Source organism: Luteolibacter sp., from assembly GCF_039920825.1.
GTDB lineage: Bacteria > Verrucomicrobiota > Verrucomicrobiia > Verrucomicrobiales > Akkermansiaceae > Luteolibacter.
Genome location: NZ_JBDSCX010000080.1, coordinates 1 through 47,756, shown reverse-complemented (window position 1 = coordinate 47,756; position 47,756 = coordinate 1). Strand labels below are relative to the sequence as shown.

General features: G+C 58.5%; 26 protein-coding genes. 15 read left to right on the top strand and 11 right to left on the bottom strand.

The genetic code is table 11. From position 1 onward, the window contains the following. Positions 1 to 1,207: 1,207 nt before the first annotated feature. The 11 genes from ABIQ96_RS23080 (at position 1,208) to ABIQ96_RS23030 (ending at position 23,506) form a co-directional block, all read left to right on the top strand. Positions 1,208 to 2,458 carry a glycoside hydrolase family 88 protein gene (locus ABIQ96_RS23080; protein WP_348217011.1) on the top strand — a complete coding sequence of 417 codons (1,251 nt, stop codon included), beginning with the start codon at positions 1,208 to 1,210 and terminating at the stop codon, positions 2,456 to 2,458. 53 nt (positions 2,459 to 2,511) lie between these two features. After that, positions 2,512 to 2,913 carry a hypothetical protein gene (locus ABIQ96_RS23075; protein ID WP_348217010.1) on the top strand — a complete coding sequence of 134 codons (402 nt, stop codon included), beginning with the start codon at positions 2,512 to 2,514 and terminating at the stop codon, positions 2,911 to 2,913. Continuing rightward, entirely contained in the window at positions 2,910 to 5,471 is a 2,562-nt protein-coding gene (locus ABIQ96_RS23070; RefSeq protein WP_348217009.1) for a glycosyl hydrolase 115 family protein, read from the top strand. Before ABIQ96_RS23075 ends, ABIQ96_RS23070 begins: the two co-directional genes overlap by 4 nt. A gap of 72 nt (positions 5,472 to 5,543) precedes the next feature. Further along, on the top strand, positions 5,544 to 6,272 hold the full coding sequence (locus tag ABIQ96_RS23065; RefSeq protein WP_348217008.1) for a rhamnogalacturonan acetylesterase: 729 nt from the start codon (positions 5,544 to 5,546) through the stop codon (positions 6,270 to 6,272). A 188-nt stretch (positions 6,273 to 6,460) separates the two neighbouring features. After that, positions 6,461 to 7,840 carry a glycosyl hydrolase family 28 protein gene (locus ABIQ96_RS23060; protein ID WP_348217007.1) on the top strand — a complete coding sequence of 460 codons (1,380 nt, stop codon included), beginning with the start codon at positions 6,461 to 6,463 and terminating at the stop codon, positions 7,838 to 7,840. A 172-nt stretch (positions 7,841 to 8,012) separates the two neighbouring features. Continuing rightward, the gene (locus tag ABIQ96_RS23055) at positions 8,013 to 10,976 is read left to right on the top strand and encodes a DUF4982 domain-containing protein (RefSeq protein ID WP_348217006.1); all 2,964 of its coding nucleotides are present in this window, start codon (positions 8,013 to 8,015) and stop codon (positions 10,974 to 10,976) included. Further along, the gene (locus ABIQ96_RS23050; RefSeq protein WP_348217005.1) at positions 10,973 to 11,665 is read left to right on the top strand and encodes a hypothetical protein; all 693 of its coding nucleotides are present in this window, start codon (positions 10,973 to 10,975) and stop codon (positions 11,663 to 11,665) included. The genes ABIQ96_RS23055 and ABIQ96_RS23050 overlap by 4 nt, the downstream gene beginning before the upstream one ends. Then, complete coding sequence (locus ABIQ96_RS23045) at positions 11,641 to 18,498, top strand: autotransporter-associated beta strand repeat-containing protein (RefSeq protein WP_348217004.1); 6,858 nt, start codon at positions 11,641 to 11,643, stop codon at positions 18,496 to 18,498. Before ABIQ96_RS23050 ends, ABIQ96_RS23045 begins: the two co-directional genes overlap by 25 nt. Before the next feature lie 351 nt (positions 18,499 to 18,849). Then, a complete protein-coding gene (locus tag ABIQ96_RS23040) occupies positions 18,850 to 19,356 on the top strand; it encodes a sigma-70 family RNA polymerase sigma factor (RefSeq protein ID WP_348217003.1) in 507 nt (168 codons plus the stop codon). After that, positions 19,353 to 20,906 carry a hypothetical protein gene (locus ABIQ96_RS23035; protein WP_348217002.1) on the top strand — a complete coding sequence of 518 codons (1,554 nt, stop codon included), beginning with the start codon at positions 19,353 to 19,355 and terminating at the stop codon, positions 20,904 to 20,906. The genes ABIQ96_RS23040 and ABIQ96_RS23035 overlap by 4 nt, the downstream gene beginning before the upstream one ends. 122 nt (positions 20,907 to 21,028) lie before the next feature. Continuing rightward, positions 21,029 to 23,506 (top strand): LamG-like jellyroll fold domain-containing protein, encoded by a 2,478-nt coding sequence (locus tag ABIQ96_RS23030; protein WP_348217001.1) that lies wholly within the window; start codon positions 21,029 to 21,031, stop codon positions 23,504 to 23,506. Between the two features lie 201 nt (positions 23,507 to 23,707). On the opposite strand, the gene ABIQ96_RS23025 is transcribed toward ABIQ96_RS23030, so the two are convergent. The 5 genes from ABIQ96_RS23025 to ABIQ96_RS23005 all read right to left on the bottom strand — a co-directional run bounded on the left by ABIQ96_RS23025 (position 23,708) and on the right by ABIQ96_RS23005 (position 37,201). Beyond that, entirely contained in the window at positions 23,708 to 29,455 is a 5,748-nt protein-coding gene (locus ABIQ96_RS23025; RefSeq protein WP_348217000.1) for an autotransporter-associated beta strand repeat-containing protein, read from the bottom strand. A 266-nt stretch (positions 29,456 to 29,721) separates the two neighbouring features. Beyond that, positions 29,722 to 30,372, bottom strand: a complete 651-nt coding sequence (locus tag ABIQ96_RS23020; protein WP_348217012.1) for a response regulator transcription factor — start codon at positions 30,370 to 30,372, stop codon at positions 29,722 to 29,724. Positions 30,373 to 30,377: 5 nt separating this feature from the next. Further along, the gene (locus tag ABIQ96_RS23015; protein WP_348216999.1) at positions 30,378 to 33,284 is read right to left on the bottom strand and encodes a histidine kinase; all 2,907 of its coding nucleotides are present in this window, start codon (positions 33,282 to 33,284) and stop codon (positions 30,378 to 30,380) included. A gap of 341 nt (positions 33,285 to 33,625) precedes the next feature. After that, complete coding sequence (locus ABIQ96_RS23010) at positions 33,626 to 36,613, bottom strand: glycoside hydrolase family 3 C-terminal domain-containing protein (RefSeq protein ID WP_348216998.1); 2,988 nt, start codon at positions 36,611 to 36,613, stop codon at positions 33,626 to 33,628. Positions 36,614 to 36,847: 234 nt separating this feature from the next. Further along, positions 36,848 to 37,201: a DUF2200 domain-containing protein gene (locus tag ABIQ96_RS23005; protein ID WP_348216997.1), complete on the bottom strand. Its 354-nt coding sequence runs from the start codon at positions 37,199 to 37,201 to the stop codon at positions 36,848 to 36,850. 330 nt (positions 37,202 to 37,531) lie between these two features. Here ABIQ96_RS23005 and ABIQ96_RS23000 point away from each other — a divergent pair, with 330 nt between their 5' ends. Further along, positions 37,532 to 38,107 carry a phosphatase PAP2 family protein gene (locus ABIQ96_RS23000; RefSeq protein ID WP_348216996.1) on the top strand — a complete coding sequence of 192 codons (576 nt, stop codon included), beginning with the start codon at positions 37,532 to 37,534 and terminating at the stop codon, positions 38,105 to 38,107. Positions 38,108 to 38,486: 379 nt separating this feature from the next. Then, entirely contained in the window at positions 38,487 to 40,178 is a 1,692-nt protein-coding gene (locus tag ABIQ96_RS22995; RefSeq protein WP_348216995.1) for a hypothetical protein, read from the top strand. Here ABIQ96_RS22995 and ABIQ96_RS22990 read toward each other — a convergent pair. The 5 genes from ABIQ96_RS22990 to ABIQ96_RS22970 form a co-directional block, all read right to left on the bottom strand. Then, positions 40,151 to 40,321 (bottom strand): hypothetical protein, encoded by a 171-nt coding sequence (locus ABIQ96_RS22990; RefSeq protein WP_348216994.1) that lies wholly within the window; start codon positions 40,319 to 40,321, stop codon positions 40,151 to 40,153. The two genes, ABIQ96_RS22995 and ABIQ96_RS22990, sit on opposite strands and share 28 nt — an antisense overlap. A 131-nt stretch (positions 40,322 to 40,452) precedes the next feature. Next, positions 40,453 to 40,746, bottom strand: coding sequence for a DCL family protein (locus tag ABIQ96_RS22985; RefSeq protein ID WP_348216993.1), 294 nt, complete (start codon positions 40,744 to 40,746; stop codon positions 40,453 to 40,455). Between the two features lie 21 nt (positions 40,747 to 40,767). After that, positions 40,768 to 43,365: a DEAD/DEAH box helicase gene (locus ABIQ96_RS22980; protein ID WP_348216992.1), complete on the bottom strand. Its 2,598-nt coding sequence runs from the start codon at positions 43,363 to 43,365 to the stop codon at positions 40,768 to 40,770. Continuing rightward, positions 43,362 to 44,324, bottom strand: coding sequence for a DUF1837 domain-containing protein (locus tag ABIQ96_RS22975; protein ID WP_348216991.1), 963 nt, complete (start codon positions 44,322 to 44,324; stop codon positions 43,362 to 43,364). The genes ABIQ96_RS22980 and ABIQ96_RS22975 overlap by 4 nt, the downstream gene beginning before the upstream one ends. 409 nt (positions 44,325 to 44,733) lie before the next feature. Next, on the bottom strand, positions 44,734 to 45,450 hold the full coding sequence (locus tag ABIQ96_RS22970; RefSeq protein WP_348216990.1) for an AAA family ATPase: 717 nt from the start codon (positions 45,448 to 45,450) through the stop codon (positions 44,734 to 44,736). A gap of 555 nt (positions 45,451 to 46,005) precedes the next feature. On the opposite strand from ABIQ96_RS22970, the gene ABIQ96_RS22965 reads away from it, so the two are divergent. Both ABIQ96_RS22965 and ABIQ96_RS22960 read left to right on the top strand, forming a co-directional pair. Beyond that, complete coding sequence (locus tag ABIQ96_RS22965) at positions 46,006 to 46,134, top strand: hypothetical protein (RefSeq protein ID WP_348216989.1); 129 nt, start codon at positions 46,006 to 46,008, stop codon at positions 46,132 to 46,134. Between the two features lie 387 nt (positions 46,135 to 46,521). Next, on the top strand, positions 46,522 to 47,070 hold the full coding sequence (locus ABIQ96_RS22960) for a DUF6799 domain-containing protein (RefSeq protein WP_348216988.1): 549 nt from the start codon (positions 46,522 to 46,524) through the stop codon (positions 47,068 to 47,070). Between the two features lie 185 nt (positions 47,071 to 47,255). Here the strand turns inward: ABIQ96_RS22960 and ABIQ96_RS22955 are convergent, their stop codons facing one another. Further along, the gene (locus ABIQ96_RS22955; RefSeq protein ID WP_348216987.1) at positions 47,256 to 47,453 is read right to left on the bottom strand and encodes a hypothetical protein; all 198 of its coding nucleotides are present in this window, start codon (positions 47,451 to 47,453) and stop codon (positions 47,256 to 47,258) included. Positions 47,454 to 47,756 lie beyond the last annotated feature (303 nt).

The window sequence follows — 47,756 nt, the reverse complement described above, 5'->3', positions numbered from 1 at the left end:
ATGGAAGCCATCTGGATCGTTCTTCACTACGGGGCACAGGCCCCAAGCTGATTGGAACCGCCCTGTACGGAGCCGTACGCAGGGTGGTGTGGGACCCGGGAATTAACTACTCCCGGGGACCCGATTCTGAGATTCTGATTCTTCGGTAGTGTAGGTAGTAGAGCGAAATACTTGATCCTATGCCGAAAAGTAAGACGAATCCAAGTATCGGCAGGAACACTTCTAAAGATGTCGCAGCCACTACACTGCTAGTGCTAGTAAGAACGAGTGGTAGAATGGGTAACAAAATGGCACAAACCACAGCTGTCTGACGGGAGGATGTCTTGCTGATAATCAAACTTCCCGGAATCCCCGCCAGAATCTGAATAAAGAGCGCGAGCGGTAGTAGAATATAGTAGTCGGGAACCTCTCCGCCAAAAAAGGTTCCCGTGGCTGGTTTCCTTTGTGTAGTGACGGCCCAAAGATGCTCAACTAAGAGTGCGATTGCAGCCGGCACGAAGTATGGAAATGTGAGAATGACGGCGATTCGCTTCATATTTCTGCAGAACAGTGAATTCCGTCTGAGGAGGATGGATACGTTTGCGAAGGAACTCAATTGAAATCTGTTGGAGACACTCCCGATGGATTGAAACTCAAGGAGGTGGAGAATAGCTTCAGGTTGGTTGAGGCTTTGGATACGACCATGGTCGTCTGTGGTTGCAGAAAGGGATACGCGGGGTGATCCCAGGCTGACTTCTCGGATGATCGCGGTCCGGCGGGTTGATCGACCAAGTCACCGGCAGGCATGTGGGCGGGTTGCTTCCGATCCGGCAGACAGGCGCCAGCTGACCTTTCGGGTTGCTCGACCGGTGGCGGGTAGATTTGCGGCAGGGGTAACATCTCAGCGGTGGAATTCATCGCATCGCCTGCCCGGGAACGCCGCGAGATCACTGCCGACATATAACCCGATTGAGTGTCCTCCTATTGAGGAATGGACGAGGAAAGGGATGTATCGGAAAGTGTGGCACCTGCACCGCTCTGGTGCTTGCCGACAGCCAAACGATTTTCCGGATTAATGGGTTTTTTCGGAATGGGCGGGCTGCCGATTGAAAAGTCGGCAGCCCAATTCCCTTCCCCGTCAATCCGATCGATCCGCACCCGCCCCAATACCCATCCTTTGATGCCTCTGAATTTTCCCGCATTTCACGCAGTCTTCCCGACGCCATTGATGAAACCCTTCCCCCTTTCCTCCTCGCCTCCCAATGACCTGCTATTCCGCCGTCTTCCTCCGGGTGGAATTCGTTCCGTTCGCCGGTTTGCGTTCGTCGCGCTAACAGCACTTGCGATCGGCGGCCGTGCTGCAGCCGATCCCCTCCCCGCCAAAAAGGACATCCTGAGCGAGATGGAGCGGGCGAACCACCACTTCATGGCGGAATGTTCTGTTCCGGGGAGCAATGACGGCTTGCCCGGAAAACGCCCGAGCAACATCTGGACGCGCGCTGTCTATTTCGAAGGAGCGCTCGCACTTCACCGGATCAACCAGGACGCCGCTATCAGAAAATACGCAGTGGGTTGGGGTGATTTCCACAAGTGGGGATTTCGCAAAGGAGACGCCACCCAGAATCCGGACGACCAATGCGCCGGGCAGGCATACATCGAGCTCTATCAAATCGATACTTCGAAAACCGAAAGACTCGCCCCGATCCGGGCCAATCTGGATAACTGGACGAAACAACCGAAGCTCGATTACTACACTTGGATCGACACCTTGCAGATGTCGATGCCCTGTTTCGCGAAGCTCGGAGTGATCGACAAGCAGCCGGCCTACTTCGACAAGATGTTCGCGCTGTATGACCATGCCAAGACGACACAGGGTCTTTACAACCCCAAGGATCGGCTATGGTGGCGGGACGCGAAGTTCAAACCTCCGTTCACCACACCTAACGGCAAGCCGTGCTACTGGTCGCGCGGCAATGGCTGGGTCGTCGCCGCTCTCGTCAGGACATTGGAAGTGCTTCCCACGGATGATCCCCATTACGCGGAATACCTTCAGATGTTGAAAGACATGTCCGCAGCTTTGCTGCCCTTGCAGCGAGCTGACGGATTCTGGAACGCGAACCTTGCCGATCCGAATGACTTCGGCGGGCCGGAGACCACCGGCACGGCGCTCTTCATTTATGGAATGGCCTGGGGGATCAATAACGGACACTTGCCGGCGGACACTTATCTTCCCTCCGTCGTCAAGGGCTGGAACGCCATCACCGGCAAAGCCCTGCATCCGGACGGATTTCTCGGTTTCGTCCAAGGCACGGGCGACAAACCGTCCGATGGACAACCCGTGACTTACGACTCCGTGCCGGACTTTGGAGACTATGGTCTCGGTTGTTTCCTACTGGCTGGCAGCGAGGTCTATCGTCTTGATCCAACGCATCGCGACCCGGAAGGGGCGCGAACTCCGACATCGCCCGCTGGAAAGTGATGCCGGGCGAATATCGTTAGATCCATGTGAGCCTCTGAGACAAAACCCTCAATATGACCCGGATCCCTCCCATCCTCTTTACCACCCTCGCATGCATGTTGGCTGAAGGACAACAAACCGCACCGGCCGTCGCTATGAAAGGCAGTGCGGCCGCCGCGCCAGTTTCCGTTTATCAGGAAAAGGCCGGGGGTTTCACCCAATCACCGAATGGAGATGGGTCGTTCAAATACATCCCCGCGCGCGACGCCGGGAGCGACGCGAATTTCCACGCACCGGGCTTCGACGTCTCGGATTGGAAAAAGATCTCCGTGCCTTCGAATTGGGAGTTGAACGGGTTTGCCGAGCCGAAATACGCGCTCCTCATGCCTCTCGACGACGCGTGGCCGGCGGCGCTCACCCACCCCACAGCCGCGAGCGAAGTATTCCGCCCCTTCTATCAAAGCTACGATCAATGATGTCTCTTCGTAACCTATCGGCATGCATTGCCATCGTTCTCCTGACGTTCGGTTTCTCGGGACGCCTTCCCGCCGCGGTAGAACTCATCGATTCTTCCAAGGCCGGATCACCGGGCTTTCCGCTGGCCGCCGGAGGGATGGCAGCTCCCATCATCCTTCCTCCTAACGCGCCGGAAGTGGTAAAAATCGCCGCGGGAAATCTCGCTGACGACATTGCCGCGGTTTCCGGCATGAAACCGGAAATTCTCGCCTCCGCTCCTGCGGATAAAAACCGCCCGCGCGTCGAATTGGTGCTCGCTCCCGACCTTGCGGGCAAATGGGAAGCTTTCCGTATTTCGGCGAAGCCGGGCGTGCTCACCATCGCCGGATCTGATAGACGAGGTCTAGCTTATGGCATCTACGAGGTTTCCAGCCGCATCGGCGTCTCGCCGTGGAATTGGTGGGCCGATGTGCCGGTGACACGTCGTCCGCAGCTGACTCTATCAGTCGGCAATGAGCCGGTTGACCAACCTGCGGTGAAATACCGTGGCATTTTTATCAACGACGAGGACTGGGGCTTGGAACCCTGGGCATCCAAAACCTTTGAGCCCGAGGTCAATAACATCGGTCCGAAGACTTACGCCCGTATTTTCGAGCTGCTTCTCCGCCTCCGCGCCAACTGCATCTGGCCCGCAATGCACCCGACGACCACGCCCTTCCATCTGGTTCCCGGCGATGCCGCCACCGCGGACAGATATGCCATCGTCGTCGGTTCAAGCCACGCCGAGCCGATGCTCCGCACCAATGGGGACGAATGGAAACTGCCGGAAAAGGATTTCAACTATCTCACCCACCGCAAGGAAGTGCTCGCTTATTGGGAGGAACGCGTGAAAGAGCGCGTCTCGGGCGAAAGCCTTTTCACCATCGGCATGCGCGGTATCCACGACAGCGCCATCATTGGCCCAAAGTCCGAACCGGAGCGCGTCGCCACATTGGAAAAAATCTTCGCCGATCAGCGTAGTTTGTTAGCTCGGTATCTCGGCAAAGGAGATCCAACCCGCGTCGGCCAGATTTTTTGTCCCTACAAGGAGGTTCTCAGCACCTACGACGCCGGGCTCAAGGTGCCGGACGACGTGCCCATCGTCTGGCCGGACGACAACTTCGGCTACATCCGGCGCTTCTCCACGCTCGCCGAGCGCAAGCGGTCCGGTGGTCTCGGCGTTTACTATCATGTCTCCTACAGCGGCCTGCCATTTTCCTGGCTGTGGGTGGACACCCTGCCGCCGGCGCTCACTTGGTCGGAAATGACCCGCGCCTACGAGCAAGGAGCTAACAGTGTCTGGATCGTCAACGTCGGCGACATCAAGAACACGGAACGCTCCGCCGAGTTTTTCCTCGATCTCGCATGGCACGCCGATCGCACCACCATCGATGCGCCCGCACGATTCATGCGCGAAACGGCCGCCCGCGACTTCGGCAAGGAAAACGCCGAGGCAGTGGCGGACATTCTCACCCGTCTCCAGGCGATCAACTTCGCCCGCAAAAACGAACATCTCCAGTGGCACGCCACTTTTGAACCCTACAAGCCCACCGAACTCAACGAAGCCGAGATCGCGCAACGCCTGAAAGCCTGCGCCGAACTGCTGCGCGACAGCGACACACTCGCCAACCGCCTGCCGTCTAACAAACGGGATGCCTACTTCGAATTGGTCGGCTATCCGGTAGCCATCACCGCGGCCGCCAACGAGCGCTACTTCCGTACAGAACTTGCCCGCGCCGACGAAGCCCGAGGCCGCAATCCGAATGAGAACCGCGCCGCTGCCGCCGAGGGACAGAAACACATCACCCAGGCCACCGCGCGCTACAACAATGACATCGCAGGTGGCAAATGGCGCAACATCGTGACTGAAAACGGCGTCTCGCCCAAGGAATGGCAACGCTTCCAGCGGGACACGAAAACCGTTCCACCCAACCCGGCCCTCGATAACGTCTGTCCTCCCGCTCCTCGCGAGCCAGGTCCGCTGCCCCGCCCTAACGGCGCACGCCCAGGCGATTTTGTGGAACGTGATAAAGTGGTTTCCATTGACGCCGGTCACTTCACCGAACGGAAAGATCTGCCCAATGGCGCAGGTTGGCGTGTCATTCCCGGTCTCGGTCGAACTGGTTCCGCCGTCACGGTATTGCCCTCAACCACTGCGATCTCGCCCGGCTTCGCGCCCAGCCTGAGTTACCGCTTTCATATCGCTAACAGCGGACCCGGCAAACTCCACGTTCGCCTGCTGCCGACGCATCCGCTCGTCACCGGTCAGGGACTGCGCCTCGCTGTCGCCATCGATAGCGGCCCGCCGATTCCACTCGCCGTGACTGAAGGTTTCGATCCCAAGAGCGACGGATGGAGTAAACGCGTCCTCGCCAATGCCACCGAAATCTCCGCGACACTTCCCAAACCACTCACGTCCGGCGCCCACACGCTTCACCTGATCGCCGTCGATGCCGGAGTAGCGGTGGACAAGATCGTCATCGATCTCGGCGGACTTCTCCCCTCTTACGACGGCCCAGCCGAAACCCGCGTTCCGTAGTGCATCAACCATTTCCCTGTGATGACTCCCATAATACAACATCTCAAACATTCATTGTCCCAAACACCCTTCATGAATCATCGCAATCTCGTCCGCTTCTTTGCCTTGGCGGCGCTCTTTGTTTCAAAAGCACTCGCCCAGTCGCCTCCAGCAACAGTTATTCCTTCGCGCATCGTCATCATCGGCGACTCGACTGTTTGCGAATATCCCGCCGAGCGCCCGGACCGCGGGTGGGGGCATTTTATCGAAGAAAGTTTCAAAGACGGCACGGTCAAAGTCATCAACCTCGCCGCGGCCGGACGCAGCACCAAGACATTCATCAAGGAAGGCCGCTGGCAGAAGGCTCTCGATGAAAAGCCGAACTACGTGTTGATCCAGTTTGGCCATAACGATTCCCATGCTCCGGAAAAACCCGAAGCCACCGACGCGGCGACCGATTACAAGGACTACCTCCGTCGCTACATCGATGAGTCGCGCGCGATCGGAGCAATTCCCATTCTGGTGACGCCGATGGTCCGCAGAACATTCAACCCGGACGGCACGCTCAAGGACGAACTCCAACCCTACGCCGATGCAATGAACGAAGTGGGAGCGGAGAAAAAGGTCCCCGTGATCGACCTGCACGCATCGAGCAGGAAACTGGTCGAACCACTCGGCCCTGATACCAGCGCGGAAATGGCTAACAAAAAAGGCGACTCCACCCACTTCAACGAGAAGGGCGCGCGCGCGATGGCCGATCTCGTCATGAAAGAGCTGCCGGCCGCCGCACCGAAACTCAAGGAGCATTTGAAAGCCCCGTAGAGAGGGTGGAATAGGATACGGACCTGCCCGCTGATAGACGTCTCCGCCGGATGGGGTTAACCCAAGGCGGGAATAGACGGGAGACAGGATTTAACGGACAGTGTAAGTTCTTCCAACGCCGTCAACCCGTCCTCCCTCCCTCAAGCGACCTTTTGATCCGTGGCCTATCAACATTGGATATTTTCTTTATGTCTCATTTCAAAATCAAATTTCAAAGATCACTCGCCACGATCACCGTCCTTTTTCTTACAGCTTTGCCGGCAATGGCGGCGGCCTCCGGCAAAGTGATCGATGCCACCAAAATAGGCGTGGTCGGCGATGGCACGACGCTCAATACCGTCTCCATTCAAAAAGCGATCGACGACTGCTCTTCCGCCGGAGGAGGAACGATCTCCTTCCCCGCAGGTCACTACCTAACGGGAACCATCGAGATCAAAAGCAACGTCACCCTGCGCTTTGAGAAAGACGCCACCTTGCTCGGCAGCACCCATGTTGCAGACTATCGCAATCTTGATCCGTTTATCGACGGCAGCGGAAACCCGCTGGGCCACGCGCTGATCGTCGCCATCGATGCGGAGCATGTGGGCATCGAGGGCGCGGGCACCGTGGATGGACAAAGCCCCAAATTGAAGGCCGGTCAGAAGGAATACACCATGCGCCCGTTCCTGCTGCGCTGGGTGCGTTGTTCCGATGTTACTGTCCGCGATGTCCACCTCACCAATCCGGGCGCGTGGACGCTGAATTTCTATCAGACCAAAGGCGCGCTCGTCGAAGGCGTGACCATCCGCTCGCGCGACTTGGGAATACACAACAACGACGGCGTCAACATCGACTCCAGTGAAAACATCCGGATCCGCGGCTGTGATGTGGTCAGCGGCGACGACGCTCTGGTCATCAAAGCGACCAGCAGTTCGACGCCGAGCCGCGATATCGAAGCCAGCGACTGCAAGCTCTCGAGCCGCACCAACGCGATCAAGCTCGGCACGGAAAGCATCGGCGGTTTTCAAAACATCAAGGTTTCCAACTGCCGGATCACCAATACGAAGATGGCGGGCATCGCCCTTTACGCGGTCGATGGTGCGGACCTGCAGAGTGTCTCGATCAGCGACATTACGATGGATGGGGTGATCGTGCCGATCAGCATCCGCCTTGGCGCCCGCCTGACATCCTTTCGCGAGGGAGATCGTCCGAAAACCACCGCTGGAAAACTGCGCGACGTGACGATTAAAAACGTAAGTGCCGAAAACATCGGAATGATCGGCATGCTCATCAACGGAGTCCCCGGCCACCCGGTGGAAGCGCTCACGTTGGAGAATATTCAATTGGAGCTGCCGGGAGGAGGAAACGCGAAGGCGGCGAAAGTGCGTCTATCGGAAAAAGAGGACAGCTATCCCGAATTCGACATGTTTGGAAAAACCATGCCCGCCTATGGCATCTACGCGCGGCACGTGCGGGGCATCAAACTCGACAACGTGCGGACCACTTCGCTCAACCCCGATGCTCGGCCGGCCACGGTCTTCATCGATGTCGAAGACGTGACGCCCGCCGACTTCGCCACTGCCAAATAAACCTCCCGGGCACAGGATCCGGCGTTTGAATCGTTCCGGACTCGTCAGGGCCATATCGGCCTCCGTTTCCCATTCCGCGCCGCCCACGTCCTCCTTTTCATACTCTGTTTGGGGGACGAGCCAAAATCCCCAAATGGATTAACCTATAAGCCGTTCTTTGATCTCTTCCTCGATGATCCGACCTATTTTCTCAACGCTGGCGCTGCTTGCTATCGCCACGTCTGTTCACGCCCAGCAAACCGCTTCCCCGCGGACGAAATACAATTTCAACTCCGGTTGGCTGGTCAAGGTGGCCGATGAAAAGGGAGCGGAAGCACCAGCATTTGCGGATACGGACTGGAAAAAAGTCACGCTGCCCTATGCTTGGAACGAGGACAGCGCTTTCAAAGTAAGCATCGACGATCTTCCAACCGGCGTCGCGTGGTATCGCAAGCACTTCAAGCTGCTCCCCGATTCGGTGGGCAAGAAAGTATTTCTGGAATTCGAGGGCATCCGCCAGGGCGGCGAGTTTTACCTGAATGGAGAACTGATCGGAAAGAGCGTCAACGGCATCATGGCCTTCGGCTTCGACATCTCCGACAAAGTGAAGCCCGCTCCTCAGGAAAACGTGCTCGCCGCGCACATCTCGAACTCGTGGGAATTCCGTGACACGGAGAAAAATTCACGGTTCCAGTGGAACGACAAAAACTTCTACGCCAACTACGGCGGGATTAACAAGAACGTCTATCTGCATGTCACCGACAAGCTGTACCAGACGCTGCCGCTTTATTCCAATCTCGGGACCACAGGCGTTTACGTTTACGCGCAGGATTTCGACATCAAGGGCAAGTCCGCGAAAATCACCGCGGAAGCGCAGGTGAAAAACGAGTATGCCGAGCCGAAGAAATTCAGCTACGAGGTGACCATCACCGATGCCGACGGGAAACCAGTGCAGACGATTCAAGGCGGCGAGCAGACACTCGCTCCGGGCGAGACCAAATCCGTTAGCGCGAGTGCGCGGGTTTCCAATCTGAACTTCTGGAGCTGGGGTTACGGCTATCTCTACAACGTCGCGACGACGCTCAAGGTCGGTGGCCAGCCCGTCGATACCGTGGTGACGCGCACCGGCTTCCGCAAGCTGGAGTTTGCCAATGGCATGGTGAAGCTCAACGACCGCGCGCTGCAATTGAAAGGCTACGCCCAGCGCACCACCAACGAGTGGCCGGCCGTCGGTCTATCCGTTCCGGCTTGGATGAGTGATTTCAGCAACGGGCTGATGGTCGCGAGCAATGCCAACCTCGTGCGCTGGATGCACGTTACGCCGTGGAAGCAGGATGTGGAATCGTGTGACCGCGTCGGATTGATGCAGGCCATGCCCGCCGGGGATTCGGAGAGAGACGTGGATGGCCCGCGTTGGCAGCAGCGGGTGGAAGTCATGCGCGACGCCATAATTTATAACAAAAACAACCCGAGTGTCGTCATGTATGAGGGCGGCAATGCCCAGATCAGCGAAGACCACATCGCCGAACTCAAGGCCTTGCGCGACCAGTTCGATCCGCACGGCGGGCGCGCGTCGGGTGCCCGGGAAATGCTAGGCAGCAAGATCGCCGAATATGGTGGCGAGATGCTTTACGTCAACAAGAGCGCGCACATCCCGTTCTGGGCCACCGAATATTCTCGCGACGAAGGCCTGCGCAAATACTGGGACGATTGGACACCGCCCTATCACAAGGACGGCGACGGTCCTGACCACAAGGGCGAGTCCGCGGCGAGTTACAACCGCAACCAGGACTCGCACGCCATCGAGAACGTGGCGCGCTGGTATGACTTCTGGCGCGAGCGCCCCGGCACAGGCACCCGCGTCAACGGCGGCGGCGTGAACATCGTTTTCTCAGACTCCAACACCCATCATCGCGGTGCGGAAAACTACCGCCGCAGCGGCGAGGTGGATGCGATGCGCCTTCCGAAGGACGGTTTCTTCGTCCATCAGGTGATGTGGGACGGCTGGGTGAATGTCGAGAAGCCGCGCATCCACATCATCGGCCACTGGAACTACGAGGCGAACGTGAAGAAGCCGATCAATGTCGTTTCATCCGCAGACAAGGTGGAGTTGTTCGTCAACAACCAATCCAAGGGCTTCGGTGATCGGAGTTTGCAGTTCCTGTTCACTTGGAAGGAACTGCCATTCCAGCCAGGCGAGATCAAAGCCGTGGGTTATGATACGACTGGCAAGAAGCTTTGTGAAACGTTCATCAAAACCGCAGGCAGTCCGGCTGCGATCAAGCTGACTGCACACACCGGACCTAACGGCCTGAAAGCCGATGGCGCCGACATGGCGCTGGTGGACGTGGAAGTCGTCGATGCGCGGGGTAACCGTTGCCCGACCGCATTGAACCGGATCAAGTTCGACCTCCAAGGTCCCGCCGAGTGGCGCGGTGGCATCGCCCAAGGACCTGACAACTTCATCCTTTCCAAGGAGCTGCCGGTGGAATGCGGTGTCAACCGCGTGATTGTTCGCTCGCAGCCGCAGGCAGGAAAAATCGCGCTAACAGCAATCTCGGCTGGTTTGAAGCCAGCGAGCATCGAGCTGGTTTCCATTCCTGTGATCACGGTCGATGGTCTTGCCAAAGCCATGCCGGATGCCGGACTCGCATCCCATTTGGATCGCGGCCCAACGCCCGCCGGAAACTCCATCATCCCGACACGAAAATCCGTCCGAATTGTTAGCGCCACGGCGGGATCAAGTTCCGGACAGGCCGCTCAGGCGTTCGACGACAATGAGGAAACCAATTGGAAGAACGACGGCAAGCGTGCGACCGGATGGATCCAATTCGAGCTTGAGCGTGCCGCCAATGTCAATGAGGTGGAACTCAAACTCGGCGGCTGGCGCAGCAAATCCTACCCACTCCGCATCACGGTGGACGGCAAGGAAGCCTATCAAGGCACCACACCGAAAAGCCTCGGCTACGTCACGCTCCCGCTTAAACCCACGCAGGGCAAAACCGTTCGCATCGAGCTCATCGGTGCCATCGACGAGAAGGACGGCTTCGGCATGACCGAAATCACCGGGAAAAAACTCAACGACGCCGAAGCCGGCAGCGCGAAAGGCGCGTTGGAAATTGTCGAAGCTGAAATCTACGAACCGATCACCCGATGAAATTGGAGGTCAAACGCATTGGCATTCGTATCGCCGCAGCCCTGCTGGCTTGCGTGGCGGTGGCCAGCGCGCACCGGCCGTTTGAAAGCAGTGCGATCGCGCGGTTGGATCACGAAGGGCTTGAGTTGGTTCTAACGATGTCGGCCGAGCTTGCCGGGAAGTTGATTGACCAACCCATGAGAAGTTCGGCGGGGTTCGAGACATTCCGCCCGCAATTCCTGAAAGCCGGAGCGGAACTTTACGAGGTGACGACCCACGGCAAACCGGTGCCCCCGGACCGGGTGTTCTTTAAAGAGAAGGAAGGGGAAGCCGTTTTTTCCGTAATCTATCCGGTGGTGGATAGCGCCGGCCTGCGTTTCCGGGCGGCGTATCTGGAAAAGCTTCCGCTGGGTTATGCCGGTTCCATCGAGCTGCTGGGAGAAGGAGAAACTCTGTTGGGCCGCCAACCGATGCTGAAGAAAGGCGACACGCAGAACACGTTCTCCGCGGCCCCCCCCTCCCCTCCGGCAGGCAAGTCGGTTGAGCCATCACTAGTCCGTATTGCGCCAGCGCAAGCCGGCATCGCTCCGGAGCGCCATTTGTTTTCCATCATCAGCGTCGCTTTGCTCGTGCTGATGTTCGTCTGGCAATTCCAGAGATCCCGCTATTCAAAGAACCAGTCTCCATGCATTCATCCATTCGATCGCTAGCATTCCTGTTGCTTGCCCTCGTTTTCTCATTCACCACAGCCTACGGGCAGCGGCAGATGGAGAAACTCGGGCGCGGCGTCGTCGCCATCCGCACCAGTACCAGCAGCAGTTCCACCGTCTATATCGGCTGGAGGCTGCTGGGTAATGATCCCGAGGATGTCGCTTTCAACGTCTATCGTTCCGCCAACGGAGCAGCTGCGGTCAAGATCACCGCGACACCCATCACCGCGACGACGAACTATACCGACACGCCGCCCAGCATCAACACCACGGAATACGTCTACTCCGTTAGGACGGTGCTCAATAACGTGGAGGTGGCGGATACTTGGTCAAACCTTGCAAGCGGGTCATTCAAGTTGCAACCCTTGCGGGCGAATACAACGGCCGCCCAGCAATACGTCCCGGTGGCCATGCAGCCGACGCCGGATGATGCCGCGGCCGGTGTTTCCTACGATGTGAAATTCTGTTGGGTCGGCGATGTCGATGGCGATGGAAACTATGACTTTATCGTGGATCGCTCCAATCCCAACATCGAGGCGAAGCAGTGGCTTCAGGCTTACAAAATGAAATACGATGGCACCGGCAGCACCCTGCTCTGGCAGATGGACATGGGACCCAACAGCATTGACCATTACAATATCACGCCAGGCTCGTCATCGATCGGCATCGGCCACGGCGACAACGTCACGGTCTATGACCTCGACGGCGACGGCAAAGCCGAGGTGATCGTGCGCACGGCCAATGGCGTCGTCTTTGCCAACGGCACAACCCTCACCGCTCCCGACAACGAGGTACAATACATCTCGATCATCGATGGATTGAGCGGAGCGGAAAAAGCCCGCGCCACGGTGCCGATCCCCGCCGCTTGGCCGACGAAAACCCACGTGAACGGCCAGATGGGCATCGTCTATGCGGATGGGATCAGGCCCTCGATTTTTTTCCACCCTTCCAACAGAAACCCCGATCAAAGTTTCAACAAGGACGCGGTCACATGGGATTACCGCAATGGCGTCCTGACGCAACGCTGGCTCTGGCAGGAAAGCGGCCACACCGCCGAGGCCCATGGAATCCGGCTCGCGGATGTGGATAACGATGGGAAGGACGAGTATGTCGATATTGGAAACGTCGTAAAATCCGATGGCAGCGGACAGATCAATGAAAACGTCCTAACCGAGGTCGTCCATGGCGACCGCTTTCATGTCACTGATATTGACCCCGATCGCCCTGGTCTGGAGACTTATCTTATTCAACAAAACAACGGCAATGGACTGGCCACCGCCTATCACGCCGCTGATAAAAGCTCAGTCATCAAAAAATGGTATGCGGGCGATGTCGTGGATGTCGGTCGCGGCACGGTCGGCGCGTTTGTCCCCAATCTCCAGGGCTTGCAGTTTTTCTCAACGCAACCGGGCGTGTTCGACTGCAAGGGAAACCAGATCTACGCCGACGGACCCTTCCCTCCCGAAACGATCTGGTGGGACGGTGATTTGGGGCGCGAATTTCTTTCCACGATCGGCAGTTCGGCGACCAGTCCGGGGATCGACAAATTCAATACGACGACCGGAGACACCGGGCGGGTCTTGAGCCTCTACAGTGATACGGCGGCTCCGAATTCCCCCTATAACAACTACATCGCCTATGGCGGACGGCCGCAGTTCTGGGGCGATATCCTCGGCGATTGGCGTGAGGAAATGATCTGTGCGGCCACCGACAACTCGGAGCTGCGCATTTACACGACCAAGACTACCGACGTTGCCAAGACGAGCGGTGGAGCGCCTTTCCGGATCTATACCCTGATGCACAATCCGCAGTATCGCATCCAGACGACCACCAAGGGCTATGTTCAATCGAGTTATGTCGATTACTATCTCGGCTACAACATGACTCCGCCACCACCGCCGCCGATGGTGGATGCGAAGCTGGTTTGGAAAGGCGGAGCGGGAACTTCGACTTGGGATGGCGGCACCACCGCGAGCTGGCTGAACAATGGCGCAAGCAGCTCCTATGCGGATGGCGATACGGTACGCTTCGACATAAGCGGAAACAATACCACCGCAGTGACGCTTGTCGGCACGCTGCAACCGGGCGCGCTAACGGTTTACAATCCCTCGGATTACACCTTCACCGGCGCCGGCACCTTCGCGGGCACGATGAAAATGACCAAGGCCGGCGCGGGTGCGCTGGTGCTTCCTAACACACATACCTTCACCGGAAAAACCACCGTCTGGGACGGCGCGCTGGTGGTGAACGGAAATCTGCAAAACAGCCCGGTAACCGTCTGGGGCGGCACGTGGGGTGGAGCGTTGGCCGCGGGAAAGACCGGCGGTCGCATCGCGGGCACCGGGCAATTCAGCCAGCTCGTCACGATCAAATACCGCGGTGCGATCACGCCCGGCACCGGCATGAACAATGCGGGCACGCTGACTTGCGCCGGCGGCCTCGCCGCCGAGGACGGCGCGACATTCGCACTCGATCTTTCCGACGATCCCACGGGCGTGACCAAGGCCAACGACCGCATCGCCATCACGGGAAGTCTCACGCTAACAGGCACCGTGAAGATTGTCATCAACCCGCTGAACACGAAGCTTGCGGCGGGTACCTACACCCTTGCCACTTACACCGGCCCCCTCACCGGCGGGCTCGCGAATCTCGCCGTCGTAGTGCCCGTCGGCACGCCCTACACCTTGTCGGCCAGCGGTGGTCTGATCAACCTAACTGTTCCAGTGACACGTGCCGTAGCGGCGGTGACCTGGCGGGGCGTCGGCGGAAACTGGGATCTATCAGCCAGCCAAACGTGGTTAAAATCCGGTTCACCCGACGTTTTCGTATCCGGTGACACGGTCACATTCGACACCACCGGCGCGGCAAGCCCGACCGCCACCCTCACAACCGTGCTTCCGGTCGCGGGCGTGACCGTGAATTCCAGCACGGACTACACTTTCGGCGGCGCGGGTTGCATCGACGGCACCGGCGGTTTGACGAAGTCGGGAACCTGCACGCTCACCATCAACACCGCCAACACCTACACCGGTCCGACCGTCGTCAATGGCGGCGTGCTCGCGGTCTCCGCATTGGGCGATGCGGGCAGCCCCAGTGCCATCGGCGCATCGGCTGCCGCAGCGAGCAATTTCATTCTCAACGGCGGCACCTTGCGCCTCACCGGTTTGCAGACTAACATGAACCGAAATTCCACGCTCGGCGCGTCCGGCGGCACCTTCGACATCACCAGTTCCATCCAGATCAGCGGTGCCATCGGTGGCAGCGGCTCGCTGGCCAAAGTGGGAACCGGAACCTTGTTGCTCGCCTCCGCCAACACCTACACCGGCGGCACCGTGATCAATGGCGGAAAAATCTATCTTGCGGGAACCGCGGCCAACACCAGTGGTCTCGGCACCGGCACGGTGACGATCAACAACGGCACACTCTCCATGGCCGACGTCCAAGCCAGCGAGACTGCCGCTTGGAATATCCTCGTCCCCGCGGGTGCCACGGCGCGTCTCGAAGCGGACGGACGCTGCAGCCTAACGGGCAGCCTGACCGGCAGTGGCGACTTCACCTATTTCACCCCGTATGTCCGCTCCGATTTGAAAGGCAACTGGTCCGCCTTCACCGGCCAGATCAACGTGACGGGTGTTGGCGGCGGCTCCGGCTGCGACTTCCGCATCGCCAACTCGTTCGGCTTCGCCAACGCGGCAATCGACCTGGGCAGCGATATTTACGCCTATTACAACCTCACGATGGGGAGCAATCTCACCTTGGCCATCGGCGAGCTTTCCGGCTCGGCAGTCGCATCCTCACTCAGTGGCGGTCCGTCCTCGGGAAAAACGCTCACGTGGCAGATCGGCGGGAAGAACACCGACTCCTCCTACGCCGGAATGATCAAGAACAGCACCGGTCCCACCGCCCTAACGAAAGTCGGCACCGGCACGCTCACTCTTGCACCCGCCACCACTATTTCCAGCACGACGGTCTCCGCCAGCACCGCGGCCACGCTCGCCAGCACTTCCGCCTTGCGTGTCGGCATGTTCGTGACCGGCTCCGGCATCCCTGCGGGCACCACCATCGCCGCCATCCCGAATGCGACCACCATCACCCTTTCCGCCGCTGCCACCGTCTCCGGCACCGCCAACCTGATTTACCGTTTCGGCCACTCCTACACCGGTGCCACCACCGTCTCCGCCGGTAAACTCGTCCTCACCGACGCCATCCTCGCCGGCACCAACGTCACTGTCGCTTCAGCCGCAGGCTTTGGCGGCACCGGCTCGATCACCGGAAACGTCAGCTTCAGCACCGGCTCGGTTCTCCTTGTCAACCCGGCTGCCGGTCCGCTCGCCATCACCGGAAACCTGACACTCAGCGGAGCCGTCACCGTTTCTCCCCTCTCCGGGGCGATCCTAACTGCTGGCACTTATCCGCTCTGCACCTACACAGGCACCCTCACCGGCACACCGTCCCTCTCATGGTTAGGCCAGGGTTACAACGCCACCTTCAATACTTCCGTCGCCGGTGTGGTGAGCATGACGCTCGTCGACATCGCCCGGCCCCCCGGCGACATCGTCTGGAGCGGTGCCACCAGCACCGACTGGGATACCTCCACCTTGAACTGGACCTGGACCGGAGGCGCCACCCGCTTCCTAACCGACGACAGGGTCCGCTTCGACGACACGTCCGCCGTCACCACCATCACTTATGCCGACAGCCTATCTCCCGCGTCGGTCACCGTTGCAAGCGTCCAAAATTATACTCTCTCGGGCGCGGGTGCCATCTCCGGAGCCGCCACGCTCACCAAGTCCGGTAGTGGCACGCTGACTCTCGCCAGCAGCGCTAACAACTACACCGGCATCACCACCATCAGTGGCGGAACATTGATTTTGGGTTCGAACGTCAGCTTCGGCACCGGCGGCATTGGCACCGGCGGCATCACTTTCGAGGGAGGGACGCTCTCCCACGCCTATGCGACGGGAAACACACTGACCTATTCCAATACCCTGTTCGTGGACGCGGGGCAGAGCGGTGCTATTTCCACGCCTAACCGGTTCCGTTTGAATGGTGCCGTGTCGGGCGCAGGCACCCTGAACATGACCATCGCCACCACCGTCTCGCGGGCGGATTTCCAGAACAGTTTCACCGGATTTTCCGGCAATTTCAATTTGACCGGAACCGGCAGCATCCGTGTGGGCATCAACTCGCTCGGCAGCAGTCAGCCTTTGTTCGATGCCACCGGGTGGGCGAACACCACCCTCGGCGTTGATGGGGTCACGGTGTCGCCAACCGTGACCTCCGCGAAGACGATCCTGATCGGCGCGTTGACCAGCACTGGCAACGCCGGCACCTTGGGAGCGGGTAGCGGAGCCAAGGCGACCTACTCCGTCGGCGCAAAAAATCTCGCGACGACTTATGCGGGTAAAATCAGCGGGGCCAATGCAGCCCTAACGAAAACCGGCTCCGCAGCACTTACCCTCGCCGGAGCGAACGACTACACCGGAGCCACCACGGTCTCCGCCGGATCTCTTCTTGTTACGGGGTCCCTCGGTGCCACTGCGGTGACCGTCGCGACGGCGGCCAAGCTCGGCGGAAGCGGAACTATTGGCGGCGCGGTCACCTGCAACGGCACGCTCGCGCCCGGAGCTTCGATCGGCACGCTCACCTTGACCAGCGGTCTCACATTCGCATCCACCAGCACGCTCGATTTCGAACTCGGCACCAGTTCGGACAAGGCGGCCGTCACCGGCAATCTGACCCTTGACGGCACGGTCAACGTCACCGCCGCCACCGGATTCACCGCCGGGACCTACACCCTTGTTAGTTATACCGGCACGCTCACCAACAACACGCTCATCGTCGGCACCCTGCCGGTGGGATACACCGCCACGGTCAACACCGCCACGGCGGGTCAGGTGAAACTCGTGGTCGTCTCGACCAATACCGCTCCGCAAATTTCCGCCGGTCCCGCCGCCTCCCCTGCCAGCGTCATCACCACGACCACCAGCCTCTCCGTCACCGCCACCGACAACGCGGGCGAAGGAAACCTCGTTTACTCGTGGACCTCCACCGGTCCGGCTTCCCTCGCGTTCTCACCTAACGGAACCAACGCCGCGAAAATCTCCACCGCCACCTTCACCGCCCCCGGCTCCTACACGCTGACGCTCACCGTCACCGACGCGGGTGGACTAACAGCCACCACGGGAACTCCCGTCACCGTGATCGCCACTCCCACAACGGTGAGCATCAGCCCACCCAACACAACCCTGGCGGTCGATCAAACCCAGACATTCGCCGCCACCGTGCGCGATCAATTCGCAACTCCGGTGGCGAACCCGCCCGTCACCTGGTCCGCCTCGGGCGGCGGCACGATCCATCCATCCGGCCTTTACACCGCCACCGTCACGGGAGGCCCATGGCAGGTGACCGCTACATCAGGGGCCCTATCGGCGAATGCAAATGTCACCGTCACCCCGCGTCTGTTTGCCAATTGGGAAACCTCGCATTTCACCCCGGCACAGATCCTCGCCGGAGAATCCGCACCGACTGCCGATCCCGACCACGACGGTCTCACCAATCTGGCCGAATACGCCTTGGGTAGCCTGCCCTACGCTTTCACGCCACAACCCACCGTAAGCCGGACAGCGACGAACATCACCATCACCTTCCAGCGTCCCGCCTACATTGGCGACGTCGCCTATCAGGCCGAGGCCGGAGATCTTGGCACATGGGAACAGCTCACCCCGGAAGTGCTCAATCCCGGCTCCGATCCGGAAACCGTCCGCGCCACAAAAACTCTCGGCGCACCCGCTCCCACCCGCCAGTTCATGCGACTCCGCTTCGTGAAGTGAATCCACGAAAGGTTGTCACAGCATCGGCGATAAATCTGCTAGAAATTGCGGTGAATCGATTTTCATTCGACCGGTTGCCAGCCGCCCTCCCTGGAAGCGCCCCGTCCGGTCGAGTGGCCGGTAGCGGGGCGTTTCTCTTCAGTTTCATGGGCGTGGAGAAGGGCTGTTTCTTTCTATCACAAGGCGGCCTCGCCCCCGGTTTCACGAAGTTTGGAGAAAAGCGACGGGCAGGCCGCCGGGCTGGTATCGTGTCCGAGAATTTTCACCCTCATTCTTCGTATTTTCTGCTAACCATGGTGCAAATGGCGTATTCCGTAGGATAACGTGGACTCAAAGGACCAAATCGAATTCGTGAAGCTGTTAACGGACCATCAGGCGATGATCCGGGCATTCGTGATCTCGCTGTTGCCCGGTGCTGCCGGCACAGACGACGTGATTCAGGAAACGAACGTCGTGCTGTGGACCAAGCGGGAGGAATTCACGCTGGGGACCAATTTCAGAGCCTGGGTGCTGACGATCGCCCGGTTCCAAGTGATGAAGCATCAACGGACCTTGAAACAGCGGCGGTGGGTGGCTCTGGAGGATGATGTGGCGGACATGCTGGCCGAAGATTTCGAACTGCTGCCGGATCCTGATTTCGCCCAAAAGCGGATCAGCGCGCTGAATACGTGCATCAGACAGATGCGATCCGTCGACCGTGAACTGCTGTTGGAACGCTACTGGCACAAGACCCGACTGGATGACTTCGCCACGCTGCACGAGCGCTCTTCGAGCGGACTGAAGGTGCAACTGTTCCGCCTGCGGGCAGCGTTGAAGCGCTGTATCAACGGGCATTTGGAAAGGGAATTCAGCCAATGATCCCCTTCCTTCCAACAAACCGGGAACTGGAGCAACTTTTCCAAGATCAGGAGGACGGTGTCATCGATCCTTCCGACCGGCTGCGGCTGATGAACCTGCTGCGGCACAGTCCGGCTTTGCGGCACGCTTACTTGGAACATATGGCAGTGGCCGCAGGTCTGCATGGGCTCGCCAAAGAGTGGGGGGAAAATCATGAACTGGTGCCCGTCCGGCAAACGAGGAAGATCTCGCGGTGGTTCTTGGCAACTGCTGCCGCCGCAGTGGTGGCGATTCTGGCGGTGTGGGGACTTTCCGGCAGGCAGCCGCAGAATTCCGGAACACTTGCCAAGGTGATTGCAGGAGCGGACACATCGTGGCGCTTCGAGGCTGGCGGCATCGGCGAAAACGGGGACTTTTTACCGGATACGAAGCTGGTGGTTGACCAGGGGACGCTTGAAATCATCACCCGGACACAATCGCGGTATTTGCTGCAGGGGGCTTCCGTTTTGGAAATCCACGACTCCTTGCACGCCAGCCTGACGGCAGGGAAAGGATGGTTCGACATGGCACCATCCGACAAGGGGTTCTCGGTCATCACCGGGCGATCGAGGGTAACGGATTTCGGCACGCGTTTCGGAATCGCGACCAACACCGGGACTTCGCCGGAAGAGCATGTCCAGGTGGGCTCGGGGAAGGTTCGGCTTGAGAGCCGGGCGCCCGGAGCTGCCGCACTGGACCTAACAACCGGACAGGCGGCATCCTCGGGTGCCGATGGACATTACCGGGTGGCGCCCTATCAGCCCGGTTTGTTCGTGGAACGGCTGCCGGGGCCGAAGATGATCCACTGGAGCTTCGACCATGAGGAAGGCGGCGAGTTCCCTTCGGACTCGGATGGCATCCAGTCGTTCACGATGAAAGTAAAAGGCTTCGGAGCGGCGGAAGCGAAAGCCGGGTTGCTAACAGGACGCTTCGGTTCCGCGCTGGATTTGCAGTCCGGCGATGTATTCGCGGAAAGCGATTTCCCCGGCATTTCAGGTCCGGGACCACGCACCGTGGCATTCTGGATCAAGGGCGAGGCGGTGAAGGGCAAGCTTACCAAAACCGGTGAACGTTATATCCCCTCCATCCTGACCTGGGGAGACCCGACCATCGACGGGGCGGCATGGAGCGTGCGGGTAAACTGTTATTCCGGCCCGGTCGGCACGCAATGGGGTAGACGTGGATTGGTAACCGCCGGGAAAAGCACTTTGCAAAAACCGCTGGACGGGGGATGGCACCACATTGCTTCGGTTTGCACTGGCAATATCGACGCGTCCCGCAGGCCGGAGATCAAGCATTACATCGACGGCAAACTCGTCCAGACGGCGAACAGGGACAATATGACCCGCATCAAGGATGGCCCCTCGGAAATTCCCGGTTCGAAGGTGAGGTTGAACTACGATCCGGCTGTCCCGGGTGGCCCATCGAGCGCAACCATCGCGATTGACGAGGTGTGGATACTGGCATCCGCCCTAACAGACCATCAGATCGAGGCCTTGTATCTGGCAAACGAAATTCCGGAGGAGAGGTAGGAGGTTTTCCCGCCACCCGGAAGTTCTTGGGAAATACTTTTGCGGAATCGTGCTAACCTTCCGGAAGGGCGGGTATTCCGTAGCAATCACGGCCTGAGATTACGAAGGCCAACGAAAACCCCATGAAAAAAAACCTGACTCTGATTCTGGGCGCATTTCTTACATTACCCGCGAGCGCGGGTGTCTACGCGCACTACAGTTTCGACACCGATTACACGGATTCGTCCGGAAATACTAACAACGGCACCCTGACGGATGTGGGAACCGTCGGCAATTCGGGCATCACGACGACGCCCGGCGCTTTCAAGTTCGGTGGTGGAGCGATGAATTTCAGCCCTGAAAAGGACTACATCGCCATTCCCTCCAAAACATTCTCCTCCGGGGCGGCGGCCGCCTATAGCTTCGCGTTCTGGGCGAAAAAAGCGCCTGGCGATACCGGCGAGGCCGCCCAGTTCGACATGGTGGTGGGGCAACGGGCCACGAACACATTTTTCATTTCACTAACTAACAATACCGGGGGGAGCACGAACCGGTATGGCCTCCTTTGGCGGAGTAACAGCACCACGGCTGCGGACCGCCAGGGGATCTTCACCACAACCGATGACACCGCGTGGCACCACTACGCGGTGGTCGCCTCCGGCACGACCGTCACCCTCTATGTTGACGGAGTCTCAGCGGGCACCGTCACGGGCAAGCAGGTAGGTTTCACTTTCGACACCATCGGCGAGGCCTATCTCGCAGCGAATGACTTCGACTTCAACGGACAGATCGATGAGATGTGGATCTTCGACGAGGCACTCACCGAGGCCAAGGTGACGTCCCTTTACAACAACAACGACCCGAACTCAACGTTCTCAGGGTTGCACCAGTCTTATAACGGAAACTTTTCCGACAGCAGCGGCGCGGGACATAATGGAACCGCTGCGGGAGGCGCGGCGATTACCACGGACCCGGCCGCCATCGCGTCCGGCAGCGGGGCGCTCGCCTTGGACGGGGAAGACGGAAGCTACGTGAGCCTGACCACAGGAAATCCTTACGGATACGGAGCCACCAATCCATGGAGCGTGGGCTGGTGGGCACGCCGCCAGGACATCGGCACCGACAAGGGAATGGTGTTGGGAGTCGCCGGCACCACGACGGATTTCATCTGGATGAACGATACCTTCACGGGTCTGAGGTTCCGTTCCTCAGCGAATACGAACTTTGAATTCACCATCCCCAAGGATACCGACCTGAGGCATTACGCATTGGTCGCTGACGGCGCGGGAAACCTGAAGCTCTACTTGAACGGACAATTCTCCGAACAGATCTCCGGCAATACGTCCTTCGCGTTCGACACCATCGGCAAGGCCTATCCGACATCTTCCCTTCACTACAATTTCAAAGGCAGCCTGGATGAAGTCCACATCTACAATTCCAGGTTGAGCGACATACAGGTGCAAACTCTCTATGATTCCGAAAAACCGGGCTCCACCACCCCGGCGATCACCAAGCTCAGGGTCTATCTGCTAGGCGGACAGTCCAACGCGGACGGGCGGGCGGATCCCTCCGCGCTGCCGACCGCTCCCGTGAACCTGCAGGCTCCACAGGCCGACGTTGACTTCGTCTACAAGGTGGAGGGCGGCACCGTCACCAGGACGACGCTGCGTCCGGGCCTCACTGAAACCAGTCAGTTCGGCCCTGAGGTGACCTTGGGACGGACGCTGGCAAACCAATGGTCTGGCGTTGCCGGCACGCGGGTGGCAATCATCAAATATGCCAATGGTGGAACCACTCAGGCGGTGGACTGGAAAGGGGGCGGCACCGCAACAACCACCGGAGACGGGCCGGAATACACCACCTTCCAGCAAACGGTGACCCAGGGGCTCGCGATGCTGGCGTCCGCGTATCCCGGCGCGACGATCAAGCTGGAGGGCATGGCATGGCTGCAGGGCGAATCCGACGCCGTCGCCTCTTATGCATCCGGCTATCAATCCAATCTAACCACATTCATCACCGATATCCGCGCAACGTACGGGGCGGAGCTGCCATTCATCATCTGCCGCCTATCATCCGGCCAGACGAACCTGAACGCGACCTATCTGAGCCAAGTCCGCGCGGCACAGGATGCGGTGGCGACGGCCGACCGGCGAACCGGCATCTTTTCCACGGAAGGTTTCGGATTGAACGGGGACGACCTGCATTTCAATGCGAGCGCGCAGCAAAAAATCGGCTCCGAGTTCGGCGATGAGGCTGTTTACTACCAATGGATGTCCCAAACCTTCACCGCGACCGAAATCAACAACGGCGTGGCGGAACCGGACGAGGATGCGGATGGCGACGGCCAATCGAACCACCGCGAATTCCTGAGCACGACGGATCCGCATTCGGGCACCTCGGCGTTTAGGGCGACATCTTCGACGGCGAGCGGTTCCAACACCCTGCAGATTTCCTATGCGACCACCACCACACGGACCTACAGCGTGGAACATCTGGTGGAAGCAGGGATGACTTGGGAAACAATCGTGCCAGCAGAGGTCGGCACCGGCGGAGTCGTCACCAAGGATATCACGAAAACCGCGGCGCGCGGAATCTACCGGGTCCGCTGCGGCATGCCTTGAGTGGCTTTGTGGGGCGATTTCTCCCGCAAGGGAGACGGAGTTAGAGGCCGTCTGAACTGGAGCCGATCCGCAAGGCGCTGATACCGCCCGCCCTCCCCAACAGGGCGAGCGGGCGATTCGGCACGAACGGCAACATTGGATCACCGACTTTCCCGCCACATCCATCTTCGATCCGGGGAAGCGGATGATTCAGTTAATTGCTCAGTTTGGAGTCACTACCAGGCGGACGAAGACCGCGCCCGCGCCGTTTGGCAGGGTGTAGATGACCGAGCCGCTGGTGTTGTTCAGGCTGGCGTCGCCCGACAGGACGTTGGTCCAACTGGCGAGGTTCACCGAAGTCTGCACCACGAACTGGGTGCCGTAATCACCGAACGGAATATTGCCGCCATTCAGCCAAGTGATGGTTCTAACGGGACCTGCCGTTACCGCGGGATTGGCGGTGAAGCCGGCCGGGGAGTTCATGAAATACTCGATGCCGTTTTTGACGCCGTCGAGGTCGGTATCAACGTTGGCAGCATCGCCATTCACATTGGTCGAGGCCCAGCTCGAGTAACTCGCACCGACCTGGAGCTTGCCGGCACCGAAGATGTATCCGGAGGTCTGCGGACTGTTCTGGTCATATAACCCGGCCGGCAGGATCGAGCCGTTGATGGTCAGGCCCGCGACGGTATCCGTTACCGCGTTGGGGAGGTTGAGGTGTGCGCCGGAGGCGATGGAAACCGTGGAGGTATCGGCGAAGGTGGTGGTGGTATTCGCGACCGTGAGGTTGCCGCCGTTGACGGTGGTATTGCCGGTGTAGGTGTTCACCCCGGTGAGGCTGATGGTGCCGAGGTTGCCGGAGCTGATTTCCACGTTACCCGCACCGCTGATGATTCTGGCGGTGGTGGAGGTGTTGCCCAGCAAGGTATTTTCCAATGCGAGCGTCGCCGTGCCGCCGACGGTCACATTGCTGGTCAGGGCGCTGATCACCCGGCCATTGCCGGAATCCCGCAACTTCATAGTCCCGCCGTTGACGGTGAGTCCGCCTGTATAGTTGTTGCCCTGGCCGATGGTCGTGCTGGTGATCGTCTGCGTGCCCAAGCCGTTTTTCACCAAGGCCAGGACGCCCGACTGGTTGCGGATCAGACCTTCGAAGGTGTAATTCTGGCCTGCGGTATCGATGATGAGGGTGCCGGTGCCGGAGCCTGCCGATTCCCTGCACTGAACAATACCACTAACACCCGTGAGGCCACCCACCGTTTCGTTGAAGTTCTGGAGTTCAAACTTCGCATTGTGGTCTCCCAAGGCCACGCCACTGAACGACACCACGCTGCCATTAGGAATGACCTCGTCGGCCCCCACCCGGAGGAGGGCGTCGGTCGTGATCAGGGTGGGACCGCCATAGCTGTTTGCCGCCGTGAGGTTGAGGATAGCCGCACCGCTCTGGTGACCGAGCACGGTCAAGCCTCCGGATTGGTTCGAATTCAAGGCGGTGGCGAACGTCACCGCCTGGACGTTGGTGTCGATGGCCACCGGGCTGGTGCTGGTGGTGCTGGCGATCCGATCGGAATAGTCCGTGCTGTTGCCCGTGCCGTATTGCAGGGTGCCGCCACTGAAGGTGATGGCACCCACACTGCCGAGCGAGTCGGGACTTCCGAGCCTGACAATCCCGGCGGCGAGCGTAGTGCCGCCATCATAAGTATTGGAGTTTCCAAGCGCCAGCGTGCCCGCTCCGAGCTTCGTGAGATGGAAACCGGGGCCGTCAATCGCGCCACCGACGGTCAGGGTGTTCGCAACCACATTGACCTGACGGTTCCCGCCAAGGGTAACGAATCCGCTGCCGAGGTTGAGGCTGTTGGTTCCGGCGAAGAGGATGTCCGTGTTCCAGATCTGCGAGGGGTTGGATGTGATCACCAGATTGGCGGCCGAACTGTCGAGCGAGCCGCCGTTGATCGTGAGAAGGCTGGTAAATCCGAGCGCCGTGGTGCTTCCCAATGTCAGTGCGCCGCCATTCAGGATGGTCTCACCTTCATAGGTATTGGCACCTGATAGAGCCAGACCGCCCGGGCCGGATTTGATGATGCCGCCGGTTCCCGAAATGACGACCGCGGCGGACTTGTCGGTTAGGTTGTCATAAACGAGCGTGCCGTTGTTGATGATCGCACTGGTGCCGGCGATGGAACCATCGGTCGTGCCGTCTCCCAGTTTCAGCGTGCCTTCATTGATCGTGGTGGGGCCGGTGTAGGTATTCGCGGTCGTGATCACGACCGTTCCGCTGCCGTTTTTGGAGAGCGGACCGGTGCCGGCGATGCCAAAGCCACCGCCGCTGGTGAGCTTGTAATTGTTGGCAGCGGTGTCGAAGATCGTGGAAGCGGGGAGCACGTTGGACGCGGAAATATTGATCGTGCGGGTGCCCGTCGCGGAGTCGGAGAACAACACGCCGTCACCCTCGATGTAGTTGGTGGCGGTGCCGCCGGTATTGAGTTTCCAGTTGGAGCTGCCTCCCGTCGTTCCGACGAGCCAGTTGCCGCTGTCCAGCCCGGTCCATTTCGGTTTGTCGGAAGAGATGGTTAGAATAATGTTCGAGCCGGTATCGGAGACGACCGCCGACGAGCGTGGCCCGATGCTGGTGGAGCTTTGGGTGAAAATGCTGGCTCCGGTTTTGCTCGTGTATTGGATCAGGGGGAAGCTGCCATTGGTAAGAAGTCCCACATTCGCCAGCGAGAGCGCCACATTTCCATTGAGGGTCAAGGCTCCGGTGCTCACCACAGGCACACTCGGATTCGCCAGGCTGTTGAAATCCACCAACAGGTTGCTGGCGGCAAAGGTCGCGCTGTCCGTGGTTAGAGTCTGGCCGTCTGTCACTCCCAGAACTTCCAGAGAGGTTCCTGCCGCGACATCCACGCCACTGATGGCGGAGCCTGTGCTCATCCGCAGGGTGCCGGTGGTCAGGACGGTGGGACCGGTGTAGAAGTTGGTGCCGCCGAGTGTGAGCTTGCCGGCACCGGACTTGGTGAGACCGCCGGACTTGGTGCCGGTGAGCGCGCTGGCGAAGATGATATCCTGACCGTTGGTGTCGATCGAGACCGGGCTGGTGCTGGTGCCGCTCTCGATGCGCGCGGAATAATCGGTGGTGTTGCTGGCGCTGTATTGGAGAGTGCCGCCGCCGAAAACGATACCAGCGGGGTTTGAGGGGTCAGCGCTGGAAATCGCCCCGGTGCTGCCCAGAGAGAGAATCCCGCCATTGATCGTGGTATCACCCTTGTAGGTGCTGGCGCCGGTGAGCACCCATTTGCCTGCGCCGCTTTTCACGACGCTTGTGGCTCCCCCGGTCTGAGTGATGGCGGTGTTGAACGTGTTAGACCCGGTATTGGAACCGGTGAAGGTGAGGGTGCGGTTTCCTCCAAATTCGTAAAAGTTGGTCGAGGTGGCGGCCGTGAAGCTGAGCGTGGCGCCCGGGTTGCTGCCGGAGGCGTCGATGATCGCGCCGCCATTGTTGCCGCCACCGCCGTCGGCGTTGACGCGGATCTGGCGGTTGGTGGACTGGGCCGTCGAGCCGGTGTATTGCAGCGTGCCGCCGCGGAACAGGAGGCCCATCGATTCGCCACCGGCATCGACCGCGTGGTTTCCAAGGCTGCCGTCGACGCCGTAGTCAGAAAAGGTGCCTACATTCAGTATGCCGCCGGAGAGGATCGTGACCCCGCCGTAGCTGCTGGCACCGGAAAGGGTGAGCTTGCTGCTACCGGTTTTCGTGACGGAACCGGCCGCGCCGGAAATGATGCCGGCAAAGGCGCTGTCGGTGCTGCCATTGACGATGAGACGCGATAAGGGACCCATCGCGATGGACGAGCTCCCCACCCCATCGAGAGTCGCTACCGTTTGGGTAACGTTTTCGAGCTGCAGGACACTGCTGCCGGCAACGAGATTCAACTGGGTCGTGGAGGGCAGAATATTCGTCTGCTGCGGCGTCACCGCCACGTTGTCGATGCCGCCGATCATGGTGCTGTTCGAGCCGAACGTCACATATCGGGACGTGCTCATCGGGGCATTCAGCGCGTAACTCCCCAGGATGGCTCCACCTTGCGTGATAATGACGCGGGCACCGGCTGAGCCAGTGGCAAAAGGCGATCCCGTGCCGGCGGCGTCCGCCAGATAGAAGGCGAAGCTGTCGCCACCCGTGGTCGAGGCAAAGGTGGCGATTGGAGTTCCGCTGTTATTGAAGATCTGAATCCCGGTGTTTTTCCGATAGAGAAATCCAAGTTCGCCCGTGCCAAGGGCGTTAGGCGAGCCGTTGTTGGCTGTGGCGCGCAAGGTGAAGCTCGTCCAACTCGTCGTATCGCTGGCGTTGCCCTTGAACATGTCGAAGTTGATCTTCACCGGTCCCGGCGAATTGGCGGTGCTGAGAGACGTTGTCAGCGAGCCGGTCGCGCCAAAGGCGAGCAGCATGTAATCGCCGTTGGTGCCGGCGGGTTGTGTGACATTGGTCGCGGCGTTGCCGGTCTGCGCATTGCCGGTGAGCGTCCAGTTTTGCGTTGCGAGCGAACCGGTCTGGCGGCTCGGAAGACCCGCGATGGCATTGGGCGGAAGATTGTAGTTCAGGTTGTTGCCCGTCGATCCAGTGGTGTAGAAATTGTCCGTAATGAGGGGTGAGCCCGAACCTTCCAGCCGCAGGACACCGTCATTCACGTTGGTCAAGCCGGTGTAGGTGCTGGCATTCGACAACGTGAGTGTGGAGGCGGTGGCTTTGGTCAACGCCACGGTGCCGGTGCCGGCCGTGTGGTCGGTCACGTTGCCTGAGAAACTGCCGGAGTTGACGGTCACCACTTTGGCGGTCGTGCCATCGTTGAGGAGCGTCCCCGCGCCGTTCAAGGCGGCGATGCTCTGGGTGCTGTCATTCAAATCGAGTGTCGTCCCGGCACCGACGGTGGTTACACCCGCGTAGCTGTTAGCCGAGCCAACGCGGAGCTTGCCGCCGGTGATGTTGATGCCTTTCGCACCCGATACCGCACCGCCGAGGGTGAGGGTGCCGGGACCGCTTTTCATCACATCGCTGTTGAGCGTCACCGCGGTGGAGATGGTGTGCGAGCCGCTGGGAGTGGACAGCACGGAAACTCCGGCCGCATCTGTCTGTAGAGTGAGGGTGCTGGCGTTGGCCGTCGAAAGCGTCCAGGCATTCGCACCGTTGAATTGCACGTGCCCGGTGGTCACGTTGGCATCGAGATTGATCCCGGTCGGTGCCCCTTGCGTGGTGAAATTCGCGTTCGATCCGACCGTAATGGGAGCTCCGACCGGGCTCCATGTGGCCGTCGTCCAATCCGCGCCGCTGGACCATGATTTGTTGAAGACCTGCTCGTTGCTCAAGCCGTAGAGATGCAGGGAATTCCCGGGGATAACCGGCAGGTCCTTCAGACTCATCGTCGTCGCCGAGGCCACGAAGGTGTAGCGCAGCATGGAGGCCTCCAAGGCGTCTTCATTGAAAGTGAAGTTCGGCGCACCTTCCGTACCCGCCACCGTCTGGACGCGGCTTGCCGTCGCAGGCCAGCTCCAGTCCTGACAATAAACCGTGCTCACGTAGGTCTGCCCCACGGTCAGTCCGCTCATGGTGATCAGTCCGGGATTGCCCGCGTATTGGAAACCATCGAACAACCCGGTGATCGCTTGTCCGCCAAAGGTCGTCGTCTTGTTACCGCCGCTGGCGAAAGTGGTCGGGATTCCAGTCAAGGACCAACCGGTGCCGGAAGTGGTGCCACCGAGGAAGGTCGCGCCGTTGACCGTAACACTGCCGCCGACGACGTTGCCGAGCGCGGTGTAGGTCTTCGCACTGCTCACGCCGGAAGTCGCGTCGCTGGTGAATGCGCCACTTGAGAACGTTGCCTCCGCTGCCTGCGTGGAGGTGGTGAGGGCTGCAAGCAGGGGCGAAAGGCAGACCACGAGGGTCGACGGAAAGAAGCGATTGGAGGTAAGTTTCATTGGGGTTTTTCTAGGAGGATTTTTCAGAATTTAAAAAGCAGTCCATCAACCAGTGGATGCCGCCGCATGATCGATTGGAGCGCGAGGGGTAGCGTTGGGTTTGCAGGAGATCCTACAGTAAAGAGCAGAAACTAGCCGCAGGCAGCTACTCTGACTACCTGTCAAAGTATGTAGGTCTCCGCGGGTGCCGCGCTCAGGTTTTCACGGCATCAAGCCGCGACTCGCCCGGCGCCTGCTATCCCGCCCAAGGCATGTTCGGAGGAAACTCAGCGCTTCATGAACTTCAGAATGATCTCGCCACGCGAGCGGACGTGAAGTTTCTCGTAAATGTGCCGGATATGAAAGTTGACGGTGTGAACCGAGATCCCGATTCGCTCGGCGATTTCCCGATAGCTGTAAGCTTCCAGAAGTAGTTCGAGAATGGAATGTTCGCGGGGGGTCAATTCCGTTGGCAACTTATCGGCGGGCGCGACGGCAGGGACCTTGTTGAACGCCTGCACGACCCGGCGGGCGATGTTGCTGGTCATCGGTGAACCGCCCGCATGAACCTCCCGCACGGCGGCCACCAGCGCATCGGCCCGGATGGGTTTATGCAGGTAGCCGCAGGCCCCGGCGGCGAGGGACTCGAAGATCGGAGCGTCGTCGTCGTGCACCGTCAACATCACGATCAATCCCTCCGGCATCTGGCGCACCAACCGGGACACACACTCCACTCCGCTGATGCCGGGCAGGCCGATGTCCATGAATACCACGCTAGGGCGCAACAGGGGCAGCCGCTCGAGCGCTTCCTCGCCTGAGGCGCAGGTCGCGACGCACTGAATGCCGACCGTATCGTTGAGAATTTCCTGGAGCGACTCGCGGACAGGCTCGCTATCCTCGACGACGGCAACAGTGATCGTTCCTTCATTCGCAATCATAATTTTCAAGGTCGGGGCAGAGGCATGGTTAACCGGATCAACGTGCCGCAGCCATCCGCGCCCGAAAAATACTCACAGCGACCGCAGAGCTGCTCCAAGCGTTTGGGCATGTTACCCAAGCCATCCTGTCCGGGCGAGAGCTTTTCCACCGGGAGCCCCTTGCCATCGTCCTCGATTTCCACAACGAGCAGGCCCTGCGGAAGCAGAACGCGGATGGTGACGAGCGTGGCTTCGGCGTGGCGGACGACGTTGTGGAGGGCTTCTTTGACAGTGAGGACCAGGTTATGGCGTTGCGCGGAGGTGAGCGCCACATGCGGCAGTTCCACTGGCACTGCAAGCCGGCAACGGATGTTGGCGAGGGAGAGGAATTCCTGGGAGCACTTACACAGATACTGAACAAGATTGTCCAAGGTATCGTTGGCCGGGTTGATGGCCCAGACTGCGGCATCGAGTTGCCTGGAAATTTCGTGTGTCGCCGCAAACAGCTTGTTCAACTGCCCGCGGGCTTGTTCAGGGCGATCCAGTTGCCGTCGGGCCAGTTCGCTCAGCAACCCGATCTGAGCAAGGTTTGCACCGAGTTCGTCGTGCAGATCCATTGCGATGCGGGTACGTTCCCCTTCCAAGGCATGCTCGCGTTCGAGGCGCAGGCTCACCACGTAACGCCACGCCGCCAAAAGCACACCGGCCACCGCAGCGGCAATCAGTAACCAGAACCAAGGCTGCCGCGTGACCGGCAGCGGGATGCCTACCTCGATCCGCTGGGTTGCGCCACGGCGGCGGTCCCGCAGGCTGATCCGCCAGGCATACTCGCCAGCGCTAACAATTCCGGTGACCGTGCAGCCGGTCGCCGCTTTCAAGACCGGCGGAAGCCGGCTGTAAAGGAAGAGGTCGCCCTCACGCGCACCCGCATCCGTTAGCTCGATTTCCATACCGCTCTGGAGACTGGTGACATTCCCGATCTCGGCGGCACCGCAATAGATGTGGAGGTTGGAGCCTATCAGCACCGGCTTCGACGGCTCGCGATCCAGTTCGGTAAAACGCAAATGCTGTGAGCCGGCCGGTCCCAGCCGGGGCGTCGTCCATGAGCCCTCAGCCACGCCGAGGTAGCTGTTATCCCAAAATGACCAGACCGCGTAGCGCCGGTGCGGATCCATGCCTGCTTCGGCGAAATCCAATTTGACGGTGCGTTCGGCATTACCGGGATTCCACAGCAGCGCGACGGTGGAATCGCCCCAGTCGCGCCGGACGTGTCCCACGAGACGGGGCCAGTCCGAACCGGTGCCCAAGTCGAGCACCTCCGTGCGTTCCCTCGCCGGAGGGGTGAGCACCTCGGTATTGCGCCAGTAGGGCCGGAAACTTTCCCAGTGCAAGGGATCGGAAGTAATCGCGGTGCCGCAGGACAGACCCACCATGCTCATCCACGTCCGCACCAGCGGCCACCCCCCTGTTATTTGACTGATGTTACTGATGTCCGTTCCGATGTAGTAAGGATCGGTGTCAATCGTCAGCCAGCGGTCGTGAAGTTGGAAGCAACGGAGCGCATCGGTCATGGCGGACCGGATCGTGGTACGAGAGGCCTCCGTCGACATCCGGCTTGAATCGACCAAACCAACGGCTGCCCGGTCCGGCTCGCGTGCGCACGACATCAGGTAAGTGTCTGCGCCGGCGGCTTGACGGATATTGTCAAACGCGGCCCGCACGGCTTCAAAGCTGGTTTGCTTGGAGCCCCTCTGCTCGGCAGCGGTCGGGTAATAAATTTTCAGATAGGTAAATCCGATCCGCACCGCATTCCGGACCACTTTGGCAATGTCAGCCAAAGCAGGCGCTTTCCCACCGTTCGCCTCCCGGCTGAACTCCAGCCGCAGGCCGGGCCGTGCCCCGGTGGCCACAATTTGCCGTGCGTAGGCCGACAACTCGCTCGGAGGAGCGGCATCATCCGCCAACCGGACGGCAAGCTGTTTAAACTCGTCATCCAACTGAATGACTGAGGGAACCAGCCGCCCCTCGGACTTTAAAACCGCATCCACCACACCAAGCACATCCTGTGACGGCACCTTCTGCCCTAACAGATTCCAGGAATTCCATCCCATCATCGCCCCTTTCGGGGTTTTGGCCTTGTGGGTCTTCGCCACCCACTCCGCCCATTTCGCCAAGGCCGGCCGCGGCGGCTCCATCAGCAAAGCCACCTGTTGCCCCCATCGCGTTTCGCCCGGATCCACATCCACCCCGCTCATCTCCGCCGTGAAATCAAATTTCACCTTCCCTTCGTCACCGGACAAGAACCGCGCGTTGGCATAGGCAAGCGGTGCGCCAACCGGCCCGAACAGAAAGCCCGTTCCGTCCTGACGATAGAACCCGCCGTATTCGTGGACATTCAGCGGTTCACGGATGTTCCCCAGCGGCGTCACTGGCGGCATCTTGCCCACGCTGTTGTCCAAACGGGTTACCAACCAATCCGCGGGATTCCCGAGCGCGCGGAACTCCCCCGCAAGCGGCGTCAAAAACGACACATTGATCGGGTCTTTGCCGATATTGCGGATCCCCGCCTGCACCAAGACTCCTGTCCCTCCCGGCACTTGGCCAAGATGGAATAACAGCTCCACGCGCTCCGCTTCGAAACGGAGTGTGGTTGCCTTCATCTCAGCCCTGCCGTATGGCGTCGCCTCGGTCGTCAGTTTCGCAGTACCCACCCGCTCGCCGTTGGCCGATGCAATCACCAGCGCGCGGCCGTCCCGCTGGATTGTCGCCGCAAACCCGGCATGGAACTCGGAGAAACCCGGCGCACCTACCGTGAACGAGCGTCCGTCCGCCGCCAGCACCGTCCGCACCGGTGCTTCTTCAGTTGTATCAGCAAACGCACCCCCGGGCATCGCGAGCATCAGGAACAAGGTCAGCCAGTGGCAGCATCTCATGGGTTGCCCCCACCCTACAGGCCACGTCAAGTCACCATGACCCGACGACTCCTCTGAAATCCCTGACAAGGGCGAGAAGGCTTCCGAGGATAAACCCATTAACCTCGGAAGCCCCATGATTCACCGCAACCCATTGCGGTGAAATTGTTCCCACTGCGTTGCCGCTGTTTTGATTTTCACGCGGAAAAATAAAGTGTTTTTGAATCGGGTGAAAAGGGAAGCCGTAAGAGAAGAAGTTGATGATTGAGAGTCGATTGTTGATCGTGGGAAGAGGGATGAATAAATATGGTTTTTTCTGATCTCGATCTTTCTACCAACCATCAACTCTTTTCACCCGCAAATCACTCCGGCGTGAATCGTATCCAATTCACGTTAATGCCCCCGCCATCACAGCAGAGCCTGATTTCATTGTTAATGATATTGAGAGTAACATGGGTTTTCGTGATTGTCGTCCAATTTTGAGCGGCACCGGTGCTCGGCACCACCATCGGTCCGGTCAGATCACCTCCGCTGCTTTCGAGATGAAGACTCGAATTTCCAGCATCGATGCGGGCCACTCTAATCTCCACCTTGTAGGTGGCATTCTGCTGTACGCTGGCACTGTATTCGAGCCATTCCCCGGGTTCAGTCCACCCCAAGCCAAAACCACCGCCGGTATCGGTGCAGGCTTCCATGTCCACATCGTCGCTTCGATACGCACGTCCGTAGTTACCGGGTGTGGTGTCATGAAACGCAACTCCTTCTCCGCCGTCGTCATAATTCTCCGCTTCAAGGGTTCCGGGTATCGCGCATTTTTTGCCTCCATAGGGAGTTCGCTCTGGTGCCCGGATCGACCCGCCGACCTCGATGTAATCCAGATTCACATTTCCGCTATCGGCGGCATCCAATTTGTAGGAAATCGTGTTATTTCCGACATTTAACAGCAGGCTCTCGGTCTTGTTTTTCCAAGTATCCCAACTGGCGGTTGCCGGAAGAGTGGTTTGAGCGGCACGGACGCCATTGACATAAATGCCAAGGGTTTGGCTGCTGCCTGTTCCATTCGAATATCTCAAGGTGATATTGGTAAATGTCGATGAGGCGGAGGTCATCTTAAATGTGGTGGTGGCCCCCACAGCCGTATTACCGGTAACAAAATCCGAGCCTGAATATCCCGCGTGATTTGAAGCGACAGACGCACCACCGGAAAGCATTGCATTCTCCGCCTGGCTGCCTGGTGATGGCGCGGGTTTGGGTGTTGGCACCGGTGGCGGCCGCGTGCCCGGCGTTGGTTTCAAGCTAACGGATCCGGTTAACTCAATACGATCGGAAGCGCCGCCCACAAGAATATCAAATTGCCCTGGCTCGGCATACCACCCGGCTGCTCCCCAGTAGGCGGCAAAGGAACGCTTATCCAAAGCGAATTTAACCGTTGTCGTTTGATTGGGGGCGAGGGAAACCTTGTTGAAACCTTTCAATTCCTTCACCGGCCTCGGTATGCCCGACTCCTTGTCCGCCACATAAAGCTGGACTGTTTCCTGACCCGCACGGGCACTCGTGTTTTTCACATCCACACTGACGGTAACGGTCGCGCTGTCCTGAAATACTTCAGGACTGATCCGCAAGTTGCCATATTGAAAGGTGGCGTACGACAACCCATGCCCAAAGGCGAATTCCGGAACCACCTGATTGATCTCATAGCCCCTGTATCCCACAAACACACCTTCGGAATAATCAATGGGAGTGTTGTTTCTGGTAGGGTATGAAGGCTGGTCGACATCTCTCTTTGGCCAGGTGAAAGTGAGTTTCCCCGAAGGATTCACGTCACCAAACAGAATTTTCGCCAATGCATTCCCCCCTTCCATTCCAGGATACGCGCAATAGAGAACACCGGGGACGTGATCGATCCAATCCCTCATTTCCATTGCCCCGCCAATGTAAACAACGATCAGCTTTTTGCTCACCGCGGCGACGGCATTGATCAGGTCCTTTTCGGACGTCGGAAAATTCATGTTCGCCGCGTCACCGCCCTCTGAGTCAGCAGTTGGAAATGTCTCCACCGGGCCATGGCCGCGTCCCGTGACAATGATCGTAACGTCAGAAGTCGCGGCAGCGGCAATCGCACCGCTTTGGGTGGTCTGGGTGTTGATGGTCAATCCACCGTATTTCTGAAGACCTTCTAACGGCGTAACTTCGTATGGCACGGGCATGCCACTGCTGCCACCGCCACCACAGTGGGCGACATTGGCATTCACTCCGGCCAGGCAGATGGTATGAACGGAACTCTTGTTCAGGGGCAAAATGTTGCCAGTGTTTTTCAATAGCACGATCCCCTCTTCCGCAGCCGTGCGGGCGATCGCTTGGTTTCCTGCTGTATTCTTTTCTCCAGCAGGAGAAGCGGGTCCCCATCCGGACACACCGGCGAAATACGAAACCCGCAAGATTCTCCGCACCATGTCATCCAAGTATGACTTCTTCAGCGTTTTGTTACGAACCGCGTTGGCTAGATTCGCATATTTCGCGGCGTTAGGCATTGAAACATCCATTCCCGCCATGGCAGCGCCCTCCGTGGTGAGCCCCTGATTCACGCTGCTCCAGTCAGTAAGCATGATCCCTTTGAATCCATATTCGTCTTTTAAAATTTTGCGCATGACGGGTGTGCCGTAACACTCCACGCCATTGAACAAGCCGCACGATGACATTCCTGCCATAGCCCCGCCTTCCTTGATGGCCATTTCATAACCGGGAAGGTAGATCTCCCTCAGGGTCCGGTCATCGACATTCGAAATGGTATTTTCCCGGTTCTTCTCCGAGTTATTACAAAGAAAATGCTTCATGCATGCGGCGACGCCCTGGCTCTGGATTCCTTGAATGATCTTCGAAGATGTTTTCCCATTTAAATAAGGATCTTCGGTATAGTATTCAAACGCCCTTCCGCAAACAAGATCCCGGATGATATTCATCCCGGGCCCCAACAGCATATCCGCGCTGGTATTCGTCTCTTTGCCAAGGACCACCCCCACATCATACTGCAGTTCGGGATTCCAAGTTTGGGCAATCAAAAGCCCGGATCCGAATCCTGTCGCGGCTCCCGCCCGATGCGCTCCCAGAGGTCCGTCGCTCATTCGGATCGCCCCGATCCCAAGTCTGGCGCAACTGCCCCCATCCAGCGCGCCGTTGCCGTAACACATGGCCTGCTCTTCCTCCAGGGTCATCCGGTTGATGACGCTTTGGATCTCCGCCTCGGTATCGGCAAATAGGGTCGTCGCAGGAATCAGCAATACAAGAAATCTCCCTGTCAGAAGAAGACCGATCAATCGCTCAAACGCTGATTTGAAAGATGAATGCGACATGAAATCGGGTTTTAAGAACATGAAATTGGAGAGGCTCGGCACGAACCGAGGGTGGCCTGCTTCCTGGCGGGCGAGGCAACCTTACGTGATGACACCATGAGTTTCTTAAGACCCTGTGACTACCTACCAACTTCCGTAGGGAGCCATCAGCATGATCCGGCCGATCTTCCAAAATCCCTCCACCCGCTTCTCTTCGTCTTACTGATCACTGATCACTCCTGACTCGGCACTCCCTCATTTCCTCAAAATCTTTTCCATGGCCTTCCCCTTGGCCAACTCATCGACCAATTTATCCAGATAGCGGATTTCCCGCATCGTCGGTTCTTGAATGTCCTCCACCCGGATGCCGCAAACGACTCCGCGGATCAAAGTTCGTGAAGGATTCAACATTGGAGCTTCCTTGAAGAACGTTTCAAAGTCCGTCTGCGTTTCCAACAGATCTTCCAACCCACGCTGGCTGTAGCCGGTCAGCCAGCAGATGATCGCATCCACCTCCGCCTTGTGACGGCCCTTCCTTTCCGCCTTCGCGACATAGAGCGGATAGACGCGGGCGAAGCTCATCGTGTAAATTCGGTGTTTGGGTTTCATGGGAACGGAAGGACGAACCGCCGGGGATTCGTCCGAATCTACTCCTGTCTGGTCCGATTCCAACACTCCGCTTGCCGGCCGCCAGCCCGGTGGCAACGCCGGACCTGCATCACCCTCAGGCCGGACCGGCACAGGACATTTCCCGCAGAAATCAGCCGACAAGCCGGCGCGGCTGGTCGAGTGTGGGCGAGATCCATGAGCGAGCATCGTCCTATCCCTCCCCGCAGCCTGTTCCAGTCCTGGCGGAGCCGACCACTGATTCCTGTGCTGATCCTCGTCGTGCTCGGCGCGCTGGGTGGATTCCTCCAGATGGCCAGCGAAATCCGGGAATTGGAAACACGCCCCTTCGACGAAGCCCTCCTGCTGGCCATGCGTGAACCAGGAGACACTGCGGATCCCATCGGCCCACCTTGGGTAGAGGAAATGGCGCGGGATCTCACCGCGCTCGGCGGCTTCACCGTTCTCACCCTGGTGACGATCACCTCCTTTGGCGTGGCACTCCTCGCCGGGCGGCGGCGGCTCGCGTGGTGCGGGGTGGCATCGATCGTGGCAGGGAGCCTCCTCACCGGCGTGCTGAAGAAGGGCTACGACCGGCCGCGCCCTGACCTGGTGGAGCACGGTGTTAGAGTGGTGAGCCGCAGCTTCCCCAGCGGCCACTCCACCATGTCCGCAGTGGTCTATCTGACGCTCGGCATCCTGCTGGCCCGCACCCAGCGGCAGGTCCGCGTGCAGGTCTTCGCCGTCTCCGTCGCCGTCCTGCTCACCGTGCTCGTCGGCTGCAGCCGTGTCTATCTGGGCGTCCACTGGCCCACCGATGTCGTGGCCGGCTGGCTCCTCGGCAGCGCATGGGCCGTGCTTTTCTGGCTTGTGGCCATGAAGGTGGACCCGCGGCCACCGCCTGCTTGATTTCTCCCGTGAGGGTAGAATCATCCCCCTGTGGCGGCGCGTCTGCGACCGTCGCACTTCACCATCTCCCGCCGGAGGCTCCTCTTCCCATCCAAACCAGCGACGGTCATAGACACGCCGCTACATTCCCGCAATCGCCTTCCATCATACGAAGAAACATTTGAACCGCAGAGCCGCAAAGGTCGCAGAGGAACGCAAAGCCGGAACGATGGAATTTTCAGTGGGGTTCAAGTGAAACGCCATGCATCCCATCCCTCTCCCTTTGCGTTCCTCTGCGACCTTTGCGGCTCTGCGGTAAATTCTGCCGCCGGTTTCCGCCGGAGCGAAATTACACAACGTTTACAGACGACCGGTGCCACGCTTTCGTAGAGTGGCATCGATGAAAACACCACTCACCCTGTTGTGCGTCCTCGCAGGCGCCGTGTCGGCCCTCGCCATTGAGGAAAAATCCGTCACTCCCGTGCTCGAATCCGTCGGGTTGTTCAAAAACGGTCTTGCCGTCGTGAGAGCGACGTTTCCGGTGAGCGGCCCCGGCCTCTATCGTTGGGACAAGGTGCCGCGGGTGGTGCATGGATCTTTCTGGATCGAGAGCGACGGCGAGGTTTCCGTCCAATCGACCACCCGCCTGTTGGAAAGCACCGACGCTACCGAGTCCCCCAGCGGACTTCTTCAAAAGGACCTCGCCGGCAAGGAGGTGACTCTGACCTTGAAAGCCACCGCCGGTACACAGCCTGCGGATCTCACCGGCACCGTGTGGGCGGTCCCCGCCCGCACCGACTCCAAAACGTGGGACGCCGATTACAGTTCGCTCACCAACGGCGGCAATCCCTACTACGGCTACCGGCTGCGGATGGACGCCACTCCGCCCCCGCCACCCACTACCGGAAATTTCCTGGTCCTGACCAACGCCGCGGGAGCCCGCTGGCACGTCGATCTGTCATCCATCTCAGCGGTGGCCGTCAAAGGTCCCTTCGGCCCGACCCACCACAGCGAGGAACGCCCGGTGCTGGTGTTCGATGTCCGGCAGGCACCCGCCAACGGTGGCGTCGTCCGGGTGACCTATCTGACCAAGGGCCTGGCATGGCTGCCTGCCTATCAGGTAGATCTCACCGATGCCAAATCTCTCAAAATCCGCCAGAGCGCGGTGGTCCGGAATGAAATGGACGATTTGAACGACTCCGAGATCCAACTGATCTCCGGCTACCCGAACGTGCGCTTCGGCTCCGTGGATTCCCCGCTGTGGCCGGGCACGGGACTGGCGGCGTTTTTCCAACAGATCAATCAATCCGGTTCGCCCGCCAACAGCATGCTGGGCAACATCGCATCCCAGCAGATGGTTTACTCCAACGGCGGCTCCTTCCGTACCGGCGCATCTCCCCTGCCGGACTCCGGCGAGCAAGGAAACATCAGCGATGACATCCACTACGAAAGCATCGGCAAACGCAGCCTGAAAGCCGGTGACAGCCTGTCGCTCGACATCGCCGCCGCGAGCGCGCCGTATGAACGGGTCGTCGAGTGGGTGGTGCCCGATCCGCGCGACACGAGCGGCCGCTATCAGCGCAATAACAACAACGGCAGCGAACAAGCGCGCGACGATCTGCCATGGGATGCCGTGCGCTTTTCCAATCCCTTCCGGTTTCCCATGACCACCGCATCCGCCGTGGTGATGGAGGGCGGGAAATTCCGCGGACAAAGTCTATCCGAGTGGGTCAATCCCGCGCAAAGCACCTGCCTGCGGATCACCCGCGCGCTGAGCATCCACACCGAGTCCAGCGAGGTCGAGGAAGAAGGCCAGCGCGAGATGGTTTGGATCGGCGGCAATGACTATCAGCGCACCAAGGTGACGGGCCGGCTCCTCGTCCGGAATTTCCGGAACAAGGAAGTCACGGTGACCGTGCGTTGTGAATTCTCCGGCGAGCTCGTCGCGGCCGATGAAAACCCGGAAAAGACCCTGCGCCCCGAAGGCGTTTACAGCGTCAATCCCCGCCGCCAGCTCGAATGGAACATCAAGCTGCCTGCCGGACAGGAAAAGGCCCTCACCTATCAATACAGTGTGCTGGTCGACCGCTGACGGTTCCGCACGAGGCTGATCTCCGTCTCAGCAGCACCATCCTTCACCGGCATCTCGCCGCAATCGGTGCCTGCGCCGTAGATTGCCAGCTCTTTTTCCAGTTCTTGGAAAACATTCGCATAGTCCGCGATCAGGCCGTTCACCTTCTCGCCATACACCCAGTTGGTGCGGGCGATGGTATTAGCGACGAGAACAAATGCTCGATGTTCAACGAAGACTTCGTTCTACCTTTCGCGACACGCTATCACGTCGGAAAGATGCTGCTAAAATTCCATCATCCGTAAACGCACGCGCGATGAGCAAACTTTTCGGTCGAACCATCGGTGCGGTTTACCCAAAAACATTTCGTGCCGTAGTCGGCGCTGCGAACGCTAAAATGGATGATCCCACATCCGATTTTGTCCTCTGCTCTAGGATGATTGGCAAGCGCGGCACGCAGGATACTGCCGTCATCAGAGCTGACCTTGTCGCCCACATCGTACTTGTGGAGCATAGCTTGCAGAAAAGCTGCGGCATCGCCTTTCTTTTCAAAGTGTAAATCCCCGAAGCTGATTGGTTTAGCTGGCATCTTGTTTTGGTTATCGTTTTTCTAAGAGCTAGGAAAGGTGCCTCCGATGCGAAGCAACTTTTCACGAATTTCGCGAAGAATAATAGCGGGGATGTTCATAATCTCAAACTGGCTTTTACGCTCAGCAATCCACATGATACATCCGTCTTTCGTTAAGTCATCACGAGCAATTTTTTCATATAATGCTACGGCGCTCATTCGAGACAATCCCAGCTCCATAAGCGAGAGCAGAGTGCGCGTAGAAACGCCAAACTCCAACTGAGTGCCGATGTCGAGATCTCTAATAATTAAATCTTCGCGACCTAAATCGCCCAGATGTTTGTGCAGTACATCCATGTAAGCGGAAAAATATTTTGGAGCCAGAAATCGAGCCGTCTGTTCGACTAGCTCCATAGTGTGCCGGATTAAAGCAGGTAGTTTGTAGGACCTTTTTCTCTCTTGATGATACTCGATGTTTTTGCGGATCATGACCGCCAGAGATAGACCCCTTAGCCATTGAACAATTATTAGGGCGTGAAGCGGAACTAACCCTTCGGGCATAAATGCGGGGTAAAGATGCTGGTTGATACGACGCATGATCGTTATGAAGCGATCATAGCTATCGTTGCTCTCGACCGGTGCCGGCAACAAGTTCTCCACTTCTCCTTTGTACGAGCGGAATTCTTCGAGCAGGCGCTGTAGACCAAGGGCGCTTACGCCGGGATGACGACCAATAATATCAGAACCAATCTCGATTTGTGAGGCTATAGATGCAAGCGCTTCGTCGAGCCGAGCTACGGCTGTAGCGGTGTGTCTCTTGGCGAGTTTCGCATGCGTAATTGAACCGAGACGAATGAACGTGGCAAGCAGATAGGCACCCACCTGCTCGTATTTATCTACGTTCGCAAGTTGCGCTACAGACGTCGATACACGCTGGTCGAGATACTCAGCCATGCCTCCCATTTCAAGCACTGCATCGCTTTCGCGTTTAATGGGATAACGCGAGCGTGCAGGCACGCCGGTAGGCCAAGCTGCGACGTCATTTGGGTCGATGCACACGATATTGCCTTGGAATTCATTTCCCCACCGCCCAGCACGGCCGGCTAAATTCCAGAAATCATGTGGCTCCATTGGATGTCTCATGCCTTTCCGAGGTCCTCGGACTACGATTGTCCGGCATGACAGATTAACTCCCTCAATCAACGTTGAGGTACAAACTAGAAAACGTATTTTGCCAATTCGAAAGAGTCTTTCGATTTCTAGTCGGATAAGCGACGGCATGTTTCCGTAGTGAAAGGCAATCCCGCGTTCGACGAGCGAAGCCAGCGTAAAATCGGGATGAATACCCTTTCGAGCCAAATCGGCTAAATCGGACAATTCGCGATCCTTCGTGGCAGCCGGCCGTAATTGGCTTATAAGATCGGCAATGTCTTCGGCATCGCTCGCCCCATTTGCGTATACTAGTGTTCCGCCTCGCTCGCCTATTGCTGCGGCAATAAAAGTCAATTTTTTGATTATCGTGCCCGGCTTGCTGACAAGTTCGAGAACGCCTATGGGCAAGGAACTCGCGCTCTGTCGTAATGATAAATTCCACTGCTTCGGATTAAGTGGGGCTTGCTCTGCAATAATCAGGTTCTGTAGGACAGTAGGAACATCACTATCGATAGCCATAGTCCGGGCCTCATCTGGCGCGTCAGCAAGCAGCTCCTCTGGGTTCTGCGTCGCGGGGCTTATGAATACCATTTTAAGACCAGCGCTTGCGCGTTCTAATCTTTCGATAGCGTCTTGAAGGATCACTCCGCGTTGATTATCTCCGATTTTATGTGCCTCATCGACAATGACCAAATCAATGGACACATCGTTTCCAAGTGCGTTAGCTAGCAGGTGCAAGCGCTCCTGAGTAAAAACGAGAACAAGTTTCGCACCACCTGCTTTTGCTGCATCAAACTTCCCCCTAAGCGGCAGTGACGAAACCTCAATTTTGTCGCCGTTTCCGAGCAGCGATGAGAGTTCGTTTTCAATTTCCGAGACAAGAGCTCGTGTTGGTGCTAAATAGACAGCTATCCGGGTGCCGGTCGACCGCATATAGTCGATCAACCAATGGAGCACCAAAAACGTCTTCCCGGAAGCGGTAGGTGCCGATGCCGAGAGCCATGTGTGGTTGCTAGCATTATCCCAGAAGCGCTGTTGAAATTCGTTCACCGCGAGCCATCGGCCGCTTGACCCTACCAAGACTGAATGGTCCAGCTGGCGATGCTGCATTTCCATGCGAAGGGTCATTCCAAGCCTAGCATCTAAATTCGTAACCAGCAGCTCGCGTTCGTTTGCTAAGTTGACAGCGCGAAAATTAGATAACTTATCAAGCAAAACTGCACCAGCATCTTTGATCGGTTGCCTGTTGTCCAAGGTCACAGCGCCCGTTGCAATCCGAAGAGCTGCTTCTTGATGGCTGCGCAACTCTGACCGTGCTAGTATGCTTCCCGCAAAGAGGAGGCGAGACCAATCAAATGTTGGAACAGCTTTGCTGACATCCGAGGCAAGGTTGTCGAGCTCTGTTCTAACCGTATGGCGGGTTAATGCTTCGATCTCCTCTCGGACGCCATCGCTCATCAGCCACGAGTTAAGATTCGCTAGACTCATGAGTTTTTTAGTCCCATCGCAGTTAAAAAGGCCTCCCTAAATTCATCTGCCGATGGCAGGGGAAGACAAAACAATTCAATCTCTATTTGCTCTAGTTTTTCCGCGATCAGGCGTGCACCGACTCTCTTTTTCCAGTTTTCCAATTCGGTGCGTGCTGCGGCGGCTATTTCGTCCGCAGCTCCTTTGAGACCATCGCGGGGGTAGAACGCAGCATCAAAGCCGACCAAGGCAACTCCGCAGTAGCGCCTTCTGTTGGACATAACTGAATTTCTATCGAAGTAGCGTTTTATAGCTTCGGTCAATTTGGGGTCGCTCAGATCCGCCTTATCGCTTAGCAGGATGAGATCGCGCTCGCGATCAGCTCCTTCATGATCGGCCTCAATAAGAAACGGTGAAAGTGAGGCCAAACACTCCCTGATAGCATCGGTTGCAGTAGCGTAAATTTTCGACTCACCCCAATAAAGCTTGAGAATCCCATCGTCCGTGAGGCCTGCATACACTCCGTCAGCACCATGGTAATGAACTCGACTGTCTGTTTTGAGGTCCATCTTGCAAAGAATCTGCGGTAGCTTTAAAAACCGTTCCGCAAGGAGAAATAGCAACATCTCGCCTCCTTCCCCCGTGTTCGCGAGGTCTGTGAACGACCGGCGAGCTTCTTCCATTAGGCCACCAACAGCTTCAGTGCTGTTGTACTGTCGGTCGCGCTCTTTAGCCTTAGCCAGTTTTTCGCGCGGAATCGCGTAATCAGCCACAGCGTTACGCATAAACTCCGCCAGTCGGCGTGGCTGGACTTTTCCGTTTCCGTCCACTGTCAAACAGTGACAGTGGACTTTCACAAGATGGCCGTCGATAAGCACATCGCGCTCTATAAGCTGAAGGTGTACATCCAGCGAATCGGGATCACCCGTTAACGCAGCGGTCAAATCAGTAGCGGTTATATTAGACAAGTCGTCACTCATGATGTCTATCGGTCAACACATTGTGCAATTTCCGGCACGTTCCGAGCAAAAAGCATCGAGCTACGGAATGGGGCAAGTCTGGCGCGGGGAATCTGACGGGGACATTACGGTTGCTTTGGAAGGTCTTCGGGATTGATGACGATAGGTTCGAGGCCGGCGGCAAGGGCGCGACGGATGGCTTTGGCGGAGGCGAGTTGGAAGGCGGCTCACGCCCCGTTGAAGTCGGGATCCTTCGGCGACCGGACCGGGGCGGGTATTTTGCGAGTCCAAGCTAACAATCAGCGGCTTGGCGGGAAGGAGATTCTTCGAAAATTACCGGAAGGAGTTTCTAGCCGGCTGTCTTCGGTTTTCAGGGAGGAGGAGGCTGGCGCGGCCTAAGGGCAAAAGAGGCTGGAGCTTGTGAGGGACCTCACGGTTTTTTCGGGAGATCTTCTGGAATGCGGATGATCGGTTCCAATCCCGCCGCGCGATCCCGGGCGACGGCTTTGGCGGAGGCGCGCTTTAAGGCCGCCTCGGCTCCAATGAAGTCGGGATCGTCCAGCGGTTCCACCTGGGGTGGTCCGGTCGCGTTGGTTCGATAAGGCACGGGATCTTCCATGAGCTTCTGAGGTGGGCGATTGTCGCCGGTTTCCATCAACTGCGGCGGGTCTTGGGAACCATCGTAAATCGACCACTCATCGGCCATCCCCAGATAATCGTTCCGCAGATTCTCCCAGCCACGCTCAAACCGGCGGCCGATGGTCGGGGCCGGAATGTCATGGCCACCGTGAAGAACCCGCCGTTCGACGCGACGGATGGCGAAGTCCGCATCCGGCAGGCGGAGGAACCACAGTTTCACCCGGTATCCGGCGGCCTGCCAGCGCGGGATGAGGCGCAGATCGCTGCGGGTGGAAAGGGTGGTCTCGAAGGCGAAGCTTTTTCCAGCCCGGACGAGATCGCGGATCCGCCCCAGCATCAGGCGGCCGGCCGTGAAGGCGACTTGATCCGGCTGGAAGGGACTGAGCCCGGCGGCGATGAGATCGGCATTCACGAACTCGGGGCAGCACGCCTCATTCGGCAGGAACTCCCCGGCGAAGGTGGTCTTCCCCGCCCCATTGGGACCGGCGATGATGAGAATCTTCTTCATGGGAAGCGGACAGGGTGCCACGCTAACAGTGAGAGGCTTGGCGGGAAGGAGATTTTTCGGGGTTCCGGAAGGCCGGAGGAAGACGCCGGGACGAGACGTCCCGGCCCCCTGGCGGAAGAGCCGGACGAGGGCGTCTGGACTCCTGATGGGGAAAGCCGTGGGCGCGGCGGTTGGATCAAGGCGCGGCGGACTCCGATCCGCCGAGGTCCATGCGGGGCTCATGAAACGAGCTTCGCGCCGCGCATGAATGGCCATGGGCTTCGGCGGATCGGAGTCCGCCGCTCCATGGCGCGCGCATGGACCGATTTTAAAAAACCGTGAAATCGACGATCTTGAGATGGCCGATGAATGCTGGCCCTTCCCCTTCCGCTGGAGTTGCTTACCTGCGGTTCCCGGGAACTGCCGGAAGGGGAAAGGCCGCCGGAAGGTCGTGGTGATGCAGGAATTTGCAATCAAGTCTGGAGAGATCGCTGAAATCTAAGGAATTTCCGTATCTTCATGCAAACTGGATGCCGCCTCTTGCAGTGCCGGCCAATGAACGTTTTAGATTCCCGCGTGGCAGAAAAAAAGCTGTTCTACGCGGCGGTGATCGCGGTGGCGATCGCGTTCGCCGCTTACTGGCATTTCTCGAAGCATGAGATTGCCGATGGGAAGGAAACGCCTGCTACCATCGCCGCACCGTGACACCATTCGATTCGGGCATTTCACTGAACGAAATCCCACTGGCGAATTTCCCCTAACTGTTCGAGGGGCTGCTCGGCGTTCCTCCTTTATTCCAAGCGTGTCTCGTAGCGGCAGCGGGTCGGGCTGAGGATAGGGAAGCGAGCAACAGCGAACCATGAATCCGGCGCAGCCACCGGCCCGCAGGGTGATCCAGCAGCCGCTAACGGCCGCCTTAAACGCACGACTCCTCATGCATGCTGCACTTCTGAAATCCGAATACCCCTATTCGACCGTTTCTCAAAAGGTTAACCATTAGCCACATGTCGGAATTCGGCAGAGGCAACCGGCGGATGGTATGTCATCTGCAAAAATTGCGGATCCCCCCAACAAACAACCACCACTACTACTATGAAAATAATCGAAACCACTATCGCCACGGCTTGCCTTGGCCTCGCCCTATGTCATTCCACATTCGCCCAAGGGACTCAAAAAGGAGATCCTTCACGCCCTGACGCGGAGGAGGTAATCATGAAGAAAGACCACATCATGATGAATGAAGGCAAGATGATGGTCATGAAGGACGGCAAGACCATGAAGATGGAAAAAGACATGACCCTCGACGATGGCACCAAAGTCATGACCGACGGCACCGTTATGATGAAGGACGGCAAGTCCATGAAAATGGGCGAGGACGACATGATCATGATGGATGGCAAGATGGGCAAGAAAGAGCACCTCATCATGAAGGACGGCAAGATGATGATGGTCCGCGGAGGAAAAACCACCATGATGGAAAAGGACATGACGCTAGAGAACGGCACCAAGGTTATGATGGATGGGACCGTCATGATGAAGGATGGCAAGACCATGAAAGTCGACGAAACCGACATGGTGTTGATGAATGGAATGATGATGAAGAAGCCCAAGCTTCCTTCCGGTCCCCGCAACACCAACTGATAACGATCGCTTCTGACGCTCCGAAAACCGGTGGCTCAGGCCATCGGTTTTTTGGTGTCCACCTCAGGCAAGACATGCACTTTGCTGTTCCCCGCTTACTGGCATCTCTCAAAGCTTGGGATTGTCGAGGGGAAGGAAACGCCTGCTGCCATCGCTGCACCGTGACACCATTCGATTCGGGCATTTCACTCAATGGAATCCCACTGGCGGATTCCCTCTAACTGTTCGCGAGCCTTTTCCAGATTCTCTTTGGCTTGCTCAATTTCCTCGCGGCTGATCCGTAAAGCCGCTTGCAGGATGCCTCTCTGCTCATCCTTCATCGCAAGTGCATGCCTCAGCGCCAGCGCGTCATGTGGAGGACATGGATCCGAATCGCCCATCATTCTTGGAATTGAGCGCAAAAATTTCCTTGTTCAAGTTGGAAAAAAGCGAGCGGTGCGCCTTGGCGGGAAGGAGGAAATTGGGGGTCCCGGAAGGCCGCAGGAAGATGCCGGGACGAGACGTCCCGGCCCCCTGGCGGAAGAGCTGGACGAGGGCGTCCGGACTCCTTATGGGGAAAGCCGTGGCGCGGCGGTTGGATCAAGCTAGTGGTCTGTCAGATTCAATGTGACGGATGGCGTGTGTGGAACGTGGTTGCGGCGTCTCGCCGCAACGCTTGTCTTTCCGGGACGTTGCGGCGAGACGCC

Excerpts from the sequence above, each read along its gene's own strand:
- ABIQ96_RS22975 (WP_348216991.1), bottom strand. The coding sequence starts at position 44,324 with ATGAGTGACGACTTGTCTAATATAACCGCTACTGATTTGACCGCTGCG.
- ABIQ96_RS23055 (WP_348217006.1), top strand. The coding sequence starts at position 8,013 with ATGATCCGACCTATTTTCTCAACGCTGGCGCTGCTTGCTATCGCCACG.
- ABIQ96_RS23030 (WP_348217001.1), top strand. The coding sequence starts at position 21,029 with ATGAAAAAAAACCTGACTCTGATTCTGGGCGCATTTCTTACATTACCC.
- ABIQ96_RS22960 (WP_348216988.1), top strand. The coding sequence starts at position 46,522 with ATGAAAATAATCGAAACCACTATCGCCACGGCTTGCCTTGGCCTCGCC.
- ABIQ96_RS23080 (WP_348217011.1), top strand. The coding sequence starts at position 1,208 with ATGAAACCCTTCCCCCTTTCCTCCTCGCCTCCCAATGACCTGCTATTC.
- ABIQ96_RS23065 (WP_348217008.1), top strand. The coding sequence starts at position 5,544 with ATGAATCATCGCAATCTCGTCCGCTTCTTTGCCTTGGCGGCGCTCTTT.
- ABIQ96_RS23010 (WP_348216998.1), bottom strand. The coding sequence starts at position 36,613 with ATGTCGCATTCATCTTTCAAATCAGCGTTTGAGCGATTGATCGGTCTT.
- ABIQ96_RS23025 (WP_348217000.1), bottom strand. The coding sequence starts at position 29,455 with ATGAAACTTACCTCCAATCGCTTCTTTCCGTCGACCCTCGTGGTCTGC.
- ABIQ96_RS23060 (WP_348217007.1), top strand. The coding sequence starts at position 6,461 with ATGTCTCATTTCAAAATCAAATTTCAAAGATCACTCGCCACGATCACC.
- ABIQ96_RS23035 (WP_348217002.1), top strand. The coding sequence starts at position 19,353 with ATGATCCCCTTCCTTCCAACAAACCGGGAACTGGAGCAACTTTTCCAA.
- ABIQ96_RS22985 (WP_348216993.1), bottom strand. The coding sequence starts at position 40,746 with ATGCCAGCTAAACCAATCAGCTTCGGGGATTTACACTTTGAAAAGAAA.
- ABIQ96_RS23005 (WP_348216997.1), bottom strand. The coding sequence starts at position 37,201 with ATGAAACCCAAACACCGAATTTACACGATGAGCTTCGCCCGCGTCTAT.
- ABIQ96_RS23015 (WP_348216999.1), bottom strand. The coding sequence starts at position 33,284 with ATGAGATGCTGCCACTGGCTGACCTTGTTCCTGATGCTCGCGATGCCC.
- ABIQ96_RS22970 (WP_348216990.1), bottom strand. The coding sequence starts at position 45,450 with ATGAAGAAGATTCTCATCATCGCCGGTCCCAATGGGGCGGGGAAGACC.
- ABIQ96_RS23020 (WP_348217012.1), bottom strand. The coding sequence starts at position 30,372 with ATGATTGCGAATGAAGGAACGATCACTGTTGCCGTCGTCGAGGATAGC.
- ABIQ96_RS23070 (WP_348217009.1), top strand. The coding sequence starts at position 2,910 with ATGATGTCTCTTCGTAACCTATCGGCATGCATTGCCATCGTTCTCCTG.
- ABIQ96_RS22980 (WP_348216992.1), bottom strand. The coding sequence starts at position 43,365 with ATGAGTCTAGCGAATCTTAACTCGTGGCTGATGAGCGATGGCGTCCGA.
- ABIQ96_RS22955 (WP_348216987.1), bottom strand. The coding sequence starts at position 47,453 with ATGATGGGCGATTCGGATCCATGTCCTCCACATGACGCGCTGGCGCTG.
- ABIQ96_RS23045 (WP_348217004.1), top strand. The coding sequence starts at position 11,641 with ATGCATTCATCCATTCGATCGCTAGCATTCCTGTTGCTTGCCCTCGTT.
- ABIQ96_RS23075 (WP_348217010.1), top strand. The coding sequence starts at position 2,512 with ATGACCCGGATCCCTCCCATCCTCTTTACCACCCTCGCATGCATGTTG.
- ABIQ96_RS23050 (WP_348217005.1), top strand. The coding sequence starts at position 10,973 with ATGAAATTGGAGGTCAAACGCATTGGCATTCGTATCGCCGCAGCCCTG.
- ABIQ96_RS22995 (WP_348216995.1), top strand. The coding sequence starts at position 38,487 with ATGAAAACACCACTCACCCTGTTGTGCGTCCTCGCAGGCGCCGTGTCG.